Annotated in this window: 50 protein-coding genes and 1 tRNA gene (1 of these 51 running past the window's edge); 32 read left to right on the top strand and 19 right to left on the bottom strand. The window is 31.8% G+C overall.

All coding sequences use genetic code 11. The features are described from left to right. From rplM to ACVC5O_RS04175, 12 genes are all read left to right on the top strand, one after another. On the top strand, positions 1–374 hold the 3' portion of the coding sequence (rplM, locus tag ACVC5O_RS04230) for a 50S ribosomal protein L13 (protein ID WP_452220222.1). 82 nt of this gene lie to the left of the window's left edge; 374 of the gene's 456 nt are visible here — the last part of the coding sequence; its start codon lies off the left edge, out of view; it ends in the stop codon at positions 372–374. Position 375: 1 nt separating this feature from the next. Next, entirely contained in the window at positions 376–762 is a 387-nt protein-coding gene (rpsI, locus tag ACVC5O_RS04225; RefSeq protein ID WP_452220221.1) for a 30S ribosomal protein S9, read from the top strand. Positions 763–966: 204 nt separating this feature from the next. Continuing rightward, the gene (rpsB, locus tag ACVC5O_RS04220) at positions 967–1,752 is read left to right on the top strand and encodes a 30S ribosomal protein S2 (protein ID WP_452220220.1); all 786 of its coding nucleotides are present in this window, start codon (positions 967–969) and stop codon (positions 1,750–1,752) included. Positions 1,753–1,846: 94 nt separating this feature from the next. Continuing rightward, the gene (gene tsf / locus ACVC5O_RS04215) at positions 1,847–2,809 is read left to right on the top strand and encodes a translation elongation factor Ts (protein ID WP_452220219.1); all 963 of its coding nucleotides are present in this window, start codon (positions 1,847–1,849) and stop codon (positions 2,807–2,809) included. Between the two features lie 238 nt (positions 2,810–3,047). Next, a complete protein-coding gene (gene pyrH, locus ACVC5O_RS04210; protein WP_452220218.1) occupies positions 3,048–3,755 on the top strand; it encodes a UMP kinase in 708 nt (235 codons plus the stop codon). Positions 3,756–3,840: 85 nt separating this feature from the next. Then, complete coding sequence (gene frr / locus ACVC5O_RS04205; RefSeq protein ID WP_452220217.1) at positions 3,841–4,398, top strand: ribosome recycling factor; 558 nt, start codon at positions 3,841–3,843, stop codon at positions 4,396–4,398. A 67-nt stretch (positions 4,399–4,465) separates the two neighbouring features. Beyond that, the gene (locus tag ACVC5O_RS04200; RefSeq protein ID WP_452220216.1) at positions 4,466–5,203 is read left to right on the top strand and encodes a peroxiredoxin family protein; all 738 of its coding nucleotides are present in this window, start codon (positions 4,466–4,468) and stop codon (positions 5,201–5,203) included. Positions 5,204–5,206: 3 nt separating this feature from the next. Further along, positions 5,207–6,481 (top strand): hypothetical protein, encoded by a 1,275-nt coding sequence (locus ACVC5O_RS04195; protein ID WP_452220215.1) that lies wholly within the window; start codon positions 5,207–5,209, stop codon positions 6,479–6,481. Between the two features lie 64 nt (positions 6,482–6,545). Beyond that, positions 6,546–8,948, top strand: a complete 2,403-nt coding sequence (locus ACVC5O_RS04190) for an efflux RND transporter permease subunit (RefSeq protein WP_452220214.1) — start codon at positions 6,546–6,548, stop codon at positions 8,946–8,948. Positions 8,949–8,992: 44 nt separating this feature from the next. Further along, positions 8,993–10,429 carry an asparagine--tRNA ligase gene (gene asnS, locus ACVC5O_RS04185; RefSeq protein ID WP_452220213.1) on the top strand — a complete coding sequence of 479 codons (1,437 nt, stop codon included), beginning with the start codon at positions 8,993–8,995 and terminating at the stop codon, positions 10,427–10,429. Between the two features lie 98 nt (positions 10,430–10,527). Next, a complete protein-coding gene (gene rpoN / locus ACVC5O_RS04180; protein WP_452220212.1) occupies positions 10,528–11,988 on the top strand; it encodes an RNA polymerase factor sigma-54 in 1,461 nt (486 codons plus the stop codon). Further along, positions 11,989–12,594 (top strand): hypothetical protein, encoded by a 606-nt coding sequence (locus tag ACVC5O_RS04175; protein WP_452220211.1) that lies wholly within the window; start codon positions 11,989–11,991, stop codon positions 12,592–12,594. On the opposite strand, the gene ACVC5O_RS04170 is transcribed toward ACVC5O_RS04175, so the two are convergent. The 8 genes from ACVC5O_RS04170 to ACVC5O_RS04135 form a co-directional block, all read right to left on the bottom strand. Continuing rightward, entirely contained in the window at positions 12,589–13,281 is a 693-nt protein-coding gene (locus ACVC5O_RS04170; RefSeq protein ID WP_452220210.1) for a porin family protein, read from the bottom strand. The two genes, ACVC5O_RS04175 and ACVC5O_RS04170, sit on opposite strands and share 6 nt — an antisense overlap. Positions 13,282–13,410: 129 nt before the next feature. Then, complete coding sequence (locus tag ACVC5O_RS04165) at positions 13,411–13,887, bottom strand: ExbD/TolR family protein (RefSeq protein ID WP_452220209.1); 477 nt, start codon at positions 13,885–13,887, stop codon at positions 13,411–13,413. Between the two features lie 27 nt (positions 13,888–13,914). Then, positions 13,915–14,550 (bottom strand): ExbD/TolR family protein, encoded by a 636-nt coding sequence (locus tag ACVC5O_RS04160; RefSeq protein ID WP_452220208.1) that lies wholly within the window; start codon positions 14,548–14,550, stop codon positions 13,915–13,917. A gap of 6 nt (positions 14,551–14,556) precedes the next feature. Next, on the bottom strand, positions 14,557–15,012 hold the full coding sequence (locus ACVC5O_RS04155) for a hypothetical protein (protein WP_452220207.1): 456 nt from the start codon (positions 15,010–15,012) through the stop codon (positions 14,557–14,559). A gap of 28 nt (positions 15,013–15,040) precedes the next feature. Further along, positions 15,041–15,817: a MotA/TolQ/ExbB proton channel family protein gene (locus ACVC5O_RS04150; RefSeq protein WP_452220206.1), complete on the bottom strand. Its 777-nt coding sequence runs from the start codon at positions 15,815–15,817 to the stop codon at positions 15,041–15,043. A gap of 854 nt (positions 15,818–16,671) precedes the next feature. Continuing rightward, positions 16,672–16,756: transfer RNA gene (locus ACVC5O_RS04145), tRNA-Ser, on the bottom strand. A gap of 23 nt (positions 16,757–16,779) precedes the next feature. Next, positions 16,780–17,811: an asparaginase gene (locus tag ACVC5O_RS04140; protein WP_452220205.1), complete on the bottom strand. Its 1,032-nt coding sequence runs from the start codon at positions 17,809–17,811 to the stop codon at positions 16,780–16,782. A gap of 2 nt (positions 17,812–17,813) precedes the next feature. Then, positions 17,814–18,581 (bottom strand): TatD family hydrolase, encoded by a 768-nt coding sequence (locus tag ACVC5O_RS04135; RefSeq protein ID WP_452220204.1) that lies wholly within the window; start codon positions 18,579–18,581, stop codon positions 17,814–17,816. Positions 18,582–18,705: 124 nt separating this feature from the next. Between ACVC5O_RS04135 and ACVC5O_RS04130 the strand changes: the two genes are divergently transcribed. Further along, positions 18,706–19,152: a retropepsin-like aspartic protease family protein gene (locus ACVC5O_RS04130; RefSeq protein ID WP_452220203.1), complete on the top strand. Its 447-nt coding sequence runs from the start codon at positions 18,706–18,708 to the stop codon at positions 19,150–19,152. A 54-nt stretch (positions 19,153–19,206) separates the two neighbouring features. Continuing rightward, positions 19,207–19,848 (top strand): response regulator, encoded by a 642-nt coding sequence (locus tag ACVC5O_RS04125; protein ID WP_452220202.1) that lies wholly within the window; start codon positions 19,207–19,209, stop codon positions 19,846–19,848. Between the two features lie 1,045 nt (positions 19,849–20,893). Here ACVC5O_RS04125 and odhB read toward each other — a convergent pair. Genes odhB through ACVC5O_RS04110 form a run of 3 tightly spaced genes read right to left on the bottom strand, consistent with a single transcriptional unit; the run spans position 20,894 to position 25,339 of the window. Next, positions 20,894–22,153 carry a 2-oxoglutarate dehydrogenase complex dihydrolipoyllysine-residue succinyltransferase gene (gene odhB, locus ACVC5O_RS04120; RefSeq protein WP_452220201.1) on the bottom strand — a complete coding sequence of 420 codons (1,260 nt, stop codon included), beginning with the start codon at positions 22,151–22,153 and terminating at the stop codon, positions 20,894–20,896. Between the two features lie 37 nt (positions 22,154–22,190). Next, positions 22,191–22,571 carry a DUF3887 domain-containing protein gene (locus ACVC5O_RS04115; RefSeq protein ID WP_452220200.1) on the bottom strand — a complete coding sequence of 127 codons (381 nt, stop codon included), beginning with the start codon at positions 22,569–22,571 and terminating at the stop codon, positions 22,191–22,193. 5 nt (positions 22,572–22,576) lie between these two features. Then, positions 22,577–25,339 carry a 2-oxoglutarate dehydrogenase E1 component gene (locus ACVC5O_RS04110; RefSeq protein WP_452220199.1) on the bottom strand — a complete coding sequence of 921 codons (2,763 nt, stop codon included), beginning with the start codon at positions 25,337–25,339 and terminating at the stop codon, positions 22,577–22,579. A 116-nt stretch (positions 25,340–25,455) separates the two neighbouring features. Here ACVC5O_RS04110 and ACVC5O_RS04105 point away from each other — a divergent pair, with 116 nt between their 5' ends. From ACVC5O_RS04105 to ACVC5O_RS04090, 4 genes are all read left to right on the top strand, one after another. Continuing rightward, positions 25,456–26,001, top strand: coding sequence for an alpha-ketoglutarate decarboxylase (locus tag ACVC5O_RS04105; RefSeq protein ID WP_452220198.1), 546 nt, complete (start codon positions 25,456–25,458; stop codon positions 25,999–26,001). An 89-nt stretch (positions 26,002–26,090) separates the two neighbouring features. After that, entirely contained in the window at positions 26,091–27,188 is a 1,098-nt protein-coding gene (locus ACVC5O_RS04100) for a hypothetical protein (RefSeq protein ID WP_452220197.1), read from the top strand. Next, complete coding sequence (locus ACVC5O_RS04095; protein ID WP_452220196.1) at positions 27,167–27,673, top strand: hypothetical protein; 507 nt, start codon at positions 27,167–27,169, stop codon at positions 27,671–27,673. Before ACVC5O_RS04100 ends, ACVC5O_RS04095 begins: the two co-directional genes overlap by 22 nt. Before the next feature lie 17 nt (positions 27,674–27,690). Next, positions 27,691–28,125, top strand: a complete 435-nt coding sequence (locus ACVC5O_RS04090) for a hypothetical protein (RefSeq protein WP_452220195.1) — start codon at positions 27,691–27,693, stop codon at positions 28,123–28,125. An 85-nt stretch (positions 28,126–28,210) separates the two neighbouring features. On the opposite strand, the gene ACVC5O_RS04085 is transcribed toward ACVC5O_RS04090, so the two are convergent. Then, positions 28,211–28,561 carry a hypothetical protein gene (locus ACVC5O_RS04085; RefSeq protein ID WP_452220194.1) on the bottom strand — a complete coding sequence of 117 codons (351 nt, stop codon included), beginning with the start codon at positions 28,559–28,561 and terminating at the stop codon, positions 28,211–28,213. Further along, the gene (locus ACVC5O_RS04080) at positions 28,561–29,535 is read right to left on the bottom strand and encodes a polyprenyl synthetase family protein (RefSeq protein ID WP_452220193.1); all 975 of its coding nucleotides are present in this window, start codon (positions 29,533–29,535) and stop codon (positions 28,561–28,563) included. Before ACVC5O_RS04080 ends, ACVC5O_RS04085 begins: the two co-directional genes overlap by 1 nt. A 125-nt stretch (positions 29,536–29,660) precedes the next feature. On the opposite strand from ACVC5O_RS04080, the gene ACVC5O_RS04075 reads away from it, so the two are divergent. The 8 genes from ACVC5O_RS04075 to ACVC5O_RS04040 all read left to right on the top strand — a co-directional run bounded on the left by ACVC5O_RS04075 (position 29,661) and on the right by ACVC5O_RS04040 (position 40,515). Beyond that, a complete protein-coding gene (locus ACVC5O_RS04075) occupies positions 29,661–30,269 on the top strand; it encodes a TetR/AcrR family transcriptional regulator (RefSeq protein WP_452220192.1) in 609 nt (202 codons plus the stop codon). A gap of 4 nt (positions 30,270–30,273) precedes the next feature. Next, complete coding sequence (locus ACVC5O_RS04070) at positions 30,274–31,593, top strand: TolC family protein (RefSeq protein WP_452220191.1); 1,320 nt, start codon at positions 30,274–30,276, stop codon at positions 31,591–31,593. Positions 31,594–31,619: 26 nt separating this feature from the next. Then, positions 31,620–32,792 (top strand): efflux RND transporter periplasmic adaptor subunit, encoded by a 1,173-nt coding sequence (locus tag ACVC5O_RS04065; protein WP_452220190.1) that lies wholly within the window; start codon positions 31,620–31,622, stop codon positions 32,790–32,792. Between the two features lie 5 nt (positions 32,793–32,797). Next, positions 32,798–36,337, top strand: a complete 3,540-nt coding sequence (locus ACVC5O_RS04060; protein WP_452220189.1) for an efflux RND transporter permease subunit — start codon at positions 32,798–32,800, stop codon at positions 36,335–36,337. Positions 36,338–36,425: 88 nt separating this feature from the next. Continuing rightward, a complete protein-coding gene (gene aspS / locus ACVC5O_RS04055) occupies positions 36,426–38,180 on the top strand; it encodes an aspartate--tRNA ligase (protein ID WP_452220188.1) in 1,755 nt (584 codons plus the stop codon). A 70-nt stretch (positions 38,181–38,250) separates the two neighbouring features. Continuing rightward, a complete protein-coding gene (locus tag ACVC5O_RS04050) occupies positions 38,251–38,376 on the top strand; it encodes a hypothetical protein (protein WP_452220187.1) in 126 nt (41 codons plus the stop codon). 115 nt (positions 38,377–38,491) lie between these two features. Continuing rightward, entirely contained in the window at positions 38,492–40,270 is a 1,779-nt protein-coding gene (locus ACVC5O_RS04045) for a chloride channel protein (protein ID WP_452220186.1), read from the top strand. Positions 40,271–40,272: 2 nt separating this feature from the next. Then, positions 40,273–40,515 carry a hypothetical protein gene (locus ACVC5O_RS04040; protein ID WP_452220185.1) on the top strand — a complete coding sequence of 81 codons (243 nt, stop codon included), beginning with the start codon at positions 40,273–40,275 and terminating at the stop codon, positions 40,513–40,515. Positions 40,516–40,566: 51 nt separating this feature from the next. Here the strand turns inward: ACVC5O_RS04040 and ACVC5O_RS04035 are convergent, their stop codons facing one another. Both ACVC5O_RS04035 and ACVC5O_RS04030 read right to left on the bottom strand, forming a co-directional pair. Next, positions 40,567–41,016 (bottom strand): nucleoside deaminase, encoded by a 450-nt coding sequence (locus ACVC5O_RS04035; RefSeq protein ID WP_452220184.1) that lies wholly within the window; start codon positions 41,014–41,016, stop codon positions 40,567–40,569. 65 nt (positions 41,017–41,081) lie between these two features. Further along, the gene (locus tag ACVC5O_RS04030) at positions 41,082–43,772 is read right to left on the bottom strand and encodes a T9SS-dependent M36 family metallopeptidase (protein ID WP_452220183.1); all 2,691 of its coding nucleotides are present in this window, start codon (positions 43,770–43,772) and stop codon (positions 41,082–41,084) included. Positions 43,773–43,916: 144 nt separating this feature from the next. Here ACVC5O_RS04030 and dxs point away from each other — a divergent pair, with 144 nt between their 5' ends. Further along, entirely contained in the window at positions 43,917–45,677 is a 1,761-nt protein-coding gene (dxs, locus tag ACVC5O_RS04025; protein WP_452220182.1) for a 1-deoxy-D-xylulose-5-phosphate synthase, read from the top strand. Here the strand turns inward: dxs and ACVC5O_RS04020 are convergent. Beyond that, a complete protein-coding gene (locus ACVC5O_RS04020; protein ID WP_452220181.1) occupies positions 45,672–47,012 on the bottom strand; it encodes a deoxyguanosinetriphosphate triphosphohydrolase in 1,341 nt (446 codons plus the stop codon). The two genes, dxs and ACVC5O_RS04020, sit on opposite strands and share 6 nt — an antisense overlap. Positions 47,013–47,212: 200 nt before the next feature. Here ACVC5O_RS04020 and ACVC5O_RS04015 point away from each other — a divergent pair, with 200 nt between their 5' ends. After that, a complete protein-coding gene (locus ACVC5O_RS04015) occupies positions 47,213–48,478 on the top strand; it encodes a hypothetical protein (protein WP_452220180.1) in 1,266 nt (421 codons plus the stop codon). A 79-nt stretch (positions 48,479–48,557) separates the two neighbouring features. After that, positions 48,558–51,407: a TonB-dependent receptor domain-containing protein gene (locus tag ACVC5O_RS04010; protein ID WP_452220179.1), complete on the top strand. Its 2,850-nt coding sequence runs from the start codon at positions 48,558–48,560 to the stop codon at positions 51,405–51,407. Positions 51,408–51,473: 66 nt separating this feature from the next. Here ACVC5O_RS04010 and ACVC5O_RS04005 read toward each other — a convergent pair whose 3' ends face one another. Beyond that, entirely contained in the window at positions 51,474–51,836 is a 363-nt protein-coding gene (locus ACVC5O_RS04005; RefSeq protein WP_452220178.1) for a toxin-antitoxin system YwqK family antitoxin, read from the bottom strand. 391 nt (positions 51,837–52,227) lie between these two features. Here ACVC5O_RS04005 and ACVC5O_RS04000 point away from each other — a divergent pair, with 391 nt between their 5' ends. Next, positions 52,228–53,430 (top strand): porin, encoded by a 1,203-nt coding sequence (locus ACVC5O_RS04000; protein ID WP_452220177.1) that lies wholly within the window; start codon positions 52,228–52,230, stop codon positions 53,428–53,430. Positions 53,431–53,499: 69 nt separating this feature from the next. Further along, positions 53,500–55,800 (top strand): anion permease, encoded by a 2,301-nt coding sequence (locus tag ACVC5O_RS03995; RefSeq protein WP_452220176.1) that lies wholly within the window; start codon positions 53,500–53,502, stop codon positions 55,798–55,800. Positions 55,801–55,861: 61 nt separating this feature from the next. Here ACVC5O_RS03995 and ACVC5O_RS03990 read toward each other — a convergent pair whose 3' ends face one another. Next, positions 55,862–56,371, bottom strand: coding sequence for an RDD family protein (locus ACVC5O_RS03990; RefSeq protein WP_452220175.1), 510 nt, complete (start codon positions 56,369–56,371; stop codon positions 55,862–55,864). 111 nt (positions 56,372–56,482) lie between these two features. Between ACVC5O_RS03990 and ACVC5O_RS03985 the strand changes: the two genes are divergently transcribed. Further along, a complete protein-coding gene (locus tag ACVC5O_RS03985) occupies positions 56,483–57,331 on the top strand; it encodes an OmpA family protein (RefSeq protein ID WP_452220174.1) in 849 nt (282 codons plus the stop codon). Between the two features lie 150 nt (positions 57,332–57,481). Here the strand turns inward: ACVC5O_RS03985 and ACVC5O_RS03980 are convergent. Then, on the bottom strand, positions 57,482–57,671 hold a 190-nt coding region (locus tag ACVC5O_RS03980; protein ID WP_452220173.1), incomplete at its 5' end, for a T9SS type A sorting domain-containing protein.

Here is a 57,671-nt window from a genome sequence, read left to right as displayed (position 1 = left end):
AAACATTAGGGCGTATGTGCACTCAAGTCGCAAGACTTTTAAGAGGAAAGCACAAGCCTAGCTTCACACCACACGTTGATTGTGGAGATAACGTAATTGTTATCAATGCAGAAAAAATCAACTTAACAGGAAACAAGTGGAACGACAAATCTTACATTCGTCACACAGGTTATCCAGGTGGTCAAAGAAGTTTAACAGCTACTGAATTATTCGGAAAAGATCCGTCAAGATTAGTAGAAAAATCAGTAAAAGGAATGCTACCTAAAAACAAATTAGGTGCAGAGCTATTCCGTAATTTAACCGTTGTTGTTGGTACAGAGCACAAACACGAAGCTCAAAAACCAAAAACAATTAACCTAGCAGAATTTAAATAACATGGATGTAATTCACAAAATCGGTCGTAGAAAAACGGCTGTTGCACGTGTGTACCTTGCCAAAGGAAATGGTAAGATCACAGTAAATAAAAAAGACATAACAGATTACTTTTCTACTGCAACTTTACAGTACAAAGTAAATCAACCTTTAGTTATGACTAACAACGATGGCAACTTTGATATTACAGTAAATGTATATGGAGGAGGTATTACAGGTCAAGCAGAAGCAATCCGTTTAGGTTTATCTCGCGCTATGTGTGAGTTAGATCCGGAAAACAGATTAATCTTAAAACCAGAAGGTTTATTAACTAGAGACCCAAGAATGGTAGAGCGTAAGAAATTCGGTCAGAAGAAAGCGCGTAAGAAATTCCAATTCTCGAAACGTTAATTTTATCTTCAACTCGATTAAGGAACTGTTTCTCAGTACTCTTAATCGTGTTGAAAACAAAAACAAAAATTTAAACAGTTATTGTTGTCCTAGTCCAATAGACAGGATTTAGTTTAGCATCTAAATGAAGCCAAGAGCCAAAAGCCAAAAAGCTATAAGCCAAATGGAACATTGCTAATTCAACAGAACGTAAACTATTACAAAATGGCAGTAGAAGTAAAAGAATTACTTGAAGCAGGTGTACACTTTGGTCACCTAACACGTAAGTGGGATCCAAACATGGCACCTTACGTATATATGGAACGTAACGGAATCCATATTATTAACCTTTACAAAACAGCAGCTAAAATTGACGAAGCTGGAGCAGCACTTGCAAAAATTGCAGCCTCTGGTCGTAAAATTTTATTTGTTGCTACAAAAAAGCAAGCAAAAGATATTGTTTCCGAAAAAGCAGGTGCAGTAAACATGCCTTACATTACAGAAAGATGGCCTGGAGGAATGTTAACCAACTTTGTTACTATTAGAAAAGCAATCAAAAAGATGGCTACTATTGATAGAATGAAAAAAGATGGTACATTTATGACCTTATCTAAAAAAGAACGTTTACAAGTAGATCGTTTAAGAGCTAAGTTAGAAAAAAACTTAGGTTCTATAGCAGACATGACGCGTCTTCCTGGTGCTTTATTTGTAGTAGATATTAAGCGTGAACATATCGCGATTAAAGAAGCTCAAAAATTAAACATTCCAATATTTGCAATGGTAGATACAAATTCAGATCCTCGTGAAGTGGATTATGTAATACCTGCAAATGATGATGCTTCAAAATCAATCGATAAAATTTTAACTCACGTAACACAATCTATTACAGATGGGTTAAATTCTCGTAAAGCTGAAAAAGCAGATAAAGAAGCAGCAAAAGCTGCAAAAGCTGATAAGAAAGCAGAAGCTCCAGCTAAAAAAGCTGCAGCTAAAAACGAAGAAGAAGAATAAATAAAAATATCAAACATAAATAAGTCGTTTGATTATTTTCTTAATTAGAAACTTAATTAAACGACTTTTTTAAATTTAAAATTATATGCAAGCTATGGTAAAAGTAACAGCCGCAGAAGTAAATAAATTAAGACAAGCTACAGGAGCTGGTATGATGGATTGTAAAAACGCTTTAGTAGAAGCTGGAGGAGATTTTGACAAAGCCATTGAAGTATTACGTAAAAAAGGACAAAAAGTTGCCGCTAAAAGAGCAGATCGTGATTCTAGCGAAGGAGCAGCAGTGTCTAAAATTAATGATGACAACACTGTAGGTGTAGCAATCGTTTTAGGTTGTGAAACTGATTTTGTTGGTAAAAACGAATCGTTTTTAGCATTAGCTAATCAATTTGCAGACATAGCAATTAACTTTGACACTAAAGAAGAGTTTTTAGCTGCTGACTTTGGAGGCATAACAGTTGCCGAAAAATTAGTTGAGCAAACTGGTGTTGTAGGCGAAAAATTAGAAATTAATGCATTTGAAAAATTAGAAGCTCCTTTTGTTGGTAGTTATGTACACATTAACAAAATTGGTGCTTTAGTTGGTCTATCTGAAAACACAGATAACTCAGAGCAAGTAGCTAAAGATGTTGCTATGCAAGTTGCTTCAATGGGAGCAACAACTTTATCTTATAAAGATTTTGATCCTGCTTATATAGCTTCAGAAACAGAAGCACGAATTGCAGTTATAGAAAAAGATAATATTGAGTTAGGTCGTTTAGGTAAAACACTTAAAAATGTACCTCAATACATTTCAATGGCACAATTAACACCAGAAGTTTTAGCTCAAGCTGAAGAAGATGCAAAAGCAGAATTAAAAGCTGAAGGTAAACCAGAACAAATTTGGGATAAAATTTTACCAGGTAAGATGGATCGTTTTATTTCTGATAATACCACTTTAGATCAAGAACAATGTTTATTAGATCAAAAGTTTATTAAAGATGAAAAAATGACTGTTGCAGAATATGTAGCCTCTAAAAATCTTTCAGTTACAGCATTTAAGCGTGTATCTTTAGGATAACAACTATTTTTTGCCATTCTGAGTATCACACTGAGCGCAGTCGAAGTGCGCAAGCGAAGAATCTCAATAAAAAAGCTTAAATTATATAAAACCACTACTTAACTTGTAGTGGTTTTTTTATGTTTAAAAATTATCCAAATTCTAATTTTAATGCCTTTCATTAAAATAAATATTTTATGTAGCTTTGCTAAACCTTGATTCTATAATTATAGAACTCTTATAAAAGGAAAAAACAATTATGAAATACAAACGCATACTCCTAAAATTATCTGGCGAAGCTTTAATGGGAAATCGTCAATATGGTATAGATCCAGAACGCTTATCAGAATACGCACAAGACATTAAAGCAGTAACCGATAAAGGAGTTGAAGTAGCTATAGTAATTGGAGGCGGAAATATTTTTAGAGGTGTTGCTGGTGCAATGAATGGTATGGATCGTGTACAAGGTGACCACATGGGAATGCTAGCTACTGTTATTAATGGACTAGCATTACAAAATGCTTTGGAAGATGCTGGTGTAAAAACACGTTTACAAACAGCCATTAAAATTAATGAAGTAGCAGAACCTTTTATTAGAAGAAAAGCAATGAGTCACTTACGCAAAGGACGTGTTGTTATTTTTGGAGGTGGAACAGGTAATCCTTATTTTACTACAGATTCTGCTGCAGTGCTTAGAGCTATAGAAATTGAAGCAGATGTGATTTTAAAAGGAACACGAGTAGATGGAATTTACAATACAGACCCAGAAAAAGATAGTACAGCAATAAAGTTTGATCACATTACTTTTGACGATGTGTTGCGTAAAGGACTAAAAGTAATGGATACTACTGCCTTTACATTAAGCCAAGAAAATGACTTGCCAATAATTGTGTTTGATATGAATACAAGAGGAAATTTAATGAAAGTAGTCACAGGAGAAAACATTGGAACTCAAGTAAGCCTATAAACAGCGTAAAGCTTTAGTATTTTAATTTGAAAACTTTTTGGCTTAATTTTTGAATTTAGCTTAGTAACAATAAAAAAATTTCAAAATGAACGAAGACATACAATTTATAAAAGACACTGCTAAAGAAGCTATGGAAAAAGCTTTAAATCATTTAGAAAAACAATTTCTAAATATTAGAGCAGGAAAAGCAAGTCCTGTAATGCTAGGAAGCGTTATGGTAGATTATTATGGTTCTAAAACACCATTAAGCCAAGTAGCAAACGTAAATACACCAGATGGTAGAACATTAACAGTACAACCATGGGAAAAAGGAATGCTGCAAGAAATAGAAAAAGCAATAATGGTCGCAAATCTTGGGTTTAACCCAATGAATAATGGCGAAACTATAATTATAAACATTCCGCCTTTAACAGAAGAGCGTCGATTAACACTAGCCAAACAAGCTAAAGCTGAAGCAGAAGATGCTAAAATTGGTGTTAGAAATGCTAGAAAAGAAGCCAATAACGATATAAAAAACTTGGATGATGCCTCTGAAGATATGCAAAATAATGCAGAGCAAGATATCCAAAAACTTACAGATAGCTATGTCACAAAAATAGACGACACTCTTGCTATTAAAGACAAAGAAATAATGACAGTCTAATAAAAATAAGCGACAGTAAAAAGTCGCTTTTTTTATACCTAAAACCTTTAATTAACGTTCTTTTGGTATGAAAGTAATTAAAACCCTCACAATTATTGCCTTTTTACAAATTAGCTTATGTAATGCACAAGACTACAAGTTTGTACCTAATAATCAACATTTATTAACCCAAGAGCAGTTAAAAACAATAAACTTGGTAATTACTCCAGACATACTTTTATTTTCCGAACGCGGAAAATTATTGCCAATGTCTAAACTAGAGTTAATGACAAATCCCGATTACAGACCCTTATTTTATGCAGATGCAAATGGTACTATTAAAACTGTAGTGTTTCAGAAAAAAAGCAATCATCCTATTTTAATTGAAAAGAATCCTGAAGCCGAGTTTACTGTAGGAGAAAAAGCTTTAGACTTTATAGTTAAAGATATTAATGGTAAAAATATTAAATTATCTGAATTAAGGGGAAAAGTAGTAGTCCTTAATTTTTGGTTTACAAAATGCCCACCTTGTATTGTAGAAATTCCAGAACTTAATGCACTTAAAGCAGAGTTTGAAGGACAAGATGTTGTTTTTTTAGCAATTACCTTCAACAAAAAAGAAAACGTAAAACAATTTTTAAAAACTAAAGAGTTTAATTATACAATGGGAGTTAATGCTAACGACGCTATAAGTACTTATGGTGTACAAAGCTATCCTACAAATATGGTTATAAACCAAAATGGTGAAATCGTATTAAAAGAAATAGGCTATAGAACAAATATAAAAAACGTATTAAGAGAGTCTATTAAATCTTTACTACAGTAACCTATGCGCAAACAAGCTTTATTTTTTCTTATTTTACTTATCTCTTTTAGGCTTGGCTTTGCACAAACACCAGAGGATAATTCTGTAACTAAAAATGATTCACTTCAAAAAAAACAACTCGTAAAACAAATTGGTAACGGGTTCTTTCCAACAAAATTCTGGAATTTTGATCTTCGTTATCTCATAAAATTTAATCAATACGAAGGGTTAAGAACAGGTTTAGGAGGTATTACTAATAACGATTTTTCAGAGAAATACCGAATAAATAGCTACGTTGTTTATGGTTTTAAAGATCATAATTTTAAATATAGAATTGGAGGCGGTTTTCGGGTTGCTCCTACAACAGAGACATGGGTTAACATATCTTACACAGACGATTTACAAGAAACAGGAAGCACTGTTTTTTTAACCGATAAGCGTTTCTTTCAGTTTTTTGAGCCTCGTTTATTAAATATCGATTTGTTTCATAAACATATTACAACAGCGGTAAATATTGAGCATACTTTAACACCAAAATTACTATCAGAAGTGGAGTTTGCTGTTAGTAATGTTAATACAACATACGCCTATTCTTTTAAATTAAACAACAAACTTTACAATGATTTTGAATATTCGAGTGCTAAAATCGCTTTACAATGGAGCCCGTTTAACACTTATGAGTTAGATAAAAACAAAACACTAAATACAACAAAAGAGGGATACCCTAAATTTACGCTACAATATACTAAGCATTTTAAAGGCGTATTAAATAGTGACTTTAATTTTTCTAAATTAGACTTTAGAGCTGTACAAAAATTCACTTACAACAAAGAGTCATTCTCTTTAATTACCTTAACTACAGGTTTATCTCGTGGAGACGTTCCGTTAACGCATTTATACCATTCTTATCCTAATAATATTACAAAAGAAACTATTTTGCAGCGTTTTTCTGTAGCTGGTATTAATAGCTTCGAAACTATGTATTTTAACGAATTCTTTTCAGATAAATTTGCTACATTTCAATTTAAACACTATTTAAAACCTTTTAATATTTCAACCCGATTTAAACCACAATTAGTTTTAATTACTAGAGCAGCTTTAGGAGATATGAATAATACCGAAAGACATCAAGGCATAAGTTTTTCGACTCTTAACAAAGGCTATACAGAATCTGGCTTCGAATTAAATAAGTTGCTTTTTGGTTTTGGGCTAAGTGCTGCTTATAGATATGGAGCATATCACTTACCAAGAACGGAAGATAATATTGCTTTAAAATTCACTTTTAATATTACCTTATAATTTTGTTTTTTTACTATTTGTAATCTATTGGTTTTCCATACCTTTGCGGCTACTTTAGAGTGTTATGGCTAAACTTAAAAAATCACAATTTTGGGATGTTGTTGCAAGACTAATTCTGCGCAATAAAATTGGCATTCTATTAAGTGTAATTACAATCACAATTTTATTTAGCACGCAATGGAAACACATGCGTTTTACTTACACTGAGGCTAATCTTTTACCAGACGACCATGAGGTAAACCTAGAGTATAATAGGTTTTTAGATATTTTTGGAGAAGAAGGAAACTTAATAATTCTTGGTGTAAAAGACGACTCTCTGTTTACTACCCAAAAACTAAATGCTTGGAACCAGTTATCGGATAGCTTTAGAGATTTTGATGCAGTAACTTCAGTTGTGTCTATAAAAGATTTACAAAAACTCACAAAAAACACCAAAGAAGAGCGTTTTGATTTAGAACCTTTTATAAAGGATTCTGTGTCTAACCAAAAAGAAATTGAAATCCTTAAAAACGACTTGTTTAAAAAATATCCATTTTACGATAATTTTTTGTTTAATAAAGAAACACAAACAGTTAGAACAGCTATTTATCTCAAAAAAAGCATTGTAAACACTCCTGCAAGAAAAGATTTTGTTACTGTCTTAACTCAAAAAATTGAAGCTTTTGAAAAGGCAAATAATCTCGATGTTAGAGTATCTGGTATGCCATATATTAGAACCTTAAATGCGCAAAATATTGTAGATGAAATAGGCCTCTTTGTTGCTGCTGCATTGTTAGTGACGTCTTTTATTTTCTTTTTGTTTTTTAGATCCTTTAGAGCTACGTTTATTTCGCTAATTGTGGTTTCTGTTGGTGTTATGTGGACTTTAGGAATACTGGGTTTACTTAAATATGAAATTACGGTCTTAACTGCATTAATTCCGCCTTTAATAATTGTTATTGGAATTCCTAACTGTATTTTTTTAATAAATAAATACCAGCACGAAGTAAAATCTCATGGTAATAAAGTAAAATCGTTACAACGTGTAATTACTAAAATTGGTAATGCAACATTAATGACTAATGTCACTACAGCCTCTGGTTTTGCAACGTTTATTCTAACAGAAAGTAAGCTATTAAAAGAATTCGGTATAGTCGCATCACTTAGTATATTAGCCATTTTTATTCTTTGTATTCTTGTAATACCAATTATTTATACCTTTTTACCTTATCCAAAAGAACGCCATTTAGAGCACCTAAATAAACGTTGGATTGGTGGATTTGTAAATTGGATGGAGCGTATGGTTAGAGAGCAAAGAATTGCCATTTACATAACATCGCTTGTCCTTTTAGTGACTTGTATTATTGGAATTTATCAAATAAAAATTTCTGGAAGTTTAATTGAAGACATGCCAAAAAAGGCAGAATTCTTCAAGGATATTCGGTTTTTTGAAAGTGAGTTTAATGGTATTATGCCATTGGAAATAATGATAGATACTAAACGCAAAAAAGGCGTTATGAAGTTGAGTACTTTAAAACGAATGGATGCTTTAGAAGAACTCATTTTAGAAACTCCAGAGCTGTCCAAACCTATTTCTGTAGTTGGTCTAGTAAAATACTCTAAACAAGCTTACTACAACGGAAATCCAAAATATTACCAACTGCCTTCGAGCCAAGAAAACAGCTTTATTTTATCGTATGCAAAAAACTCCTCTTCTGAAGCAAACTTGCTACAAAATTTTGTAGATAGTACAGGACAATATGCACGTATTACGACCTTTATGAAAGATATTGGAACCGATAAAATGAAACGTATCGAAGAAAATCTTTTAAATAAAATAAACAAAGAATTTCCTAAAGAAAAGTATGAGGTAACTATGACTGGTAAAGCCTTAGTTTTTCAAAAAGGAACAACGTATTTAGTCAAAAACTTAGCCATTTCGCTATCCTTAGCCATTTTACTAATTTCATTGTTTATGGCATATATGTTTCGTTCTTTCAGAATGATTATTGTGTCGTTAATTCCAAACTTGTTACCATTAGTAGTCACTGCAGGTTTAATGGGATTTATTGGTGTACCTATAAAACCTTCAACTATACTAGTATTTAGTATTGCTTTTGGGATTTCTGTGGACGATACTATTCATTTTTTAGCAAAATATAGGCAAGAGCTTCAAGCTAACCACTGGAAAATTAAAAAATCGGTTTATGGTGCCTTGCGCGAAACAGGAGTAAGTATGTTTTATACTTCTATTGTATTGTTCTTTGGGTTTTCAGTTTTTATAATTTCAAACTTTGGTGGTACAGTTGCTTTAGGAGCTTTAGTCTCTGTAACCTTACTATTTGCAATGCTTTCAAATTTATTGCTATTACCTTCATTATTACTTTCTTTAGAACGAAGTATTGCTAATAAAGAAGTGCTTAGAGAGCCAAAAATTAATATTATACCAGAAGAAAGTGATGACGAAACAACAGAAGATTCACTATAATAAATAACACAAAAAATTATATTTGTATTCAAAATAAATTTATAATGACAACAGTATATACAGTTTCTCAATTACTAAAACAAGACAGTGGTATATCCAACGTAGAAATTAAAGGTTGGGTAAGAACCTTTAGAGCCAATCGCTTTATAGCATTAAACGATGGATCTACACTAAATAATATTCAATGTGTTGTCGATTTTGAAAACACAGACGAGGCTATTTTAAAACGTATTACAACAGGTGCTGCAGTATCTATAAAAGGAGAATTAGTAGAAAGCCAAGGAAAAGGTCAAAAAGTAGAAATTTTGGTCTCGTCTTTAGAGATTTTAGGAGATTCCGATCCAGAAACGTATCCAATTCAACCTAAAAAACACTCGTTTGAGTTTTTAAGAGAAAACGCTCATTTACGCACTAGAACAAATACCTTTAGTGCAGTTATGCGTTTACGTTCTGCATTATCTTTTGCAGTGCATAAGTACTTTAATGATAATGGTTTTTATTATATGCACACACCAATTATTACAGGTAGTGATGCAGAAGGTGCAGGCGAAATGTTTAGAGTAAGCACATTAGACCAAAAAAATCCGCCATTAACAGAAGATGGCGAAATAGACCACTCCAAAAACTTTTTTGGCAAAGACACTAACCTTACAGTTTCTGGCCAATTAGAAGCCGAAACCTACGCAATGAGTTTAGGTAAAGTGTACACATTTGGACCAACATTTAGAGCAGAAAATTCCAACACCTCGCGTCATTTGTCGGAGTTTTGGATGATAGAACCAGAAGTTGCCTTTATGGATTTAGCTGGTAATATGGATTTAGCTGAAGACTTTATGAAATCTGTAATCTCTTACGTTTTAGAGCATAATGCAGAAGATTTAGAGTTTTTAGACAAGCGTTTATTAGATGAAGAAAAAACAAAACCACAAACCGAACGTAGTGAATTATCTTTAATTGAAAAATTAAAATTTGTAACCGATAACAATTTTAAACGTGTAAGTTATACTGAAGCTATAGACATTCTTAAAAATTCTAAGCCAAACAAAAAGAAAAAATTTAATTATATAATTGAAGAATGGGGAGCCGATTTACAGTCTGAACATGAGCGTTTTTTAGTCGAAAAACATTTTAAATGTCCAGTAATTTTATTTGATTATCCAGCAAATATAAAGGCCTTTTATATGCGTTTAAACGAAGACGGAAAAACAGTTCGTGCCATGGATATTTTATTTCCAGGTATTGGAGAAATAGTTGGTGGATCGCAGCGTGAAGAACGTTTAGAGGTCTTAAAACAAAAAATGGCTGTGTTAGATATTCCAGAAGAAGAGTTATGGTGGTATTTAGACTTGCGTAAATATGGGACAGCTGTACACTCAGGGTTTGGACTAGGTTTTGAGCGTTTAGTGATGTTTACAACAGGAATGACTAACATTAGAGACGTAATACCTTATCCAAGAACACCTCAAAACTCTGAGTTTTAATACTAATTTACAAGTGTAATAATATTTTCATAAAACAATCTAGTTTAGTCATAATCTAGATTGTTTTTTTTATTTTTATCTTAAATCAAATTTCAATAATGCTTAAGCAATATTTACAGTTTAAATTATCACAAAAATTATCTCCTCAACAAATACAGTTGATGAAGTTAATACAACTTCCTACGCAAGCTTTTGAACAACGTTTAAAGCAAGAATTGGAAGAAAATCCTGCATTAGAAAGCGGAAAAGAAGAATTAGAAAAAGATCTTGATGATGATTTTGATAACACGCAAGATGAGTACAATGATAATGAAACTATAGAAGCCGAAGATATTAATGTAGATGATTATTTGAGCGATGATGAAATACCAGATTACAGAACTCAAGCCAATAACTATAGTGCAGACGACGACGATAAAAGTGTGCCTTATGCAGCAGGAACTTCTTTCACACAACATTTAGTAAACCAACTTAATACGTATAGATTAAATGATGATGAGCGCGAAATTGCTCAGTTTTTAGTAGGTAGTGTTGACGATAGTGGTTATATACGTAGGTCTTTATCTGATATTATGGACGATTTAGCTTTTACGCAAAACATATATACCACAGAAGATAAAATAGAAAGTGTTCTAAAAATAGTACACCAATTAGATCCTGCAGGTGTTGGAGCACGAAGCCTACAAGAATGCCTAAGTATTCAGTTACATAGAAAAGAGCAAGCTCCAGATGTAGAATTGGCAACTAAAATTATAGATAAAGCTTTCGATCAGTTTACAAAAAAACACTATAAAAAGTTAATGTCTAAATTCGACATTACTGAAGAGCAACTTAAAGATGCCATACACGAAATAGAGCGCTTAAATCCTAAACCAGGAGGTTCTTATGCAGGTAATAATCGTATTGTAGAACATGTAGTGCCTGATTTTGCTATTAAAATTGTTAATGGAGAATTAGAGCTCACACTTAATGGAAGAAACGCACCAGAATTGCATGTTTCTAGAGAGTATAATAACATGCTAAAAGGCTATAAAGACACCAAGCAAAAATCTAAAGCGCAAAAAGATGCTGTGATGTTTATTAAGCAAAAACTAGATGCTGCTAAATGGTTTATTGATGCGATTAGACAACGCCAACAAACCCTTTTTGTAACCATGAGCTCTATTATGCATTACCAAAAAGAATATTTTTTAACAGGAGACGAACGCAAGTTAAAACCTATGATTTTAAAAGATATTGCAGACGAAATTGAAATGGACGTCTCCACAGTGTCTCGTGTTGCAAATAGTAAATATGTAGATACACCTTATGGCACAAAGCTTATAAAAGAATTTTTCTCGGAGTCTATGACTAATGATAAAGGTGAAGAAGTCTCTACGCGCGAAATTAAAAAAATACTAGAAACTGTTATTGAGGAAGAAAGCAAGAAAAAACCGTTAACAGATGAAGCTTTAGCAAAAATACTAAAAGAAAAAGGCTATCCCATTGCAAGACGTACAGTTGCAAAATATAGAGAACAATTGGATATTCCTGTAGCTAGATTGCGTAAGAAAATATAAATGAACACCATTCTAAAAAGCATATCATTTATATTTCATCCTATTTTAATTCCGCTATTAGCCGTTTTATTTTATTTTTCTAAATCACCTCGGTTTATTCCTGTACCTGTTATAAAAGCAAAACTAATTTCTTTAGTTATACTTACTATACTTTTACCTATACTTATCTTTTATTTACTTAAAACTTTAGGAGTCGCTAAGACAATTTATTTAAAAAGTACTAAAGAGCGTATTATTCCGCTTGTATTAAATGTAGTTATTTTATTGTTAATACTATTTAGAGTATTTCCTATAATGGAAATTCCTGAGTTATATTATTTCTTTTTAGGTGCACTTTGCTCTACAATAGCTTGTATTGTTCTTGCTTTTTTAAAATTTAAAGCGAGTTTACACATGGTCTCAATAACTGGGTTGTTTATGTTTTATTTTGCGTTAAGTCTCCATTTTAGTATAAATATCAACGGAACTTTAGCGATGGTCGTGCTTATTGTTGGCGCAGTTGCTACGTCGCGTTTACATTTAAAAGCGCATACTTATAGAGAGTTAATAGTTGGAAGTTTTATTGGTGTATTTCCTCAGCTTTTACTATTTAAATATTGGTTATAATATATAAAACAATAAACCTACTTTAATAGCGCTAGTCTCTAAAGTAACACCATCAATCTTAGCGTTATCAGAAAAAATAGGATTTAAGGCATAATACACATGAAAATTCCATGTGTTATAACCAGCACTTAAGGTTAAGCCATATTGAAAGGTGTTAAAATCTTCAATATCGTTGTATTTAAGCTTGCCTAAATCACCATCAAACTTAGTTGTGTGTGCAAATAAATAACCCATTTTAAAACCAGTATAAATCCGCCAAAATTGATAATCTTTTGCTGTAGAAGTTCGCCATCTATACTCCAAAGGCATTTCTAGTAAATGCATAGAAAATTTATTTTTTGTATAGCCTATATCCTCTTTATTTAAAATCGAATACTCTACAACACCATTCTCTTTATTTATTAGCATGTTTTGATTAAAGGAGTTAGCAGAATATCCTAAACCAATACCTATGGCTTTGTTACGTTGTTTATTTACAGGCATATCTTTTATAAAACCCAAATGAAAACCACTAGAAAATCCACTTTGAGACATTCCATTAATTTTATTAATTAAAAGATTATAAGTAATACCTACATAAAACTGATCTTCTTTATAGTTAGGATCGATACTTTGTAAGCTATCGTTTTGCGCATGTAAACTAGCAAAAGTTAATAGAAATAATATGATACGTGTTATTGATTTCATTTGTAAATAATCTAGTGTAAACTAAGTATATTTTAAATAGTACACAAGTTTAAATAAAATGTAATTATTTAAAATGTAAAAAGGCGTTTTGAATAAACAAAACGCCTTTTTATTTGTAATTTAAATATCTTATTTACCTATACTCTCACCTTTTTTGGTAGTATAATTAATTTTAAGTGCGTTAGCTTCTCTTAGTTCTTGCTTTACGTCAGAAATAATTCCCATATTAGCATCTTTATCAACTTTAAGAGCAACAATTAATTTGTTTTTTAATTCCTCTCTTAAAGGAGCTCTTTCAGCAGCAATAAACGCTTGAATATCTTTAACATCAGCAAACTTATCGTTTAACTGAATTCTTGCTTCTGTACCAAAAGTAGCTTGATAGTTTGAACTTGGCTCACCAATATAAATATAGCTGATTGGAAATTTTTTATCCAACTTTTCTATTTGGCTTGCCTTTGGCAATACATTTTTAATTTTAAGATTATCTTCTTTAATTACAGTTGCAACCATAAAAAAGAATAAAAGCATAAATACAATATCTGGCAGTGAAGCCGTTGAAATTGCAGGCAAATCTCCTGATTTTTTCTTATTAAATTTAGACATAATATTATTTATGTTTTGTGTTTTATCTTATTTTTTTGGTTCAGCTTCCGAGAATTTTTGAGGAATTAGAAGTTGAATTTTTTCTATTTTCTCTTTTAATTTCTCAGCATCTGCTTCATCTGTTCTTGGATCTGCTTCCATAGCAACTGCTTCAACAAAATTAATACCTAAATTAGGATATTCTCTAACAAACTCTCTATTTCTAAGCACGTTATATGCTGCTAAAATTTCATTTTGAACCGCAATATAAGTTTCATAATTTGTTGCTCTGTCATTTTGTAATGAGATAATTGCCTTATCAAAGTTGTCTGATGATTTTGGATTACGTTTTCCTTGGCATCTTTCACACTTTGTTTCTGGTGTTGTACCACCTCCATTATCTAAAAAATCTACTGCTTCCTTACGTAAATCTTTTAATTCAATAAGTTTTTCTTCTCCACCAGTCTTTAAATACAGTTGATTATTTCTATTTGCTGTAAGTTGGAAAATATTTTTCTCCTTAATAATTGGTGGCACCTCATTTGGATCAGGTATTGGAGGTAATTTTCTATTTAAACCAGAGTCTGTTGCAATGTCTGTTGTTACTAAAAAGAATATTAATAGTAAGAAGGCAATATCAGCCATAGAGCCTGCATTCACTTCTGGTGCTGCGCGTTTTGCCATAGTTTTCTATTTTATTAATTTTTTAACTCCAGAGGCTACCATTAAACCAACTGCAATAACAGATAAAAAGTAAAACAAATACAATCCTGCTCCTACCATTTTATCTCCAGCTGCAGATAATACTTCTCCGTCTCTCATTGGTTTTTCAATTCCTTTGGCAAACACGAAATAAGCGATTGCAAAAAGTAATAGAAAAGCACCTACATTAATTAACGTCTTTTTTAAAGTTGCAGGACTACTGAACAAGTTTTTAAGAATAAATACAACTACAAAGAATAATATAATACCAAGTATTGCATAAGCTAACCAAGCGATAGGATTAAAATATCCATCTACCATTCCTTGTTCTCCAGCTGCGTACGCATCCTGTAAAGACGTATCACCAACCATAAGTACTCTTACTAGAAAAACTACTCCTAATAAAGCTAATATAGCTACAACTATTTTTAAAATTTTATACATAATTATTTTATTTTAAAATTAGTTAATATTATTTTTTGTACTTAGAAAGCATATCCATTAATGATATAGAAGAGTCTTCCATGTCATTAACTATGCTGTCAATTTTCGCTACGATATAATTGTAAAAGATTTGAAGAATAATTGCTACAATAAGACCAAATACAGTTGTTAAAAGTGCTACTTTAATACCACCTGCAACTAATGCTGCATCCATTCCACCTGCTGCTTCAATTTTATCAAAGGCTTGGATCATACCAATTACTGTACCCATGAAACCAAGCATTGGCGCTAATGCAATAAATAAAGAAATCCAAGATACGTTTTTCTCTAGTTGTCCCATTTGTACTCCACCATAAGCAACTACTGCCTTTTCTGCAGCTTCTAAGTCACCATCTGCTCTATCTAATCCTTGATAGAATATTGAAGCTACAGGTCCTTTTGTATTTCTACAAACTTCTTTTGCTGCTTCGATTCCTCCAGATTGTAAAGCATCTTCAACATCTTGAGTTAATTTTTTACTGTTTGTTGTAGATAAGTTTAAAAAGATAATTCTCTCAATAGCAATCGCTAATCCAAGAATTAAACATAATAATACAATACCCATAAATCCAGGTCCTCCCTCAATAAAACGTTTCTTTAATTCTTGATGAAAACCAAGATCTTCATCTGCATTTGCATCTGCATTAGTATCATCTTGTGTTGTAGAGACTACTGTTGTTGCAATTGTTGCAGCATTTGTAGTCGCGTTAGCTGTTCCGAATGCCATGAAACATGCAATGGCTAGGATAGAAAATAATCTTTTCATTGTTCTTGTTCTTAATTTTATTAGTTAAAGTGTTTAAAGATATAAAAAAAATGCAATTAAAAAATTAAATGTGGTCTTTTAGAAAGTCTATAAAGCATAAACTTATAGTTTAAAAATACCACAATTTAGTTTAATAACTAGAATGTAAATATATTTAAAAAAAAACCAAATTATAAAAGAGAATGCAAATAACTTTTATTTTTTTTGAGGATTTAGCGGTTTATTCTCCATAAAGCATAACAATATCTCTATATAAAGTGTTAATTTAAAAGGACTTAAAAGCAAACTGCTTTTACTTAATTAGTGTACAATTAGCCTCAATAAAGGTAATTTACGGAGTGATTTTATACTGTTTTTACTCTAAACACTGTGTTTTATAATCATTATAGCTTTAAGAAATTAGAAGATTTACCTTACTTAAATCTTATATTATAATATCTAAAATTTTCTTTAACTTAATAGAAAGGACTGACTGCATCCATCCTTAAACAAGTAATTTTTACAAACAAAGTAACCTGAACCTCTAAATACAGGTTTGTTTTGTCTTTTATAAAATATAGCTTCAAGATTTTAACGGGATTGACTGCGTCCATCCCTAAATTGTAATCTTGGACAAGCATAGAAACCTAAACCTCTAAAATAGAGGTTTGTTTTGTCTTTTATAAAATATAGCTTCAAGCTTTTAACGGGATTGACTGCGTCCATCCCTAAATTGTAATCTTGGACAAGCATAGAAACCTAAACCTCTAAAATAGAGGTTTGTTTTGTCTTTTATAAAATATAGCTTCAAGCTTAGGCTTGGCTATATTTTATAAAAGAAAAAACCTGCAATTTACATTGCAGGTTTCCTTTTGCAGAGAGGAAGGGATTCGAACCCTCGATACGTTGCCGTATACACGCTTTCCAAGCGTGCGCCTTAAGCCACTCGGCCACCTCTCTAATTTTTGGCAAAAATAAACATTTTATGTCATTTCTCCTCTTAAAGAGGTTTCATAAATAGTTTTAAATGTTTCTGGTATATCGTCAACACCTAATAAGTACATCATTTTACATATTGCTGCTTCTGTTGTAATGTCTTTTCCGCTAATTAAACCTATTCGTTTTAATTTTTCGCTGGTTTCATATTGTCCCATTATTACGCTTCCTCCAGAGCATTGTGTTACATTTACTATATGAATTCCTTTTTGGATGGTTTCTTTTAAAAGTGAAATAAACCACTCTTCTGTAGAACAGTTTCCTGCACCATAGGTTTCTAAAATTATTCCTTTTAAGCCTTCCGTAGAAAAAATACAACGTAATAAATGTTCTGAAATACCTGGAAACAGTTTAACCAATGCAATATTTGTTTCTAGTTTTTTGTGTACAATTAAGTCTTTTCTTGGATTAGGTTTAAATAATTGCTCGTTATTTACTTTTAAATGCACTCCTGATTCTGCTAAATCTGGATAATTTAAACTGGCGAAAGCTTCAAAATGTTCGGCATTTATTTTAGTAGTCCTATTTGCTCTATAAAGTTTATATTCAAAATACAAACCTACTTCCTTTATAACTGGCTTGTTATAATATTGTAATGAGGCTATTTGTATAGAGGTAATTAAGTTTTCTTTTGCATCTGTACGTAAATCTCCAATTGGTAATTGAGAACCTGTAAAAATTACTGGTTTTGCTAAATGCTCTAGCATAAAACTTATAGCTGAAGCTGTATAACTCATAGTATCACTGCCATGTAAAACCACAAAACCATCAAAACTATCGTAATTATGTTCTATAACCTCAGCGATTTGAATCCAATATTTAGGCTCCATATTACTGGAATCTATTGGTTCTTTAAACGAATTGGTTTCGATATTACAGTCTAGCAATTTTAACTCTGGTATTTTTACTAGTAGATTATTAAAATCGAAAGCGCGTAAAGCTCCTGTTTCTGGATCTTTAATCATACCAATGGTTCCACCAGTATATATAAGAAGGATATTAGGTATGTGTTTTGTCATTTTTATATTTTAAAAACTGCTTTAGAGTTTTCGGTTGTAATTTCGGCAATCTTTTTGGCAGAAACTTCATAGATTTCAGAAAGTTTTTCAATTACCTTTATAATATAACTGCTTTCGTTACGCTTTCCTCTATAAGGTTTTGGTGCTAAATAAGGCGAATCTGTTTCTAAAACTATGTGTTTTAAGTCTATTTGATTTAAAAACTGATCTATTTTTCCGTTTTTAAACGTCGCTACGCCTCCAATTCCCAATTTCATATTATAAGAAATGGCTTGGTGTGCTTGCTCTATGCTTCCTGTAAAACAATGAAAAATGCCAAATAAATCGTCGTCTTTTTCTTCTTCTAAAATTTCAAAAATCTCATCAAATGCCTCTCTGCAATGTATTACTATTGGTAATTTATGTTGCTTTGCAAGTTTAATTTGGTATCTAAATGCCTCTTGTTGGATTGGTAATGTGCTTTTGTCCCAATATAAATCAATTCCAATTTCGCCAATTGCAAAAAACGGTCTTTTGGCAAGCATTTCTTCTACGTGAGCTAATTCTTCTTTATAATTATCTTTTACATGTGTTGGATGTAAACCCATCATTAAAAACACATGTTTTGGAAAATCGGCTTCCAACTGCAACATAGCATTGGTGTAGGTAGAGTCTATGGCAGGAATAAAAAATCGCTTAACATTAGCATCTATTGCGCGCTGTATCATTACTGTTCGATCCTCATCAAATGCTTCGCTATAGAGATGTGTATGCGTGTCTGTAATTATCATGTAGCAAAAATAAAAAAGTCCATTGGCTTAATAGCGTAAATTATTAGTTTTTTAGTTACTTAAAATAAACTGTGAGATTCTCTTTATTTACTTGTATTTTTAGTGCTGAAATATAATTTTTAATATGGACCATTCGCTTAGAGATTTTTTATACAATAAAGAATATGTAAGAGTAAAACTGAAACTCACTAAAACCAATCACTTTGAAGTTAGAGCAAGTATAAATGGTGTTTCTGGATTGTTTATTTTAGATACAGGAGCATCTAGTTCTTGTGTTGGATTTGAGAGCATTCCCTTTTTTAATTTAAAAGTGAAAGATAGCGATATAAAAGCTGCAGGAGCTGGAGCTATTGATATGTTAACTCAGTTTTCTAAATATAATACCTTAAAAATAGGACGTTGGAAAGCAGAGAAAATTCCCTTTGTTTTGTTTGACTTAACACATGTAAACACAGCACTTACAAGCCATAATGCTAAACCTGTACATGGTATTATTGGAGCAGATATTTTAAAGAAAGTAAAGGCTGTTATAGATTATAATCAAAAATATTTATATTTAAAGAAGCAATAAATACTGCAATTTTCTTACTTTTAAGTACTAATAATTTTTCCCTAAAAAAACTAAATGAGTCCAACTATTGTAATAGCAGACGATCATCCCTTAATGCTTAGAGGGCTAAAAGATTTTATCTCCTCTAAAGGTTATAATATAATTGGTAGTGCAGAAAACGGAAAAGAAGCTTATGGTCTAATTGCCAAATTAAAGCCAGATATTGCTATTTTAGATATTAGAATGCCTTTTAAAACAGGTTTAGAAATTGCTGAAGACTGTAAAGTTAACCGATTAGATACCAAAGTCATTCTTATTACTTTTGATAATGAAGAATATCTTTTTGATAAAGCAAAAGAAAATAATGTTTACGGTTATATTTTAAAAGAGTTTGCTATTGAAGAAATTGAAGCATGTATAGAACACGTTAAGCAAGGCCAACCCTATTTTAGTGAAGAAATTGCGTTGTACCTAAATTCTAAAAAAAGGCATACAAATTCCGAAATATTAGATTTGCTAACTCCTACAGAGCTTAAAGTGCTAAATTATTTAGCAGAAAATTGTACTAGTGCTCAAATTGCAGAACAATTAAGCTCATCTTCTAGAACTGTAGAAAAGCACAGAAGTAACATAATGAAAAAACTAGAATTAGAACGTTCTCCTAACGCTTTAACTGTTTGGGCAAACTTAAATAAAGAGTTGCTAAAAAACACGTAGTTATACCTGTTTTAGTTATCATTAAGTAGTTTATGTTTATAGTGCTATTAATCTCACTTATATAATGAAAAATCTAAAAGCTTTAAGTTATTAAATAACTTGAAGCATTTTTTTAGATTAATAATTTGCTAAATAAGAGCCATTTTTTAATAAATGAGCTGTCTTTAAAGAAAAAAAACAAATTATTTTATTTATTTTTGCGTGTAATGTATTGTTTTTCAGGTTTTTACAAAAATATACGTAGTTCTACGTATTTTATAATTCTAAAATAGTACTTATATTTACAGTGCTATTAATCATTTCTTGTAGGGAGAAAACTAAGAAAGCTCTAAGTTATTTTAACTTGGAGCTTTTTTTATTTAAAATAGCACTTGTGTAACCAATACTTTTCTATTTAGTATGAAAAATTTTTAATATAATTAATTATTAAGATACTGATAATCAATATATTATTAAAAAATACGTAGTTCTACGTATTTCATTATTCTAAAATAGTTATTATATTTACAATGCTATTAATCAATTCTATGATTACAATTTATTGGGTAAATTGTATTATAACAAAGTGCTATAAGAAGATACATCTTATAGCACTTTTACTTTCTAAAACTCTTTCTATTTTAAGTCAAAAACAACAAAAAATCATAAATATTAGTCTTTTTTAATCATTTTTAATATTTAATGTGTTGAATATCAAATAGTTCTAAAAATATACGTAGTTCTACGTATTTCACAGGTCGTAAATGTAGTTTACCTTTACATTGCTATTAATTAGTTCTTAGGGAGAATTATTTAAGAAAACCCTGCACTGTAATGGTGTAGGGTTTTATCATTTAATTATTACATGTTATGAAGGTGATTATAAAAAGAAATAAAGACATTTTACAATCCAATAAAATAAAAATGGCTTTAATAAGCGTAGTTTCTATTGTAGTAATTATTTTAAATTTAATTGTATTCTTTTAATATTTAGTTAGTTTATTTTAAAAGAAAAGCGCAAACAAAATAATTTTGTTTGCGCTTTTTTTTTATAAAAGGGTTTAGATTATAATTCTAATGCCTTTTTAATATTATTATCCATTAATAATTCTTCTGGATTCTCTAAAGCTTCTTTAACTGCAACTAAAAACCCAACAGATTCTTTTCCGTCAATTATTCTGTGATCATAAGATAAAGCAACAAACATAATTGGTCGAATTTCTACCTTACCATCTATTGCTACAGGACGTTCTACAATATTATGCATTCCTAAAATACCACTTTGTGGAGGATTAATAATTGGTGTAGATAACATAGACCCAAATACACCTCCATTAGAGATTGTAAAGGTTCCTCCTGTCATTTCATCTACAGTAATTTGTCCATCTCGTGCTCTAATTGCTAAACGCTTAACCTCAGATTCTATACCTCTAAACGATAAGTTTTCGGCATTTCTAATTACAGGTACCATTAATCCTTTTGGGCCAGAAACTGCAATACTAATATCTACAAAATCAAAGGTTTTCATTTCGTTTCCTTCAATCATAGAGTTTACTGCAGGATACATATGTAATGCTCTAACCACTGCAAGTGAGAAGAAAGACATAAATCCTAATCCAACGCCATGTTTTGCTTTAAATTCTTCTTTATATTGCTTACGCAAAGCAAATATTGGTGACATATCTACTTCGTTAAAAGTAGTTAGCATTGCTGTTGTATTTTTAGCTTCTACTAAACGCTCTGCTACTTTACGACGTAACATAGACATTCTAGAATTTGAAGAACTTCTATTCCCTCCAGTTGGTGTTCCCATAGAAGGTACTGCTTTTACAGCATCTTCTTTAGTAATGCGTCCATCTTTTCCTGTACCAGAAATAGAATAAGCATCCATATTTTTTTCAGCTAAAATCTTTTTTGCAGCAGGACTTGCCACTCCAGAGGCATATGTGCCTTGAGCAGGATTTGGTGCTTTCTCACCAGTGTTTGGTGTTTTTTCTTGTTCCTTTTTAAGGTTTTCTGCAACGTTACCATCGTTACTACCTTCATCACCACCTTCGTAAGTTGCTGGTGCATCGCCTTCTGGTTTTGCTGCACTAGTATCTATTAAACACACTACAGCTCCTACTTCTACAGCATCACCTACTTCTGCCTTTAGTGTTATTGTTCCACTAGCTTCTGCTGGTAATTCTAAAGTTGCTTTATCGCTATCAACTTCTGCTATGGCTTGATCTTTCTCTACGTAATCTCCATCTTGCACTAACCATTCTGCTATCTCTACTTCTGTAATAGATTCTCCTGGAGATGGTACTTTCATTTCTAAAATCATTGTCTTTGCTTTTTATGTTTTAGTTATTTTTTTAAGTTTAATTGTTTTTTGTTTTCTGAGGAAACATTTGAAAACCGCTCACTTTGTTTTGATTATCTAATAGAAAAAACACCTCACAAACACCATTCTCAAATTGCATGGTGTAAGTATGCGCGCCACGTTGTACTGTTTTAAGTGTTATTGATGTAATAGCACCTAAAGTTTCTGCTTTAATAGTTTTTTTAAAAAAAGCTTTTGTTCGCTCTAAAGGTGACACTTGTTGCATATTAGCATCAAACATGTTTTGAATACTAACCACATCTCCATTATTATAATGCTGTTTAAAAGTCTCTGCTACTTTTTTATAATTTGCTTTTTCCGTTTGGGCAAACGAAAACGTAAAACATAATAAAGCGAAAATTAATATATACTTTTTCATGGTTTCTATTTTTTTACTTGGTTGTTCTTTGTTTTATCAAACACATAATCAATAACTTCTTGATGACGTTTTTTAGATCGCACAGTACTACCAGCAGCTGGAGCTCCGTAAGGTCTTCTAGAGGCTATCCTAAATGTTTTTGCTTCATCTAAATGCATTAATATGTGGCTATAAGCTCCCATGTTTCTTGGTTCTTCTTGTGCCCAAACTATATCGTCTGCATTTTTGTATTTACTTAATATGTCTTTAATTTGATTTATTGGTAATGGAAATAATTGCTCTATTCTCACTAATGCAACATCTTCTCTTTTTAAATTCTCGCGCTCTTCATCTAAATCATAATAAAACTTACCTGTTAAAAACACTAATGTTTTAACCTTGTCTGCTTTAACAGCCTCATCGTCTATTAACATTTGGAAACTTCCGTTTGCAAATTCCTCAACTGTTGATACACATTTTGGATGACGTAATAAACTTTTTGGCGTAAATACAATTAATGGCTTTCTGAACTTTGCCAACATTTGACGTCTCAATAAATGAAACATATTTGCTGGTGTTGTACAGTCTGTAATATACATATTATCTTTAGCACAAAGCTGTAAATAGCGTTCCATACGTGCAGACGAGTGTTCTGCACCTTGACCTTCGTAACCATGAGGCAATAACATAACTAAACCATTTTGCAGCTTCCATTTGTCTTCTGCTGCAGATATATACTGGTCTAACATAATTTGAGCTCCATTACTAAAATCTCCAAATTGTGCTTCCCAAATCGTTAAGGTTTTTGGACTTGCCATTGCATATCCATAATCGAAACCTACAACACCATATTCTGATAATAAAGAATTATAGATAAAGAATCGGCCTTGATTATCGTCTATAGAGTTATGTAGTATTATTTCTTCTTCGCTATCTTCTACTTTTACTACAGCATGTCTGTGAGAGAATGTACCACGCTCAACATCTTGTCCTGATATTCTAACGTCGTAATTTTCTAATAAAAGTGTTCCATAAGCTAAATGCTCTGCCATTGCCCAATCTAGTCTGTTTTCGTCAAACATGGTTTGTCTAGACTCAATAAGGCGCGATATTTTACGAATGAATTTTTTATCTTTTGGAAGTTGAGAAATGATTTTAGTTATTTTTTCTAAACCTGCTTTTGGATACGTTGTATCTACAGGTGTCATCATCTTATCTTCTTCTACTGTAATATAGTTTTCCCATTCATTGCTCATAAATGGTGTAATCTCTGTTTTCTTAATTTTTCGAGAATCTTCTAATTTTTCTTCTAAAGTATTTTTATAATCCTCTTCTAATTTACTAACGTAACCTTTATCTATTATACCTTGTTCTATAAGCTTTTCGGCATAAATATCTCTTGGATTTCTATGTTTTGCTATTGCTTTGTACAATAATGGTTGCGTAAACTTAGGCTCGTCGCCTTCGTTATGTCCATATTTTCTATAGCCTAATAAATCAATGAAAACGTCGCGTTTAAATTTCATTCTAAAATGCAATGCAAATAAAACGCCATGTACAATAGCTTCTACATCGTCTGCATTAATATGTAATACAGGAGATAAAGTAACTTTTGCAACATCTGTACAATAAGTACTTGAACGTGCATCTAAATAATTGGTAGTAAACCCTATTTGGTTATTTACTACAATATGTATAGTTCCATTAGTTTTATAACCATCTAATTGTGCCATTTGCACAATTTCATAGACTAAACCCTGACCAGCAATTGCTGCATCTCCATGTACTATTATTGGTAATACTTGTGATGGATTATCTGGATATTTATCGTCTTGTTTTGCTCTAGATATTCCTTCTACTACTGCACCAACAGTCTCTAAATGCGAAGGGTTTGGAGCTATATTTAAGTTTATTTTTTTACCTGAATCTGTAATACGATCGCTAGTCCATCCTAAATGGTATTTTACATCACCATCAAACACTTTTTGCTCGTAATCTTTTCCATCAAACTCGCTAAAAATATCTTTTGCAGATTTCCCAAAAATGTTGGTTAACGTGCTTAAGCGACCACGATGTGCCATTCCCATTACAAACTCTTTAACGTCGTATTCCGAAGCTTTTTCGATTAAAGCATCTAATGCAGGAATTAAAGATTCTCCACCTTCTAATGAAAAGCGTTTTTGACCTACATATTTTGTATGTAAAAAGCTTTCAAAAGCGACAGCTTCATTTAACTTTTTAAGAATATGTTTTTTTTCTTCTGCGGAAAAACTAGGTTGATTATCGTTTACATTTAGTTTGCTTTGAACCCACTCTACGTGTTCAGGATTCCTTAAGTACATATATTCTATACCAATGGAATCGCAATAAATAGCCTCTAAATGTTTACGTATTTCTCTAAGCGTTTGTGCGCCAATCCCTAAAGCTTCGCCTGCATTAAAAACGGTATCCAAATCAGATTCTAATAATCCAAAATTTTCAATCTCTAAAGTTGGTGCATATTTACGTCTTGCACGTACAGGATTTGTTTTAGTAAATAAATGACCTCTAATTCTGTAACCATCAATAAGTTTTACAACCTGAAATTCTTTTTGAACGTGTTCTGGAACTTGAGTTGTAACCCCTTCTGCCACTTCTCCATTCATGCCATAGCTTTCGCTACCAAAGTCATAACCTTGAAAGAAGGCTCTCCAACTTGGCTCTACAGAGTCAGGGTTTTTTAGGTATTGGTCGTATAAATCAGCAAAGTATGCTGTGTGTGCTGCGTTTAAAAATGAATATTTATCCATATGATGTATTAGGCGTGTTCGCTTCAACAAAATTTTATCAAAAATACAACTTTTACTAAAATTAGTGATGCTTTTATTATATTTATAACATACTAAACTATTTAATTAGCAAAATTATGACTTTTTACTCTTCAAAAATATCTAAAAAAACCCTTTTCAGCCTTATTTTAATTATAGTTTTCAACTTTAGTTTTTCTCAAGATGATACTCCAAAAGCTAAAAGCGCATTTTGGGAAAATGTACGTTTTGGAGGTGGATTGGGACTAAGCACAGGCAATGGCTTTTTTAGCGCTACTTTAGCGCCTAGTGCTATTTACCAGTTTGATAATGCAATGGCACTTGGTGTTGGGTTAAACGGAACATATAACAGTAGAAAAAATGTTTATAATTCTACAATTTTTGGTGCTAGTATAATTAGTCTATACAGTCCTATTAGAGAAATCCAACTCTCTGCAGAATTTGAAGAATTGAATGTTAGTAGAAAATATAAAGGTAATTTTGCTACCATTGAAGATGAAAATTACTGGTATCCTGCCCTTTTTGTTGGTGGTGGTTACAGAACAAACAATATCACTGTAGGTGTGCGATATGATGTATTATATGATGAAGAAAGAAGTATTTATGCTAATGCTTGGGCGCCTTTTGTTAGAGTGTATTTTTAATACTATTTTTTTATTTAATATAGTTTTTAGAAACTAATTATTAAATATTGAGTTTTTTATGAACCAATTTGTACAAATTTTTAAAACTTATGACGCCAACTAATATTTTTTCATTAAACTCATTAAAAACAGATTTATGGAGCAAATTACAAAACTCCCTTAATGATTTTGACCCTAAAGATGACATAGATTTTTGGGCACAAACTAGCATAAAAAGAAATGCAGAAAGTGCTTTAACAAAAATTTCTAAAAACAATAATTTTATAAACAACAATCTTAATCCAGACCCACCAAATAAAGGAGATGGATTTAGAGCACTATTTGGCTTACAAATCTTAATAGGATATAAAATAAGATTTAAAGGCACAGCTAGTATTGGTACAGGATACAGATTTGGAGATTTTGGCATCACTAATTCGCTTCATTTTGCAGCTTATAATCACGGTTTAGGTGTTGGCGCAAATAATAAAAATTTTACAGTAGATATTACAGCAGCTGTAAATTTAACTGTTGGTGGTGGACAAGGGGTTCCTTTACAATCTTACTCATCTAATTACAATTCTCCAATTCCTAGCTTAAATACTTTTAAAAACTCTTTTAGCTATGGACAGCTATTAACTTGGAATTCTAATATCAATAAAAATAGTTTTTCTTTAGACGATATTCAAAGACAAGGCATGATAGGCTTTAGGCTAGGCGATTTTAATGTTAGTAGTAACAACGATACTAAACGACTTTATTTTGGTGATGGTGGAGATAGATCCTGGACTGGTGGCATTTCTGTTGCCACACCATTATTTGAGGTTGGCTTTCAAGATTTTTCTGGAGATTATATAAAGGATGCTGAAAATGAAAAAGAGTTAGAGAGTTTAAAAAAACAGATAAAAAAGATAAAAAACTCTACTTTATCTAAAGATGAGAAGAAAAAACAATTAGATGTTTTAAAAAAAGAATTAAAAATCTACACCAATAATAATGATAATAAAAATTTCCATACGCAAACCAAATTCCAACAAAATCTAAACAAAGCTTCTACTTATTTTAGAATTAACAATAACGGTAATAATGCAACTATCGATTTTATTGGAGACGCCTGGTTACAAAATGCAATACACAAAGGAATTAAAGATTTACGTTTTGATTATCAACATAAAAAAATTGATATATGGAGTGGAAAAAACTGGTAATAATTTGTTTATTGTTATCATGCATTAGCTGTATTAGTTTTTATCGTCATCCAGAAGGTGGATTTAGACCTAAAAAACCAAAATTTAGCCTTGACAAAGAAGTTTTTAATTTTAATAATAAAATTGATACGTTGGCTATATATACCAAAACAGATACTTTAAAGTATGGGAAATATAAAAGTGTTTTTTATTTTAAATTTTATAATAATGGAAGGTATTTTGAAAATGGCTTTAAACCAAACGTAGGGATTAACAAATCAAATCTTTATCCTACCACTATAGGGTATTATAATACTTATAACGATTCAATAAAATTAGAATTCTTTTGGATTGATGCAACAAATGTTTATGATACTGAATATGTTTTATTAAATGGAATAATAAAGGGAGACACTCTCATTTTCGACAATAGGTTTGTAAAGGGAGATAAAGATATATATATAAAACAAAAACTAGATTTTATACCAAAGCCATCTAATTGGTAATTTAAAAGAATGATGAAATGAAAAAACTGGTAATATTTAGCGCACTATTATTATGTATTAGCTGCATTAGTTTTTACCCTCATCCAGAAGGTGGTTTTAGACCTAAAAAACCAAATTTCACTTTAAGCAAAGAAGAATTCAAGTTTAATAATAAAATTGATACCACTGCAGTATATAGTAATCTTGATACTTTAAAATACGATATTTACAAGACTGTTTTTTATTTAAAATTTCATAATAATGGTAGGTTTTTTAAATTTAGTAAAAACACAAAAGATATTATAAATAAGTCTAATTTAAAACCAGGTAACATAGGTTATTATAATATAAACCACCAACTTATTACAATAGAATATTTCAGTATTGACCCTTACAATAAACATAATACTGAGTATGTAAAGCAAAGTGGAATCTTTAAAAATGACACCATTTTTATTAGAAAAAAATATTGAGACAACTTACATTGAAACATACAAAAAACAAAAATTAGATTTTACACCTAAACCATCTAATTGGTAACATAGTATTCAAAAAAAATTAAGAGTACTCTTTTTTATACCATACCTTCTGCCACTCACGTTGTAAAATTAAAAAAGTGACCTCTTCAGAAAGCGTTAAGGTATCGCTACCATCTAGCGCTTTTATTTTATTTTCAGACACGTCTATTATATAGAGTAGGTTTAAATACTCTACAAATTTTTCTTGTATTAATCTGTAAACCGTTTCATGAAGAATGAGTTTTAAACTGGTTGGCAAAATATCTTCATCAAAATCTAAATCTATATTGGCTAATAAAAAATCTTTATTAAGCTGTTTAATTAAGTTTTGGTAGAGCGAAAGTGTATTTGCTTCTTCTACTAAAGCATCGAAAGTTACAGGTAAACTCATTACACTGTTCTGTTCATTAATTCGTTACCAAACTGCTTTAAATTGGTTTTATTTTCTTCAGAAATACTCAAAGTATCTAACACAGAAAAGGCTTTATTCGTATAGTTTAAAATTTCTTTTTTCGTGGCTTCTGCTGCACCTGAAGCTTCAAAAATAGAGGTTACTGTTTCTATTTTTGTAGTTGTATCTAAACTTATTTCGTTAAATAAATGCTTTAACTTAATTTGTTCTTCTTCAGCAGAAAACTCTAAGGCTTTAAGGTATAAATAGGTTTTTTTATTTTCAATAATATCTCCTCCTACTTGCTTTCCAAAGGTTTTTGGGTCTCCAAAGGCATCTAAATAATCGTCTTGAAGTTGGAAGGCTATACCTAAATTTCTTCCAAAGTCATAAATAGAATTTTGGCATTTTAATGACGCATTGGCAACAATTGCTCCCATTTTCATGGCTGCACCAACCAAAACTGCTGTTTTGTATTCTATCATTTTTAAATATTCTGGGATAGTGACATCGTTTCTGGTTTCAAAATCGATATCATATTGCTGCCCTTCGCAAACCTCTAAAGCGGTTTTACTAAATAATTTTGCTAAATCTTGGAACACCTTTGGCTCGTAGTTTTCAAATAGTTGATAGGCCTTAATTAACATAGCATCTCCAGATAAAATGCCTGTATTTAAATCCCACTTCTCGTGGACTGTTGCTTTACCTCTTCGCAAAGGCGCAGCATCCATAATATCATCGTGCACCAAAGAAAAATTATGAAAAACCTCAATGCTTAACGCCGCATCTAAAGCATGTTTATAATCCGAGTTAAAAATATCTGCAGTCATTAAAGTTAAAATAGGTCGCAAACGTTTTCCACCTAACTCTAAAATGTAATTTATAGGTTGGTATAAGTTTTCAGGCTGTCTGTGTGTAGTAAATTCCTTTAAATAAGAAATAAAGACATCATGATAATACAATGTGTTTTTCATGCTGCAAAAATAATCGATAAAATTTTAAGTGTTTACAAAAATTGAAGCAAATGTTAAATAAACATTAAAACTATGGAAACTTTATTTGTTTTTAAAGTTTCCTGTTGTACATTTGCACCCAAATTATGAGAGAAAAAATAATACATAAAGCTTCAGAATTATATCTAACACTTGGATTTAAAAGTGTTACTATGGACGATATTGCCAATGAAATGGGAATTTCTAAAAAAACGATATACGTTCATTTTAAAAATAAAACGAAGTTGGTTGAAGCTGTGACGTTTAATCTTTTCGATACTATTTGTAATGGTATTGACTGTATTTGTAATACCAGCAAAAATCCTATTGAAGAACTTTACGCTATTAAAATGTTTGTAATGCAACATTTAAATAATGAAAAAGCATCTCCACAACACCAACTAAAAAAGTACTATCCGCTTATACATAATGTTTTAAAAGTTAAACAGTTTGAAAAAATGCACGATTCTGTAAAAGAAAGTTTACAACATGGTGTAAGCACAGGTGTATTTAGAGAAAATATAGATGTAGAGTTTATTTCGAGAATGTATTTTACAGGTATGACCGGAATTAAAGACAGTATGTTTTTTCCTCCAGAGCATTTTAGCATGGAGTATTTAATGGAAAGTTACCTAGAGTATCACCTACGTGCAATTGTTACCGAAAAAGGAATGACCATTCTCAACAATTTTGTAAAACAAAACCAACTACAATAACCAAATGAAACATTTTTCATTACTTCTTTTTTTAATGTTTACAGTGTTTTTAAATGCACAACAACAACCGTATTCTTTTAGTTTACAAGAAGCTATAGATTTTGCATTAGAAAATAACAGAACCGCAAAAAAAGCAACACGAGACATCCAAGCTGCTAAAGAACAAAAATGGGAAACTATAGCCACAGGTTTACCACAATTAAGTGGCGCAATTAGTTATACTAATAATATCGAACAACAATTTCCTGGTATAGATTTTAATGGAGATGGCGTAGTCGATTTTGGAGCAAAACAAAACGTTACACCATCTGCAACTTTAAATCAGTTGCTTTTTGATGGTTCTTACTTAGTGGGATTACAATCTGCAAAAGTATTTTTAGAAATCTCTAAAAATGCAAAAGTTAAAACGGATTTAGAAATTAGAAAAGCAGTAATAAACACGTATGGTAATGTGTTGTTAGCAAATGAAAGTATTATTATTTTAAACAGAAATATTGAGGTTTTAGAGAAAAATTTAAACGAAACAACTAAGATTTTTGAAAATGGTTTAGGCGAAGAAGAAAGCGTTGAGCAACTTAAAATTACATTATCTAGTATTAATAGTAGCCTAAATAACACCAAGCGTTTAAAGGAAATTGCTTATCAAATGCTTAACCTTACTCTAGGTATAGATGTTAACTCAGAAACAGTATTAACCGATTCTTTAGAAACTTTAGCGCTACAAAACATGTCCTTAGAGCTATTAGAAGCCAATGAAGAAGTTGAAAATACAATAGATTATAAAATTGCTGAAAACGATAAAGTCTCTAAAGAATTACTTGTAAAATTAGAAAAAAGCAAATTTTTACCAACCTTAAGTGGGTTTTTAACAGGCTCTTATATTGGCAATAATGATAAGTTTAGATTTTTAAACGAAAACCAGGTTTGGGCAGGAACTGCTGCTTTTGGATTAAACCTAAGCATCCCAATTTTTGATTCTGGATTAAAAAGTGCAAAAACCCAACGTGCAAAAATTAATCTTGAAACTGCCGAAGACAATCTTATTGAAACCGAACAACAAATTAAACTTCAAATTGCAACTGCTAAAACCAATTATCAATTTGCAATAGAAGATTACCAAAATAAAAAAGAAAATTTAGCACTTGCAGAGCGTATTGAGCGTAAAAACCAAACTAAATTTTTTGAAGGTGTAGGTTCTAGTTTTGAGTTAAGACAAGCACAAACACAACTTTACACTGCACAAAATGAATTGTTACAAGCAATGGTAGATATTATAAATACTAAGGCAGAATTAGAAACAGTTTTAAATAATACCAACAACTAATCACTACTCATAAACTTTACACACCAATGAAACATATACTATCACTACTAATTGTAACACTAATAGTAACTTCTTGTGGCCAAAACAAAAAACAATCTATTGACGATGTTATTGCTACCAATAACTTAGAAACTATAAGACAAAAACGCAAAGAAATAGTTGCTCAACAACAAGAAATTGCAGCAAAACTAAAACAACTAGATACTAAAATTCAAGTTTTAGACACTACTAAACGTGTGCCTTTAGTAACCACTTTTACTGCAAAAAATGATGTTTTTAATCATTTTTTAGAACTACAAGGTAGTGTGAGTACAAAAAACAATTTAGTGCTCTACCCAGAATATTCAGGCATTCTATCTCGTGTATATGTAAAAGAAGGACAAAAAGTAAGTAAAGGACAAACCTTAGCAAAAATTGAAGATGGTGGACTAAGCCAACAACTAGCACAAACACAAATACAAGCTAATTTAGCTAAAACTACTTTTGAGCGTCAACAACGCTTATGGAACCAAAAAATAGGTAGTGAAATACAATATTTACAAGCAAAATCCAATTACGAAGCGCAAGCAGAAGTGGTTAATCAAATTAAAGAACAAATTAGCAAAACAATAGTTAGAGCACCTTTTTCTGGCACAATAGACGATGTAATTACAGACCAAGGTAGTATGGTAGGTGCAGGACAAACTCAACTTATGCGTATAGTTAATTTAGACGATATGTATATAGAAACCGAAGTACCAGAGCGTTATATAACAGATGTTAAAAAAGATAAAGCTGTAGAGGTTATGTTTCCTGTTTTAGGAAAAACTATACAATCTAAAATACGCCAAGCTGGAAGCTTTATTAATCCTGCAAACAGAACATTTAAAGTAGAAATCGCAGTACCAAACAAGGATAAAGACATTAAACCAAACTTAACTGCAAGACTTAAAATTAACGACTACACTAATGAAGATGCTATATTGATTAAACAAAGTATAATATCAGAAAACGCAAATGGCGAACAATATGTTTATGTTATTGAAGGTAAAAAAGAAAATGGAGAAGGAACCGCTAAACGAGTTATCATAGAAACAGGTAAAACACAAGGCGATTTTATAGAGGTTTTAAAAGGCATTGATGACAATGCAGAACTTATTGAAGAAGGAGCAAGAAGCGTAAAAGATGGTCAGACTGTTAAAATAACCAACCAAAACTAAGACCAATGGCAAATAAGAAAAACAAAAAAAAGGTCGATAAAGAATTTGGTTTATCTTCTTGGGCAATAAATAATAAAACCACAATGTATGTGGCAATTATTATATTGCTATTTTTAGGTGGCTCTGCGTATTTTAGTATGCCACGAGAGAGTTTTCCAGAAATTAAAGAAACTAAAATTTATATTAGTTCTCTATTTCCTGGTAACACAGCCGAAGATATAGAAAAACTCATCACAGATCCTTTAGAAGATAAAATAAAAAACGTGAGTAACGTTGTCGAAATCAATTCGACATCGCAAGAAGATTACTCAATGATTATTATTGAATTTGACGAAAAAATAACCGTTGAAGAAGCAAAACAAAAAGTTAAAGATGAAATTGATAGTGAAACTTCTGGAGAAGATTGGCCAACATTTAATGGCGCAAAAGTAGAACCTAATGTTTTTGATTTAAGTATGAGTGAAGAGATTCCGATACTTAACATTAATATCTCAGGAAATTACCCTGTTCAAAAATTAAAAGAGTTTGGTGAATATTTAGAAGACGAAATTGAAGATTTAGACGAAATTAAAAAGGTAGATATTCGTGGTGCTCAAGAAAAAGAAGTTGAAGTTGCTGTAGATGTCTATAAAATGATGGCTTCTAAAGTTAACTTTAACGATATTACAGGAGCCATTAGTAATGGAAACATGACGATGTCTGCTGGTAATTTAATTACAAGTGGCCAACGACGTACAATACGCATTATTGGAGAAATTGACCATCCAAACGATTTAGAAAATTTTGTTGTAAAGTCGGAAAATAACAACCCAATTTATTTAAAAGATGTTGCAGAAATTTCTTTTAAATCTAAAGACAAAACTACTTACGCAAGAGAATTTGGAGAAACTGTAGTGATGCTAGACGTTAAAAAACGAGCTGGTAAAAACATGGTTGCAGCTGCAGAGCAAATTGAGACTATTGTAAATGATGCTAAAAAAGATGTATTTCCTCAAGATTTAAAGGTTACAATAACCAACGATCAATCACCTAAAACAATTGGTCAAGTAGATGATTTAGTAAACAATATCATATTTGGTATTATACTAGTGGTTACGGTTTTAATGTTCTTTTTAGGGTTCAAAAACGCACTATTTGTAGGTTTTGCTATCCCAATGTCTATGTTTATGTCTTTGCTTATTTTAAATGCATTAGGCTATACTATGAATACCATGATTCTGTTCGGATTAATTATGGGACTTGGTATGCTTGTGGACAATGGTATTGTTGTAGTCGAAAACGTCTATCGTTTAATGGAAGACGAAGGCATGAGTAGAGTTGAAGCTGCAAAAAAAGGAATTGGCGAAATTGCATTTCCTATTATAATTTCTACAGCAACAACAGTAGCTGCTTTTATTCCTTTAGGCTTATGGCCAGGAGTTATGGGACAATTCATGAAGTATTTTCCAATTACACTTTCTGTAGTTTTGGGCTCTTCATTAGTAGTTGCCATTTTCTTTAACTCGGTTTTAGTCTCTCAATTTATGACTACCGAGGATAAGGATATGCCACTAAAACGCATCATAAAAACATCAGCAATAGTAGCAGTAATTGGGTTACTCATTTTAATTTTTGGTGGTGAATTTAGAGGCTTAGGTTCGGTAATGGTTTTTACAGCGATTATGCTTTGGGTTTATCGTTTAATTTTAAGGAAAATGGCTAATCGCTTTCAAAATAAAACATTGGTTCGTTTAGAAAATTTTTACGAAAAAACTATTTCAGTTGCTTTAAAAGGATATCGACCTGTAATAATTTCTATTTCTACTCTATTATTATTAATAATTGCATTTATGGTTTTTGGAGGTTCAGTAGCTTCACAAAGAACAAAAATTGAATTTTTCCCAGATAATAAACCCAACCAAATTATTGTTTATATAGAATATCCAGAAGGTACAGATATTAATAAAACCAATGAAATCACAAAGGACATAGAGGAAAAAGTATATAAAATAATTAATGATCCTATGTATATTAAAGATGGTGAAAACTTTCTGGTAGAAAGTGCTGTCTCTCAAGTTGGTGAAGGTGCAGGGAATCCACAAACTGATGGTGGATCTGCTGCCGAAATGCCACACAAAGGTAAGATCACTGCGTCCATGCGTGAGTATAAATATAGAAATGGTGCAGATAGCCAAGAGCTTCTTAAAAAAGTACAAGAATCTTTAGTAGGTATTTATCCTGGTGTATTAATCTCTGTAGAGAAAGATGCAAATGGTCCGCCTGCTGGTGCACCAATTAATATCGAATTACAAGGTGATGATTATGATGAGTTAATAACCACTGCAGAAAATATTCGCGAGTTTATAAATACTAAAAATATCGAAGCCATCGATGAGCTTAAAATAGATGTTAATAAAGATAAACCAGGCATGCAAGTTATTGTTGACCGTCAAAAAGCTGGTGAATTAGGTGTAAGCACAGGGCAAGTAGGCCAACAATTACGTAACTCTATTTTTGGTGCTAAAGCTGGTATTTACAAAGAAGATGGCGAGGATTATGATATTTACGTGCGTTTTAACGAAGATTTGCGTTATAACACAAGTGCGTTATTTAATCAAAATATAATATTTAGAGATATGGCCTCTGGTCAAGTTAGAGAAATCCCTGTATCTACACTTGCCAAACAAAAAAATAATTCTGGTTTTAGTGCCATTAAACATAGAGATGGCAATAGAGTAGTTACTGTGTATTCTGCATTAGCTCCTGGATTTACAGATGCTGGAGCAGTTGTGAGTCAGATTCAAGAAGAAATGAAAAGTTTCGATAATCTCTCTAAGACTATTAAAATTGATTACACTGGTCAAATTGAAGAACAAAACAAGCAAATGGAATTTTTAATGGGAGCCTTTTTTACTGGGTTAGCATTAATATTTTTAATCTTAATTTTTCAGTTTAACTCCGTTTCAAAACCTACAATTATAATGATTGCTATCTTTCTAAGCTTAATTGGTGTATTTGGAGGCATTGTAATTACAGGAGCTCCTTTTGTGATTTTAATGACCATGATGGGAATTATTTCACTTGCAGGTATTGTAGTAAATAATGGTGTTGTACTTTTAGATTATGCACAATTATTATTAGACAGACGTAAAAACGAATTGGATTTAGATGAAGAGGAGTACCTTCCTAAAAATGAATTATTAAGTCAAATAATTAAAGCAGGAAAAGCGCGTTTACGTCCTGTATTATTAACTGCAATTACAACTATATTAGGATTAATACCACTAGCCATTGGTTTAAACATTAACTTTTTTACGCTATTTAGCGAGTTCAACCCTAATATTTATATTGGTGGAGATAACGTTATTTTTTGGGGACCATTAGCTTGGACAGTAATCTACGGCTTATTTGTAGCAACATTTTTAACACTAATAGTTGTGCCAATATTATTTTACTTAACTATGTTGTTAAAAATGTGGATTAGACGTAAATTTTCTTCAACAAAAAACATTCAAAACGAAGATGCTAACGAGAATATACATTTGGAAGCACCAATAGCTGAATAAATACTAAAAAAAATCCGAAGTAAATGCTTCGGATTTTTTATTAGTAAATCATATAACTTATGTAAATTTGCACCTTTAAAATCATTTTATGTACAGAAGTCATAATTGCGGCGAATTAACTGCAACACATATAAATACAGAAGTTACCTTATCTGGTTGGGTTCAAAAATCTAGAGATAAAGGGTTTATTGTTTGGGTAGATTTACGAGATCGCTACGGCATTACTCAGCTTGTTTTTGATGAAGAACGTACCTCTAAAGACCTGCTTGAAAAAGCACAGAAATTAGGTCGCGAATTCGTTATACAAGTTAAAGGTACAGTCATTGAGCGTACTTCTAAAAATCCGAATATGCCAACTGGTGATATTGAGATTTTGGTTGCGGAATTAACTATTTTAAATGAAGCACTCCTACCTCCTTTCACCATTGAGGATAAAACAGATGGTGGAGAGGATATTAGAATGAAATATCGCTATTTAGACATAAGAAGAAACCCTGTTAAAAACAGTCTTATTTTTAGATCAAAAGTCACTCAGGAAGTCAGAAACTATCTATCAAACGATGGTTTTATTGAAGTTGAAACACCTTACCTAATAAAATCTACACCAGAAGGTGCAAGAGATTTTGTTGTGCCTTCTCGTATGAATGAAGGTGAATTTTACGCATTACCACAATCGCCACAAACCTTTAAACAACTATTAATGGTTGGTGGAATGGATAAATACTTTCAAATAGTAAAGTGTTTTAGAGACGAAGATTTACGTGCAGACAGACAGCCAGAATTTACACAAATTGATTGTGAAATGGCATTTGTTGAACAAGAAGATATACTTAACGTTTTTGAAGGTTTAACACGTCACTTACTTAAAGAAGTGAATGGTGTTGAAGTTGATAAATTTCCAAGAATGCTGTACGACGATGCTATGCGTTTATACGGAAACGATAAACCAGACATTAGATTTGGAATGGAATTTGGCGAATTAAATGCAGTGACACAGCATAAAGAATTTGGTGTTTTTAACACTGCAGAATTAGTTGTTGGTATTGCAGTTCCTGGCGGAAACGCTTATACAAGAAAAGAAATAGATAAATTAATCGATTGGGTAAAGCGTCCGCAAGTTGGTGCTTTAGGCATGATTTATAGTCGTTGTAACGATGATGGAAGTTTTAAATCTTCGGTAGATAAATTTTATGATCAAGACGATTTAGCAAAATGGGCTGAAATTACTGGTGCAAAACCAGGTGATTTAGTTTGTGTATTGTCTGGCGAAACTAATAAAGTACGAGCACAATTAAGTGCTTTACGTATGGAGTTAGCAACGCGTTTAGGCTTAAGAGATCCTAAAGTTTTTGCTCCACTTTGGGTAATTGATTTTCCATTATTAGAATTAGATGAAGAGACTGGACATTACCATGCAATGCACCATCCATTTACTTCTCCAAAACCAGGTCAATTAGAATTATTAGATACTAATCCAGGCGAAGTAAAAGCGAATGCTTACGATTTAGTATTAAACGGAAACGAAATTGGTGGTGGATCAATACGTATTCATGATAAAGCAACCCAAGCCATAATGTTAAAGCATTTAGGGTTTAGTGATGAAGAAGCTAAAGCGCAATTTGGGTTTTTAATGGATGCTTTTGAGTATGGAGCACCTCCACATGGTGGATTAGCGTTTGGATTAGATAGATTAGTTGCCATACTTGGTGGACAAGAAACAATTAGAGATTTCATTGCGTTCCCAAAAAATAATTCTGGACGTGATGTTATGATTGATGCTCCTGCTCCAATTGATAATGAGCAACTTGCAGAATTGAGTTTAAAACTAAATTTAAAATCATAATATGCAACCTTTTTTTGTAATACTGTTCTTAATAATTGCTTTTTGGTCAGTTTTTACTTCATTTAAAGCTATGTTTCTTATTCTTACTAAAGATTTTCAAGGAGATAAAATAACTTGGGTTTTAATTGTAATGATTGGAATAATTGGTCCTATTTTATGGATAACAAAAGGGAGTAAACTTATTTCAAAATCATAATAATAAGCTATCTAAAAATTCATTAGACTATCGACCTGAAATAGTTTCAGATTCTGAAATTAATTCTAATCAAAAAACAGTACGTTTTGTTACAGTATTTCAGTAATTTTAATTCATGCCAAAACAACAATTAATAAAACGGTTTTTAAAATGGAGATACAAGCACATCTCTCAAAAAAACTTTGTTTTTATTTTAAGTTTATTGGTTGGCTTATTAGCAGGTTTGGTGTCTGTAACCATAAAAAACATCACTTATGCTATAGAGGCACTTTTAGAAAAAGGGATTGTTTTTTCTCAAAACCAGTTGTATTTTATTCTTCCTGTTATTGGGTTATTATTGGTGTATTTGTTTACTAAATACATTGCTAAAAAACCTATTGAACACGCAATTCCGTCTATATTATATTCTTTATCAAAAAAAGGAGGCATTTTAGCGAGAACAAAAATTTACTATCCATTAATAGCTGCGCCTTTAACGGTTGGTTTTGGTGGATCTGTTGGATTGCTTGGGCCTGCTGTAGCTTCTGGAGCAGCATTAAGTTCTAACTTAGGGAAATTGTTTCATATAGATAGAAAGACCAGAACATTATTAATTGGTTGTGCTGCTGCAGGAGCTATTTCATCTATATTTAAATCTCCTGTAGCTGCCATTATATTTGCTGTCGAAGTTTTTAGTTTAGACCTTACGTTCGCTTCATTATTACCTTTGTTACTAGCCTCTGTATCTTCCGTATTAACGTCTTATTTCTTTTTAGGAGATGATCTTCTTTTTAACTTTAATTTTTCAGATAAATTTGAAATAAAAGATACTTTATTTTACGTTGCATTAGGTATTGGCACTGGAGTGGCGTCAATATATTTTAATAAAATGTATTTTGGTATTCATGTATTGTTTGGTAAATTAAAAACAGCCTTTCAACGGCTTATTGTTGGTGGTTTAGCTATTGGTGTGATGCTATATTTTATTCCTCCTCTTTATGGTGAAGGATTTGGGTTTATAAATAACCTTTTAGCAGGAAATCATTTAGAAGCTTTAGGAACAACACCATTCGATAATTTTAAAGATAATATTTGGGTAGTAATCGCTTTGCTTATTGGAATTACAATTTTTAAAGCAGTTGCTATGACAACTACTTTTGCTGCTGGTGGTGTTGGCGGAATATTTATTCCTACTATGGTTATGGGAAGTGCTTTGGGTAACGTTGTTGCAAAAATCATAAATAATATTGGCTTAGGTTTTAATGTTTCGGAAACCAATTTTACACTTATTGGTATGGCTGGTTTAATTGCTGGAGTAATACATGCACCTTTAACTGCAATATTTTTAATTGCTGAAATTACTGGTGGTTATGAGCTTTTTGTGCCTTTAATGATTACTGTTGCAATTTCATTTATTATTACTAAAAATGCGACTGAGCACACTATTTACACAAGAGAATTAGCCGAAAAAGGACAATTACTCACACACGATAAAGACCAAAGTGTTTTAACACTTATGAAACTAGACTCTGTAATAGAAAAGAATTTTATAACATTAAAGACTACTATGACTTTAGGTAATATGCTACATGAAGGTGTCGCAAAATCAACACGAAATTTATTTCCTGTGACTAACAATTTAAATGAATTTGTTGGTATTATATTACTTGATGATATTAGAGAATTTATGTTTGATCAAAAACTGTATGATAAAACAACTGTAGAAGATTATATGCATAATCCACCAGAAATTATAAATTATAACGAAGACACTATGCAGACTGTAATGGATAAATTTCAAAACTCTGGCGCTTGGAATTTACCAGTAATAAAAAATGGCAACTATTTTGGTTTTGTCTCTAAATCGAAACTTTTAACAGCTTACAGAAGGCAACTAATTAATTATACTAAATAACCATGAAATACGTACTCTATATCATATTATTTGCTTCCCTTTTAAGTATTATTTTAGGTTATACTTTAGAAGCAAACTATTCTCAAAAACTAATTGGCTTTGGTGTATTGGCTATATTTTTTGTGCTATTTCCTCTTTTTATTTACCACAGATCAAAAGGTAAAAAAATGAAAGATTATATGCTTACACAAGAAAACTTAGATAAGATGCGCAAACGCGAAGGAGACAAGAGGAGCAAGCAGTAGTAGGTTTTAGTTACCAACCTGACACTTCTTAAATTTACAAGCTAATTATTATTAATTCAAGTTTCGTTTTTGAATAAAAAAACGTTTTAATAATGCTGATGCTTCTTTTTCTAATACACCACCAACCATTGTTGTTTTAGGATGTAACTTTGTATTAAGCGTTATACAACCTCTCTCTTCATCTCTAGCTCCATACACAATTTTTGATATTTGACTCCAATATAAAGCGCCTGCACACATTTGGCAAGGCTCTAATGTGACATACAAAGTGCATTTTTGAAGATACTTTCCACCTAAATAATTTGCAGCAGAAGTAATGGCTTGCATTTCGGCATGTGCTGTAACATCGTTAAGTTGTTCTGTTAAATTATGAGTTCTGGCAATAATTTTATTGTCAATAACTATAACTGCTCCAACAGGAATTTCTCCTTTTTCAAAGGCTGCTTCAGCTTCCTGAAGCGCTTTTTTCATAAAATAAGTGTCGTCAAAAGGATGTATCATAATTACAAAAATAAAAAAGACAGCCAATTTCTTAGCTGTCTTTTTTCTATTTAACTAAAACTATATTAGTTTTTAATGATTTTTGTGTTTGAATTAATCGCATCACCTTCAATAGAAAGTATATATAAACCTGATTGAAGTTGGTTAATATCAATAGATACCTCATCTATTAAATTAGCTTTTGTGCTTATAACTTGTCTTCCGTTTAAATCTGTTAAAGTAATAACTACCTCTCCAAAATTCTTACTTGTTTTAATATTTACAATATTATTTGCAGGATTTGGATACACTTGGAAATCACTTATTGAGAATTCATCTACACTTAGACTTGTACAATTTGCTAAAGTTGGGTCTGTGCTTGGTGGCACATCAAAGTTTTCAACTTGATCTAAAACAGAAAGAGAACTTCCTTGTACTGCATTTACACCTAACCCTCTTGCTGCAAAAACTTCCCAAATTAAACATTGGTCCTCTCCTCCTGTAGCTGTATCTGCTGCCAGTAATGCGTCTCTTCCATCTACGAATCCAGGATTACAAGGTTGTAATTTAAGTCCGTCTAACACTAATTGCATTACTTTATTATTTCCACCTGTACCGTTATAAAAATCTGGATCAAATCCATATTTATCTACATAAGCCCAAGTAAGGTCCCATAACATAGTAGCCCAAACTGAACCAATACCATGAGAAAATCTTAGGTTTGGACTATTTGTATCACCATAAGTAAAATCATTAATCGTAGTATCTGTACTGTATTTTTTAGATCTAATACCAAGACCATCTAAACCTTGACTAACTGAATATGTAGCTACACCTCTTCCATCTGTTCCAACATCTGTAGCCTTCATTGTTATCATTAATGCGAACCAATCTGACCATCCTTCACCCATTTGCTCAGTCCAATTTGTGCAATTTCCTTCAGCATCTGCGGCTGTACAAGCAGTTAAACAATTAGCATTTAAAGCTCCACCTGTAAGCCTGTTAGAAATACCATGACCATATTCATGTCCAACAATAACATTATCTAAGCTTCCATCTTTTTGAAAAGGTCCTGAAGCAATTAAAGTAGCATTTACGGTTTGACCATTGTTTAAAGCATTTAAAATGGATTGTCCATCTGTTATGTTTATCATTATAGATGGTATAGTTACTTGATCTCCTACTGCTCCTCCAGCCATTGCTATTGGATCTCCAAAAGTATTATTGATTACAATTACCGCTATTGCTCCAGCATTTTCAGCTGCTAAAACTTTAAAGCCAAACTCACATTCACCTCTATTTAAAACTGCTATTTTGCCCATTAAATTAGGAGCATTTGTTATAGGGTCGCAAGCATCATTTGCATCAACAGAAGTACCAGCATTGTTATCTACCACTAAAGCTAAATCAGCAGTAATTGGAGTTGTAGTCAAAGGACTTCCAAAATTAGCTGTCGTTGCAGTGTAGTCGCCTGCTGCTGTACTATTATTAATTGTTAGAGGCTGTCCAGGAGGTCCAGAAGCTGCCCATAAAAACATTGTCATTCCTGGACTAAGTCCGTCTGGTGGAGTTCCAAAAGTCGCATTATTTAATCCACTCCCATCTTGTCCATCTGCAAAAACAAAGTCGCCATCATTTCCGCCATTACCATAATTATTGCTTTGAAAATTTCCGCTTGCTTCGTCAAATCCATAAGCATACCAAATATCATGCATCATATTATTCATATAAAACAAATTGGTTAGAGATGCTTGTTGAAATGAGATTGGAGCTTGATTATCGTCTAAAGGGAAATTAAAGTTTAAACTTGAAGTTCCATCAGGAGAAAATCCTACGCCATCATTACCATTAGCGTCTTCTTGAGCCCAAACATTATTACCTCTTGTAATAGTAAATTCTGCTCCTGCAACACCATCAACATCATGCCAACCAAAAGGGGAGGCAATAGAATTGGCAGGCTCTGAAATTAGTTCTGCTGGACCTTCATCAGGACTTTGATTTGGTAATGGTATAACATTATATTGAGAACCATCTACTAAAAGACTTGAGTTTTGTTGCTTAAACAAATTAAACGTTTCTGTTTGCGATTGAATTGATTGATGATTATGCTTACTGTGATCATCACCGAAATTGCAACTAACAATCCAGTCGTTAAAACTTAAAATATCTCCGCTAACAGCATCTACTCTAATACTCCACCAGTTTTGAGAACTAGTTGAATGAATATTTAAATCCCAAGCAAGTTTTAAGTCTCCATCTGTAGTTAAAAAATAACTTAATTCTACAGGAATATCGTTTTTAGAAATTTCTCCATTAGAATACACATATTTATTATGAGACGTTTCTAGAAGTTCTAAGTTTTGTGTATTACCTAAGTTAAAATGAGACGCTCCCTTTTGGATGGCTAATTCTGCACTTATAACAGGTGTACTAGTTGTTACTTTTTGGCTAATATTATTTAAAAACCTATTAGCTATATAAAAAACACTGTTATTTTTAACTGCAACACTAGATGTAGCGTTAAAAATTTTAATCCCTTGATGCCTTTGGTTAACATAAACATGAGTAACTCCTGTTTTTTTTGTTAAAAATTCTTTTTCTACAATTAAATCTGAAATATCACTTGGAGTAACATTTAATTTCACCTTATTTTTATTAATATAAGCTTCAATAATAGATCCATATTGAGATTCAGAAAGACTACTTTGAGAATTCCCAATGTTTATAAAAAATAACATTGAAAAAACTGAAAGTAAAAACGTGTAATACTTTTTCATTTTATTTTGTTTTATGAAGAATTTGATTTAATAGTCACAAATATAACCACCTACTTACAATAATTTTAATTTTATTACAAATTATTTATTTTTTTAACACCTATACTGTTGTTTTTTAATAATTTTATTGTCTTAATTTATATAATGGTTAATACATTTTTAAACTCTATACATTCGCCTAAAGAACTTCGCAACCTTAATTTAAAACACCTAAATTTATTGTGTAAGGAGTTAAGAGACTATATTATTAATCATGTAGCCACAAAAGAAGGCCATCTTGGTGCAAGCTTAGGTGTTGTGGAATTAACCGTAGCTTTGCATTATGTTTTTAAAACACCAAAAGACCTTTTAGTGTGGGATGTTGGCCATCAAGCTTATGTGCACAAACTTTTAACTGGTAGAAAATCTGTTTTTGAAACAAATAGACAACATAAAGGCATCTCTGGATTCCCAAAAAGAGAAGAAAGCGAATATGATGTCTTTGGAGTTGGACACTCCTCTACCTCAATATCTGCCTCTTTAGGAATGGCAATAGCCTCTAAATTAAAAGGAGACTTACAAAAACAGCATATTGCTGTAATTGGAGACGCCTCGATTGCTAGCGGAATGGCTTTTGAAGGATTAAATCATGCTGGAGTTACAGATGTAAATTTATTAGTTATTTTAAATGATAATGCTATTGGAATTGACCCAAGTGTTGGTGCGTTAAAACAATATTTAACTAATGTAAAAAAAGGCACCGAAAAACAAGACAATATATTTGAAGCTTTAAATTTTAATTATTCTGGGCCTGTTAATGGTCATGATTTACCTAAACTCCTATCGGAACTAGAGCGTTTAAAATCGGTAAAAGGGCCTAAATTTTTACATGTAATAACAAAAAAAGGCAAAGGATTAAAACAAGCCGAAGACAACCAAGTCACCTATCATGCGCCTGGGAAATTTAATGCAAAAACAGGAGAGCTGCACCCAAAATCTAATATAACTGAACCACCAAAATTTCAAGATGTTTTTGGGCATACTATTGTAGAATTAGCAAAACAGAATAAAAATATTATAGGTATTACTCCAGCAATGCCAACAGGAAGTTCCTTGAAATTTATGATGGAGCAACTACCTGAACGCGCTTTTGATGTAGGTATTGCTGAGCAACATGCTGTAACATTAGCAGCTGGTATGGCAACACAAAATTTAATTCCGTTTTGCAATATCTATTCTACGTTTTTACAACGTGCTTACGACCAAGTTATACATGATGTTGCATTACAAAACCTACCTGTTATTTTTTGCTTGGACAGAGCAGGATTAGTTGGCGAAGATGGTGCAACACATCATGGTGTGTTTGATATTGCATATTTACGCTGTATTCCAAACTTAATTATTTTTGCGCCTAGTAACGAAATAGAGCTACGCAACATTATGTTTACTGCGCAATTAGGTTTAGAGCATCCTATTGCAATTCGGTATCCTCGTGGTAAAGGCACAACTATAGATTGGAAACAACCGTTTTCTAAAATTGAAATTGGCAAAGGTATTACACTTAAAGAAGGAAAAGATATAGCACTTTTAACTATAGGAAATATGGCAACTACAGTAAGTGATGCTATTACTTTATGCAAAGAGGATTATGCGCATTACAACATGCGTTTTATTAAACCTTTAGATGAAGCGCTTTTACATAAAATTTTTAAAGCGTTTAAAACCATTATTACTTTTGAAGATGGCGTAATACAAGGAGGTTTTGGTAGTGCTATTTTAGAATTTGCTGCTAAGCACAATTATAAAAACGACATATATATTAAAGGTATTCCAGATGAATTTATTGAGCATGGAACTATATTAGAACTCCAAAATTCAATTGGATTAGATGCTAAAAGTATTGCCAAATTTCTATCAGAATTATAAGCTAAATCCTTTAATTTTTTTATAAGTCATTATAGCTTGGCTATCAGACAATAAAGAGACATAGTGACAAACGTTAAGTAAGCGTTTGTACAAACTATCATTATTAATATCCAAAGAGTTTGGTAAACTTTTTACAATTAACTTATCGTAATTAGAAGGTGTAGCATTATAACTGTTATTTACTGCTTTTACATACACCTCAAGTAACGTATTTATAACCTGATAGCCTGCGATTTCTTTATCTACAACTTCTTCAGATTGGTATACTTTTTCTACACTTAATTTAATGATGTCATTAATTTGAGCTTCGAATTTACTCTTCTCTAATAATCCTGAATCGAAAGTGCCTTTTAAAATAGCATCTTCATTTTCCATAAAAATGCTTACCGCTTCATTTATTAATGTATTAATTGCAAGAGCACGTAAATAACTTACTCGATCTTTAGTATTAGTTAATTGATGGTATTTTTCGGTATTAATGGTATCTCTTACCAGGTTTATTAAATATTCTAAAGCAAATTCTTCTTGTATTAAACCTAAGTTAATTCCATCTTCAAAATCAATGATGGTATAACATATATCATCTGCAGCTTCAACTAAAAATGCTAAAGGATGACGAGAATAACTTACAGCACTATCGCTTCTTTTTGTAAGTCCTAATTCTTCGGCAACATTTTTAAACGCTTCTTTTTCAGATTGAAAAAAACCGTATTTTTTATCTGCTATGTGTGATGTTGGCTTTTTAGGCAACGATTCTTTTGGATATTTAGTGAATGCGCCAAGCGTAGCATAGCTTAATCGTAATCCACCTTCTCTACCTTTTCGGCTTTCGGTTGCAATTTTAAACCCGTTTGCATTGCCTTCAAAATCACACAAATCCTGATATTCTTTTTTTGTAAGATTATCTTCAAAATGCTGGCCAATTCCAGACTTAAAAAATTCGCCTATCGCTTTTTCACCAGAATGTCCAAATGGTGGATTCCCAATATCATGAGCCAAAGCAGCGGCTGCAACTATAGCTCCAAAGTCATTGGTTTGGTAACCATGTACACTTTGTAATTGTGGATGTTTTTGTAGCAATAGCTGTCCTACTTTTCTACCTAACGAGCGTCCTACAACACTAACCTCTAAACTGTGCGTTAAACGCGTGTGCACAAAATCGGTTTTAGATAATGGTATAACTTGTGTTTTATCTTGAAGGCTTCTAAATTCCGAAGAAAAAATAACACGATCATAATCGACTTCAAACCCTAAACGTGTTTCATCTTGTTCCTTACGTAAACGCTTATTAGTATCTCCAAAACGCTTTAATGATAGTAATTGCTCCCAATTCATAATATTTATTTATACTTCGCAATATAAATAATTTACATGTTAATTGAATGTTTCGAAAGCGTTAAAATCTATCTGATTTGATAACACTAAGCTAACCTTTTTATCACTAATTTTTAATGTTTGATTAACTTAGACTTTACATTATCGTCCTTTCTTTGTGCCAACAAAAAGAACTAACAGAATTTAATTTTAAAAACACAATGAAAAAATTATTTTTATTATCGCTTATAGCTTTTACTACTGTATTTACGTCTTGTATTAAGGATGACGATACGCCAATTATTATTGAAACTGGGAACAGTGGTGGAAACTCTAATCCAAATCCAATAGAGGTTGTTGAAAACAAAACAGGTATTATTTCTGCTGATGAGACTTGGACTAAGGATAAAATTTACAGATTAAACCAAAAAGTAGTTATTGATAACGGTGTAACATTAACTATACAAAAAGGCACTATTATTAAAGGTTCTCCAGGAACAGGTTCTTTAGCTTCTGCTTTAATTGTAGCAAAAGGCGGAAAAATTAATGCTGTTGGAACAGCTGAAGAACCAATAATTTTTACTTCTACAAGCGATAATATTAGTATTGGACAAACATATGGAACAAATTTAGGTGTAAACGACAGAGGGCTTTGGGGAGGAATTCTAATTTTAGGGAATGCGCCTTGTTCATTTTCAGGAGATGTAGAAGAAATTCAAATAGAGGGAATACCTGCAGATGATACTTTTGGACTTTATGGAGGTAGTGAGGTTACAGATAATTCTGGAGTGCTTCAATATATTTCCATTCGTCATGGAGGTGCTTTAATTGGAGAAGGCAATGAAATAAACGGTTTGACTCTTGGTGGAGTAGGTACTGGAACTGTAATTAACAATATAGAAGTCGTGGCAAATGTTGATGATGGAATAGAGTTTTTTGGTGGTTCTGTAGATGTTAGTAATATACTTGTTTGGGGACAAGGAGACGATGGATTAGATATTGACCAAGCCTATTCTGGTACAATAGATAATGCTGTTGTTGTTTTAGGTGATGTGTCTGATCATGCTTTGGAAATTGATGGTCCCGAAGGGTCTGCAACAGGTGCATTTACGCTACAAAATGTAACCTTAATTGGTAATATTACTACAGGAAATGGTGAGTATGCCGATTTTAGAAAAGGTGCAACAGGAACAACAACTAACATTTATGCTTTTGGTTTTAAACCAGAATCTGATGTAGAATTAGATGCAGATGCAGATGCCACGAGTTATAACAACGGAACATTAACATTTAATGCTTGGGAAATAGCACTACCTACAACAATAACTAATGTTGAAAACTTATTTGTAAACAAAGCCGAAAACGTTACAGTCTCTGGTTTCGGAACAGAAGCTACTGCTGTTACACAAAACACCGAAACTGTTGGAGCAACAACTGCAATGCTAAGTTGGACTTATGCAAATACAGTAGGAGGATTTGGATTTTAATAACTAAAAAAAAACATTTTATGCTCATGCCAATACTATGGCATGAGCATCTGTTTTATTTGATACTTACATTTTAAAAATGAAAACATTAGCAAAACTACTATTAATATCTACTATTACATTCAGCACTTTGGCAATTGCTCAAAAAGGAAAAGTAGCAGGTACAGTAATAGATGGTGACTTTAACGATGTGTTATCTTTTGCAAACATAACTGTAAAAGGAACAGATAAAGGAACAACTTCCGATTTTGATGGCAAATATAACATTGAACTAGATGCTGGCACTTATACCTTAACATTCTCTTTTGTAGGCTATGAAACTAAAGAAATTACAGAGGTCATAATTAAACCCAATCAAGTTACAGATATAGAAGTCACTCTAAATTCTAGTCAAAATGCTTTAGAAGAAGTTGTAATTACAACCTCAACCAAACGAAACACAGAAAGTGCGCTGTTAAATCTTCAAAAAAAATCGGTTACACTTTTGGATGGTTTATCTGCTCAAGCGATAAAAAAATCTGGAGCTAGTAATGCTGCAAGTGCTGTAAAGAGTGTTCCTGGTGTATCTATACAAGGAGGCAAATACGTTTATGTGCGTGGTTTAGGAGATCGTTACACAAAATCTATTTTAAATGGAGTAGATATTCCAGGTTTAGATCCAGATAGAAACACAATACAAATGGATATTTTCCCAACTAATATTATAGACAATGTAATTGTTATTAAATCTGCTGCTGCAGAATATCCTGCAGATTTTACAGGTGGTGTTGTAGATATTGTGACTAAAGATTTTACTACAAAGGCATCTTACTCAATATCTTTAGGCAGTGGTTACAACACAGATATGCACTTTAACGATAACTATTTAACTTATAGTGGTAGTAAATCTGACTTCCTAGGTTATGATGGAGGAAAACGAGACAGACCAATTAACAGATACCAACCCATTCCTGGTACGTTTAACAATAGTAGTGTTTTAACATCTGCAACTAGAGCATTCGATAGCGAATTGGCTGCAAAAAAACAAAGCAGTAGTATGAATTTCGATTTTGGTTTTACAGCAGCTAATCAATATAATTTAGGAAATAATAAATTGGGTTACATTGCTTCATTATCTTATAAAAATGACATTACATTTTACGACAATAGAATAGATGGTAATTACACTAAAGATGAAAACAATTCTTCAAACAACAACTTGCTTGCTACAAGGCAAACTTCTGGTGATGAAGGCATAGAAAGTGTTATTTTAAATGGTTTAGCAGGATTAGTTTTTAAAACTAAAAATTCAAAATTCAAAGCGAATATTCTTCATATTCAAAATGGAGAATCTTCTGCTGGTTTTTTCAACCAAAGGTTAGCTCAAGGTGGAGGAAATGCAGGTTTCGAGAATGTTCAAAAAGACGCTTTGTTATATACAGAACGTTCTATAACAAATATTCTTTTTGGTGGTGAACACCAATTAAACACAAATGGTTTTAATATGGAATGGAAATTCTCGCCAACTTTCACTAAAGTTTTAGATAAAGACCATAGAATTACACCATTGGAGGTCACTCAAAATGGTGATTACTTAATAAGTCCAAGTACCTCTAGCTACCCAATTAGGATTTGGAGAAATTTAAATGAAGAAAGTTGGGTTGGTAAAATAGACTTTACAGATAAATATGAGTTGTTTAACAAGCCAGCCAAAGTTAAATTTGGAGGTGCTTATACCTATAAATTTAGAGATTTTAACACAGACCAATACCTGTTTACGTCTTCGACTCTTTTTGTTGAGAATGGAAATGCAGATAATTTATTAGCTCCAGAAAACATCTGGACTACAGATAACCAATCTGGCACTTATTTGGTTTTTGGACAGGAGTTTCAGCCTGCAAATTCTTACGAAGGCGAACAAAATATTGGTGCTTTATATGTTTCCAACGAATTTAATCTCTCCGAGAAGTTAAAAGCTGTAATAGGTTTAAGAAGCGAAATGTATAGATTGTATTACACAGGACAAAATCAAGCAGGAACAGAGGTATTTAATTTAGAAAATATTATAGACGAATTGGATCTATTCCCATCTGCCAATTTTATTTATGCGCTAACAGAAAAATCTAATCTTAGAGCTTCGTATTCTAGGACTACAGCAAGACCCTCGTTTAAAGAAGCATCTAACATTCAAATTTTTGATCCAATTACCAACAGAACATTTATTGGTAATGGCTTTGGTAATGATTTTTATGATGCCATTAGACCCTCTTACATTAATAATTTTGATTTACGTTATGAAATTTTTAGAGAAGAAGGACAAATGATTGCTTTAAGCGGTTTTTATAAAGATTTTAAAGATCCAATAGAAAGTGTTTTCTTTCCTGGTTCGCCAGATCAATTAACAGTTGCCAATTTAGGAAATGCAAAAGTTTTAGGTGCAGAATTAGAGTTTAGGCAAAACTTAGGATTTTTAACGGAAGGTTTAAAAAAACTACAATTTAATGCTAATGTTTCGTATATAAATTCGTCTCTAGAGATGAGTGATATCGAATTTAATTTACGACAATTTGCAGCCAGAGATGGACAAGCAATAGATAGAAAACGTGACTTACAAGGCCAATCTCCTTACTTAATAAATGTAGGCTTAGATTATGGAAATTCTAATTTAGGTTTGCAAACAGGATTATATTATAATGTACAAGGCAAAGCTTTGGAAGTTGTTGGCACTGGTATTGTTCCAGATGTTTACACACAACCTTTTAACAGTTTAAACTTTACTTTAAACAAAACTTTTGGCAAAGAAGAACACTCTGCAATAGATTTTAAAATCACCAATTTACTTGGAGACGAAAGGGAAAGTGCTTACGAGTCTTTTAATGCAAATAACAAAGTGTTTTCTTTAAGAAATCCTGGAACGGAAATCTCATTAGGTTATACTTATAAATTCTAATATTTTAGGATTAGTCCACAAAAAAAGCGACATAATGTGTCGCTTTTTTTATCTATTTTTATTGGGTTAAGGTTTATCTCTAACTGCAATCTTACTCTCATCTTTCCATTCACTAACATCAGTAATTGCATTACTATTATAATCTACTTCTTTTAAAGAATTTTTAGTCCAGAAAAACCATTTGCCAACTTTTTTTCCGTTTTTATAATTTCCTATAGCTGTCTTTTTCCCAGTATTGTCAAAACTCGTCCAAACACCTTCTAGCTTATTATTTTTGTTAAAAAATCCTTGTTGTTCTATTTTTCCATTTTCATGATAAAAAGTAGCTTCGGTTTTATCGCCTTTCTTTTCAAATTTAGGATTTACTTTATTCTGAGAAAACATTACTGTTACACTTAACAATAACACTATAATTAATGCTTTTTTCATATTTAAATTGTTCTATTTTTTCATACTATATAAATATACTTGTTTAATTACAATTAAGCAACGTTCTGGTAACATTAATTTAACACTAGACACGCAAACACCTCATTATTATGTATTTACAATTTAACCCAAAGAGTTAAAAAACTCTTAATAATTACTTAATATTAAGATTACATTCAATACGTTTTTTATAAAGATATTTGACCTTAACTTTAAAGTTAAACCAAGGTTTACATATAATACATTAGTTTTTGTCGACTTTTATTATAGTGAAATCTGAGAGCTGCATTCTAAAGAGTGCAGCTTTTTTTATTAATAAATTTAATAATTTAGAAACATTAAATTAGTTTTAAAATAAGTTATTTGCAGCGACAAAAACTAATTAATTTTTATGAAAACTAAACTCACAATAGTACTTCTTCTTGGTATTGTACTAAATATGAACTCACAGGAGATAAGCGACACTTCTTTTGGTAAAGGATTAATAAATTTTGTAGCAAAGGACAGTTCTTTTAGTATAAAATTTGCGCCTCGATTTCAAATGCGTACCATTTCTTCTTGGAATCATGATGGTAACCAATACGGAAGTCCAGAACATAATTTCATTGTTCGTAGAGCTCGTTTAAAATTTGATGGATTTGCGTACAGTCCAAAATTAAAATATAAAATAGAGTTAGGTTTATCTAACAGAGACCTTTCTGGTGCAAATGAGTATAACCGAAACACACCGCGTTATATTTTAGATGCTGTGCTTATGTGGAATTTTGCCGAAAATTTTGAGTTTTGGGCAGGACAAGCCAAATTACCTGGTAATGTTGAGCGTGTGGTTTCTTCAGGAAATCTTCAATTTATAGACCGTTCGTTACTTAATAGTCGGTTTAATATCGATCGTGATATTGGTATTCAATTACGTCACTTTACACATTTAGGTAGCACGTTTTTAATGCGCGAAAAAATTGCTTTAACTCAAGGTGAGGGTCGAAATGTCACTGAAGGTAACGAAGGTGGATTACAATACACTGCAAGAGTAGAGTTTTTACCTTTTGGCGCATTTAAATCTAAAGGCGATTATGTGCAATCCGATTTAAAACGCGAACCAACACCAAAATTAATGGTTGGTTTTACCTATAATTACAACCAAAATGCGGTTAGAGAAAGGGGTTTTGCTGGAGATTATATGATTAGAGCAGATGAAACTTTATACGAAACCGACCAAACTACCATTTTTGCAGATGCTATGTTTAAATACAATGGGTTTTCGTTTATGGGAGAATATGCAAAACGTACAGCAGATAACCCTGTTGCTACAGAAACAGATGGCACAACACCAACAGGAGATATTGTACTAACTGGTAACGCTTTAAATTTACAAGCAGGTTACTTATTTAAAAACAACTACGAAATTGCTGCACGTTTTACAACTGTAAATTACGAAGCTATTACAAACACATTACCTCGAGACCAATATACATTAGGAGCCTCAAAATACATAGTTGGTCACAAACTAAAAGTACAAAGTGATTTAAGCTATACTACTTTAGATAATGAAGAAAACAATATTACATTTAGATTAGGATTTGACTTTCATTTTTAAAACATAACAATTAATTAACCTACTAGTTAAAAACAGTATGGATATTTGTAAACTATTTTAAATTAAATTATGGAAAATATATACTTATACATGATAATTGCTCTAGTCATATTAGCTGTCGCTGATTTGGTGGTTGGAGTTAGTAATGATGCAGTAAACTTTTTAAATTCTGCTATTGGCTCTAAAGCTATATCTTTTAAAACCATTATGATTGTTGCTAGTATTGGAGTTGCCGTAGGTGCAGTATTCTCTAGTGGTATGATGGAAGTGGCTCGAAAAGGTATTTTTAATCCTGGAGAATTTATGTTCGATGAGATTATGATAATCTTTATGGCTGTAATGATAACAGATATTTTGTTATTAGATTTTTTTAATACTATTGGTATGCCTACCTCTACTACAGTATCTATAGTATTTGAGTTATTAGGAGCTGCTGTTGCAATGGCATTAATAAAAATTGGCCATGATGGTGGAGATTTTGGAGACCTTATTAACTATATAAACACCTCTAAAGCTTCAGAAATTATATTTGGGATTCTACTCTCGGTTGTCGTCGCATTCTCTATTGGTGCATTGGTACAATGGGTCTCAAGAGTATTATTGTCTTACAATTTTGAAACTAAAGCCAATTGGGTTGGTGCGCTTTTTGGAGGTTTAGCATTAACTGCAATTACATATTTTATTTTCATGAAAGGTTTAAAAGGCACCTCTTACGCTAAAGAATCTTTTGATATTCTTGGAGGAGAAACTATGAAGGATTTCTTAGAACACAACGTACTGCCTATAGTAGCAGTAAGTTCTGTATTCTGGTCGTTATTGTCTTTTGCTCTAATTTCTTTATTAAAAACTAATATATACAAGCTTATAATTGTTGTTGGAACCTTTGCATTAGCATTAGCCTTTGCTGGTAACGATTTGGTTAACTTTATTGGTGTACCAATGGCTGCTTATAATGCTTTTGAGCAATGGTCTATTTCTGGTGTTGCTGCCACAGATTTCCCAATGGATGTTTTAGCCGAAAAAGTACAAACTAAAAACTGGTTACTATTTGCAGCAGGAATGATTATGGTTATCACTTTATGGTTTTCGACTAAAGCAAAAAATGTAGTTAAAACCTCTTTAGATTTATCTAGCCAAGGCGCAACAAAAGAGCGTTTTCAACCTAACTTCCTGTCTCGTGGATTTGTAAGAGTAGCAGTAGGTATGTCTCAAATGTCCTCGTATATTTTACCAGAATCTTGGCAAGCGAAAATAGAAAAACAATTTGAAGCTCCTGTAGTTAAAGCCTCTAAAAGTAAAACAGAAGATGTACCTGCTTTCGATTTGGTACGTGCTGCTGTTAACTTAATGGTCGCTGCTGTTTTAATATCTTTAGCAACCTCGTATAAACTCCCTTTATCTACAACTTATGTAACATTTATGGTAGCAATGGGAACCTCACTCGCAGATAGAGCTTGGGGAGCCGAAAGTGCTGTTTACAGAGTTGCTGGTGTACTTAATGTTATTGGTGGCTGGTTTTTTACAGCCTTTAGCGCATTTACTGCTGCTGCATTAGTTGCTTACTTATTAAATCTTAACTTGCCTGTTATGTTTCCAATTTTATTATTGGCTGCATTTACCTTATTAATTAGAAATTACGTGTCTCATAAAAAGAAATCTTCTGGAGTTGCAGAAGAAGATAGCTTAAAAGAAACAGGTAGTCGTTCTGTGCAAGGTGTGATTCATGAAAGTGCTGCAAATATTTCTAATGTAGTAAAGCGTGGAAACCGTATTTACACAAACGCTATTAAAGGGTTAGCGAAACAAGATTTAACTTTACTTAAAAAGAATAAAAAACAAGTCGATAAATTAACTTCGGAAGTGGATGCACTTAGAGACAATATCTTCTATTTTATAAAAAATCTTGATGAAACAAGTTTAAGAGCCAGTAACTTCTACATTAATGTTTTAGGCTATTTACAAGATATGACACAGTCTTTAGAATACATTTCTAAAACTAGCCATAAGCACATTAATAATAATCATAAAAAACTAAAATTTAGCCAAATTAAAGAGCTAAAAGAAGTAGATGATGCTTTAGAGTCTTTATTTAATGATACCAAACAAGCGTTCGATTCTGGTTCGTTTGAGCAGATTGGAGATATTATAGATCGTAAAAAAGAAATGTTTGATTTAGTAACTTCAAAAATTGTAAAGCAAGTAGCTCGTACTCGCACTGAAGAGTCTAGTCCTAAAAACACAACCTTATACTTTAGTTTACTGTTAGAAACTAAAGACCTATTAACTGCTACTATGAATTTACTAGAAGAATACCACAATTCTTTTGATAGAGATGTAGAGCCTGCTACAGTTAATACAGATGAGAGCTAGTTTTAACTTTAGTTAACAACCAAAAAAATCCCGTTTTAACAACGGGATTTTTTTTGTTTTTTTAAAATTCTAAAGGCTTTCCTATTTGCTCTAAGCTATTTTCGGTAGCGCGTTTTTTATTATAACGTATTTCGTCCACAACATAGGTATTAGAAATAGAATCGTGCCAACCTCTACCTTCTGCACCTAAAAACGAAAAAGCATTAAATGGGATAATTCTGCATAAGCTTCTAATAAAAATATCAGCAAAATTTGGTTTAGAACCATCCTCCATAATTACCACTGTTTTGGTAATAAATTTACCAACAGATTTTGAGAATATAGTTTCGAAAGTCACATAATAAATAAGGATAATTATGATTCCAAAAACATATTCTGTAAGTGTACTATTGCCTTCAAAATAAGTGTTATACAATTCAACATCACCTGTATATTCTATATAAAGCCCTATTAAAAGCCCTATTAAAAACCCCAAACCAAGCCTTAAAGCATAATCTACAGCAAGATTGGCAAAACGTTGTCCTTTACTCGCATATAAGTCTGTTGTTACTTTAAAATTTTCAGTAGTCATTTATAATCAATTGTAGTTAGGACTCAAATATAAGAATTAATAAAAAAATGAGGTTTTAGACGTCTATAACCTCTTTTTAAACGTAAATACATAAAACCTTAAAATAATATTATGAGAAAAATTTCAATTGTATTCTTAATAGTAATGGTAACTTCATGTGTTTCAAAAAAGAAATATGTAGCCTTACAACAAGAAAATGGAGAGATTAAAAGTGAATTAACCAAAACACAAGTAGAAAAAGAAGATTTAGAAGCTAAATTTGCTAAAATTGAAGCCAGAGTTAGTGAATACAATTCTAAAATTAACAACCTTACAGAAGAAGTTGGTGTGCTAACAGAAGACAACAAAACTAAATTTGATGCTGTAGGTAATAAAGCTGTGGTTTCGGAAAATGCTAAAATTGGAATGCGTAATACACTTAGTAAGGTAAACCCTGAGGTTTTAAAGTATGTAAATACCTTAGAGGATTCTATGAATCTTGCATTATCACTTAATTTAAAGCGTTTTGTAGATACTACAGATTTAGACGAAAGCGATGATATAGCTATTAGTATAGATGAAACCGTTGTGATGATTTCAATTTCGGATAAAATGTTGTTTAACAGCGGAAGCTATAGAATTAACAAAAAAGCAGATAAGATTTTACAAAAACTAGCAGATGTTATAAACTCTGAGCCTAGCTTAGATGTGATGATAGAAGGCCATACAGACTCCAAAACCATTAGTACTGCTAAAGTGTCTGACAATTGGGATTTAAGTGTGTTGCGTGCCACTTCTGTAGTTAGAAAATTACAAGAGGATTTTGGTGTAGCACCAGAAAAAATGATTGCAGCTGGTAGAAGTAGTTACCAACCGCTTACAGAAAACGATAGTAAAGATGGACGTGCAAGAAACCGTAGAACACGTATTGTAATCCTTCCTAATATCGATAAGTTTTTTGCTTTAATGGCTTCTAACTAGAGAGTATTTAATTAGTTTATATTTAAAAAGCATCCTTTTCAGGATGCTTTTTGTTGTTACACACTTATTGAGATTCTATAATAAAGTGCAAGCTATATTAATAAAGGTTTCGACTGCGCTCAACCAGACAACTAAAACTAAAAGTAATACTTATTGCTTAACCAATTTTTTTACACTAATATTCCCTAAATCATCAAATAGTTTTAAAAAGTAAATCCCATTTGGTAAGGTTGCTAAATCCAATTGAGTGGTAAACGCCTGTGATAATACTTGCTGTCCTGCTACATTGTAGAGTTGTAGCTGTGTAATAGTCGCTGTACTACTAATTGTAAGTGTGTTT

It is taken from the genome of Lacinutrix salivirga, from assembly GCF_053604675.1.
The sequence above is the reverse complement of the archived record's forward strand: the minus strand, read 5'-3'. Positions and strand labels throughout refer to the sequence as shown.

What these genes read in the sequence shown, in the direction of transcription:
- aspS (WP_452220188.1), top strand. Translation starts at nt 36,426, where the DNA reads ATGTACAGAAGTCATAATTGCGGCGAATTAACTGCAACACATATAAAT.
- ACVC5O_RS03995 (WP_452220176.1), top strand. Translation starts at nt 53,500, where the DNA reads ATGGAAAATATATACTTATACATGATAATTGCTCTAGTCATATTAGCT.
- ACVC5O_RS04165 (WP_452220209.1), bottom strand. Translation starts at nt 13,887, where the DNA reads ATGTCTAAATTTAATAAGAAAAAATCAGGAGATTTGCCTGCAATTTCA.
- ACVC5O_RS04170 (WP_452220210.1), bottom strand. Translation starts at nt 13,281, where the DNA reads ATGAAATCAATAACACGTATCATATTATTTCTATTAACTTTTGCTAGT.
- ACVC5O_RS04030 (WP_452220183.1), bottom strand. Translation starts at nt 43,772, where the DNA reads ATGAAAAAGTATTACACGTTTTTACTTTCAGTTTTTTCAATGTTATTT.
- ACVC5O_RS04105 (WP_452220198.1), top strand. Translation starts at nt 25,456, where the DNA reads ATGACTTTTTACTCTTCAAAAATATCTAAAAAAACCCTTTTCAGCCTT.
- ACVC5O_RS04130 (WP_452220203.1), top strand. Translation starts at nt 18,706, where the DNA reads ATGGACCATTCGCTTAGAGATTTTTTATACAATAAAGAATATGTAAGA.
- asnS (WP_452220213.1), top strand. Translation starts at nt 8,993, where the DNA reads ATGACAACAGTATATACAGTTTCTCAATTACTAAAACAAGACAGTGGT.
- ACVC5O_RS04005 (WP_452220178.1), bottom strand. Translation starts at nt 51,836, where the DNA reads ATGAAAAAAGCATTAATTATAGTGTTATTGTTAAGTGTAACAGTAATG.
- ACVC5O_RS04065 (WP_452220190.1), top strand. Translation starts at nt 31,620, where the DNA reads ATGAAACATATACTATCACTACTAATTGTAACACTAATAGTAACTTCT.
- dxs (WP_452220182.1), top strand. Translation starts at nt 43,917, where the DNA reads ATGGTTAATACATTTTTAAACTCTATACATTCGCCTAAAGAACTTCGC.
- rpsB (WP_452220220.1), top strand. Translation starts at nt 967, where the DNA reads ATGGCAGTAGAAGTAAAAGAATTACTTGAAGCAGGTGTACACTTTGGT.
- ACVC5O_RS03990 (WP_452220175.1), bottom strand. Translation starts at nt 56,371, where the DNA reads ATGACTACTGAAAATTTTAAAGTAACAACAGACTTATATGCGAGTAAA.
- rpoN (WP_452220212.1), top strand. Translation starts at nt 10,528, where the DNA reads ATGCTTAAGCAATATTTACAGTTTAAATTATCACAAAAATTATCTCCT.
- odhB (WP_452220201.1), bottom strand. Translation starts at nt 22,153, where the DNA reads ATGATTTTAGAAATGAAAGTACCATCTCCAGGAGAATCTATTACAGAA.
- ACVC5O_RS04195 (WP_452220215.1), top strand. Translation starts at nt 5,207, where the DNA reads ATGCGCAAACAAGCTTTATTTTTTCTTATTTTACTTATCTCTTTTAGG.
- ACVC5O_RS04035 (WP_452220184.1), bottom strand. Translation starts at nt 41,016, where the DNA reads ATGATACATCCTTTTGACGACACTTATTTTATGAAAAAAGCGCTTCAG.
- ACVC5O_RS04020 (WP_452220181.1), bottom strand. Translation starts at nt 47,012, where the DNA reads ATGAATTGGGAGCAATTACTATCATTAAAGCGTTTTGGAGATACTAAT.
- ACVC5O_RS04080 (WP_452220193.1), bottom strand. Translation starts at nt 29,535, where the DNA reads ATGAAAAACACATTGTATTATCATGATGTCTTTATTTCTTATTTAAAG.
- ACVC5O_RS04095 (WP_452220196.1), top strand. Translation starts at nt 27,167, where the DNA reads ATGGAGTGGAAAAAACTGGTAATAATTTGTTTATTGTTATCATGCATT.
- ACVC5O_RS04190 (WP_452220214.1), top strand. Translation starts at nt 6,546, where the DNA reads ATGGCTAAACTTAAAAAATCACAATTTTGGGATGTTGTTGCAAGACTA.
- ACVC5O_RS04015 (WP_452220180.1), top strand. Translation starts at nt 47,213, where the DNA reads ATGAAAAAATTATTTTTATTATCGCTTATAGCTTTTACTACTGTATTT.
- ACVC5O_RS04135 (WP_452220204.1), bottom strand. Translation starts at nt 18,581, where the DNA reads ATGATAATTACAGACACGCATACACATCTCTATAGCGAAGCATTTGAT.
- ACVC5O_RS04155 (WP_452220207.1), bottom strand. Translation starts at nt 15,012, where the DNA reads ATGTATAAAATTTTAAAAATAGTTGTAGCTATATTAGCTTTATTAGGA.
- ACVC5O_RS04115 (WP_452220200.1), bottom strand. Translation starts at nt 22,571, where the DNA reads ATGAAAAAGTATATATTAATTTTCGCTTTATTATGTTTTACGTTTTCG.
- ACVC5O_RS04100 (WP_452220197.1), top strand. Translation starts at nt 26,091, where the DNA reads ATGACGCCAACTAATATTTTTTCATTAAACTCATTAAAAACAGATTTA.
- ACVC5O_RS04150 (WP_452220206.1), bottom strand. Translation starts at nt 15,817, where the DNA reads ATGAAAAGATTATTTTCTATCCTAGCCATTGCATGTTTCATGGCATTC.
- pyrH (WP_452220218.1), top strand. Translation starts at nt 3,048, where the DNA reads ATGAAATACAAACGCATACTCCTAAAATTATCTGGCGAAGCTTTAATG.
- ACVC5O_RS04200 (WP_452220216.1), top strand. Translation starts at nt 4,466, where the DNA reads ATGAAAGTAATTAAAACCCTCACAATTATTGCCTTTTTACAAATTAGC.
- ACVC5O_RS03985 (WP_452220174.1), top strand. Translation starts at nt 56,483, where the DNA reads ATGAGAAAAATTTCAATTGTATTCTTAATAGTAATGGTAACTTCATGT.
- ACVC5O_RS04070 (WP_452220191.1), top strand. Translation starts at nt 30,274, where the DNA reads ATGAAACATTTTTCATTACTTCTTTTTTTAATGTTTACAGTGTTTTTA.
- ACVC5O_RS04040 (WP_452220185.1), top strand. Translation starts at nt 40,273, where the DNA reads ATGAAATACGTACTCTATATCATATTATTTGCTTCCCTTTTAAGTATT.
- ACVC5O_RS04125 (WP_452220202.1), top strand. Translation starts at nt 19,207, where the DNA reads ATGAGTCCAACTATTGTAATAGCAGACGATCATCCCTTAATGCTTAGA.
- ACVC5O_RS04090 (WP_452220195.1), top strand. Translation starts at nt 27,691, where the DNA reads ATGAAAAAACTGGTAATATTTAGCGCACTATTATTATGTATTAGCTGC.
- ACVC5O_RS04110 (WP_452220199.1), bottom strand. Translation starts at nt 25,339, where the DNA reads ATGGATAAATATTCATTTTTAAACGCAGCACACACAGCATACTTTGCT.
- ACVC5O_RS04075 (WP_452220192.1), top strand. Translation starts at nt 29,661, where the DNA reads ATGAGAGAAAAAATAATACATAAAGCTTCAGAATTATATCTAACACTT.
- ACVC5O_RS04085 (WP_452220194.1), bottom strand. Translation starts at nt 28,561, where the DNA reads ATGAGTTTACCTGTAACTTTCGATGCTTTAGTAGAAGAAGCAAATACA.
- ACVC5O_RS04160 (WP_452220208.1), bottom strand. Translation starts at nt 14,550, where the DNA reads ATGGCAAAACGCGCAGCACCAGAAGTGAATGCAGGCTCTATGGCTGAT.
- ACVC5O_RS04140 (WP_452220205.1), bottom strand. Translation starts at nt 17,811, where the DNA reads ATGACAAAACACATACCTAATATCCTTCTTATATATACTGGTGGAACC.
- ACVC5O_RS04010 (WP_452220179.1), top strand. Translation starts at nt 48,558, where the DNA reads ATGAAAACATTAGCAAAACTACTATTAATATCTACTATTACATTCAGC.
- rpsI (WP_452220221.1), top strand. Translation starts at nt 376, where the DNA reads ATGGATGTAATTCACAAAATCGGTCGTAGAAAAACGGCTGTTGCACGT.
- ACVC5O_RS04060 (WP_452220189.1), top strand. Translation starts at nt 32,798, where the DNA reads ATGGCAAATAAGAAAAACAAAAAAAAGGTCGATAAAGAATTTGGTTTA.
- ACVC5O_RS04045 (WP_452220186.1), top strand. Translation starts at nt 38,492, where the DNA reads ATGCCAAAACAACAATTAATAAAACGGTTTTTAAAATGGAGATACAAG.
- ACVC5O_RS04000 (WP_452220177.1), top strand. Translation starts at nt 52,228, where the DNA reads ATGAAAACTAAACTCACAATAGTACTTCTTCTTGGTATTGTACTAAAT.
- tsf (WP_452220219.1), top strand. Translation starts at nt 1,847, where the DNA reads ATGGTAAAAGTAACAGCCGCAGAAGTAAATAAATTAAGACAAGCTACA.
- frr (WP_452220217.1), top strand. Translation starts at nt 3,841, where the DNA reads ATGAACGAAGACATACAATTTATAAAAGACACTGCTAAAGAAGCTATG.
- ACVC5O_RS04175 (WP_452220211.1), top strand. Translation starts at nt 11,989, where the DNA reads ATGAACACCATTCTAAAAAGCATATCATTTATATTTCATCCTATTTTA.
- ACVC5O_RS04050 (WP_452220187.1), top strand. Translation starts at nt 38,251, where the DNA reads ATGTTTCTTATTCTTACTAAAGATTTTCAAGGAGATAAAATAACTTGG.